The sequence below is a fragment of the Prevotella sp. C0209C1 genome (assembly GCF_056583855.1).
Map to the genome: position 1 here is coordinate 1 of NZ_JBWPJP010000013.1, position 57,671 is coordinate 57,671.

The window sequence follows — 57,671 nt, forward strand, 5'->3', positions numbered from 1 at the left end:
GATGCAAAGATAACAAATACTTATGAAATTATGTGCCTGAGAGGAGAGGGCTTGCAACTGGGTTTTACGACTGACCCCTATATACCCTCACCATTATAAGAGAACAGCCTTACTTTAGCAGCTCCACAGCCTTATCTACTGCGGCATCGATGTTAGAGGCATCTTTACCTCCTGCCTGAGCATAATGAGCCTGACCTCCGCCACCGCCCTTAATGAGCTGAGCTGCCTCACGTATAACCTTGCCAGCATTCTTTTTGCCCTCTTTCACCATGTCGTCGCTAAGCATAACGCTAATCTGGGGACGGTTACCACTAACCGAACCTAACACGCAAATGAGCTTACTATCAAAGGCCTCACGCACCTTAAACACTATGTCCTTAGCCGAAGAGCTATCTACCTCAAGCACTGCCTTTACTATATGAACGCCATCTACCTCTTTTGCCGATTCTATCAACGTCTTAGCATGGCGGGCAACACCCTGCTTGCGAAGGCTCTCCATGTCCTTCTTCATAGCTTCATGCTCTTCTATATATTTCTTTAAAGCTACCTTTAAGTCCTTAGGGTTATTAAGCATCTGTTTAAGATCGCGCAAAGTATCTTCCTGAGTGTATATAGCCTCCTCGCTATTAGCACCTGTAAGAGCCTCTATACGACGAACACCTGCTGCTACACTGCTCTCGCCTACTATCTTAAAAAAGCCTATACTACCTGTCGATTTGGCATGAATGCCGCCACAAAACTCACAGCTTGGACCAAAGCGCACCACTCTTACCTTGTCGCCATACTTCTCGCCAAACAAAGCCACAGCACCCATCTTCTTAGCTTCTTCTATAGGTGTATCACGATGCTCATCACAGCTATAATCTGCACGGATAAGCCCGTTTACTATCCTTTCCACCTTACGCAGCTCCTCTTCGGTAATCTTTTGGAAATGAGACACATCAAAGCGTAGCGTGGTCGGACTCACATACGAGCCCTTCTGCTCTGCATGCTCACCCAAAACCTCCTTTAACGCATAATCGAGCAAATGGGTTGCAGTATGGTTAGCAGCACTTGCCTCACGCTTGTCAGTATCTACACAAGCCATAAAACTTGCCTCTACGTTCTTAGGAAGCTCCCCTATGATATGTATGCTCTGATTGTTCTCGCGCTTGGTATCTAACACATTTACCGTTTCCTGCTCACTTACCAGCACACCCTGATCGCCTACCTGACCTCCCATCTCTCCATAGAAAGGAGTATTGTCAAGCACCACCTCATAAAAGGAATGCTTCTTCTGGGTTACCTTACGATAACGTAGTATCCTACATTCATACTCTGTATAATCGTAGCCTACAAAGGTCTGCTCGCCTTGCCTAACTATCATCCAGTCGCCATTTTCCGTTACAGCCGCATTTCGGGCACGTGCCTTTTGCTGAGACATCTCCATGTCAAACTGCTTCTCATCTACAGTGTAACCATTCTCACGACAGATAAGCTCCGTTAAATCGAGCGGGAAGCCATAGGTATCAAACAGGCGGAAAGCCTCTTTACCATCAAGACAGCTCTGCCCATGAGCCTTTAGCTCGTCCATAGCTCCGTTTAAAAGAGTAATACCCTTTTCCAATGTGCGTAAGAAAGAGTCTTCCTCCTCCTTTATGACACGCCCTATAAGCTCCTCTTGAGCCGATAGCTCGGGGTACGCAGCACCCATCTCGCTCACTAAGGTAGGTAAGAGCTTGTACATAAAAGCCTCGCGCTGATTAAGGAAAGTATAAGCGTAGCGCACACCACGACGCAGAATACGACGAATAACATAACCTGCCTTTGCATTGCTTGGCAGCTGACCATCGGCTATAGAAAAGGCTACTGCACGCAAATGATCGGCTATGACGCGCATAGCAACGTCTATCTTTTCCTGCTCTGTTAAGCACTCGCCGTCCTTTCCCGTAGGCGATGTAAAACCATACTTATAATTGCTTAAAGCCTCTATCCTCTTTATGATGGGCTGGAAAATATCTGTATCATAGTTAGAATGCTTGCCTTGCAGCATGCGCACTAAACGCTCAAAACCCATTCCAGTATCTATAACATTCATGGCTAAAGGCTCTAAGCTGCCGTCCGACTTGCGGTTAAACTGCATAAAGACAATGTTCCATATCTCGATAACCTGTGGGTCGTCCTTGTTCACTAAGTCGCGACCTAACACCCCATTACGCTTGTCCAAGGGGCGAGAGTCGATATGTATTTCCGTACATGGTCCACAGGGACCAGTATCGCCCATTTCCCAAAAATTGTCGTGCTTGTTGCCGTCTATGATGTGATCCTTTGGCAAGTGTTTCAACCAATATTTCGCTGCCTCATCATCGCGAGGGATATTCTCGTCCTTGCTGCCTTCAAACACAGTAACATAAATATCCTTCTCTGAAAGGTGAAGAACATCTACCAAATACTCCCAGGCATAGTCTATAGCACCTTCCTTAAAATAATCGCCAAAACTCCAGTTGCCTAACATCTCAAACATGGTGTGGTGATAGGTATCATGGCCTACCTCCTCTAAGTCGTTATGCTTACCACTTACACGAAGACACTTCTGCGAATCGGTACGACGGCGAGGCTCGGGCGATTTCGTACCTAAAATAATATCTTTCCACTGGTTCATACCCGCATTGGTAAACATCAGTGTAGGATCGTCCTTAATTACCATCGGTGCTGATGGTACGATAACATGTCCTTTCGACTCAAAAAACTTCTTATACGAGTCGCGGATTTCATTTGCTGTCATCATCTTTTTTATGTTTTAAATCTATATTTTCACTCAAAATAATTGCAAAGATACTGACTTTTGAGTATTTTTGCAAACAAAAAAGAAGCAGAACATATAAAAACATCTACCCTTTATCTATTTTGTCTAATGGGTTATATTTATATATATGTTCCACACTTCTATTATAAAATATTCTTAATTAACACTGTCTCATCATGCAAGAAAGCCCTCAAAAGCTATACTATTCCATTAAGGAAGTGGCATCGGAGCTTAACGTTTCAGAAAGTATGCTACGCTATTGGGAGACCGAATTTCCACATCTACGCCCTAAAAAGAAAGGAAACGGAACACGCCAATATAGCTTAAAAGATATAGAACAGATAAAGATAATCTATAACCTTGTAAAGGTACGCGGATTTAAGATAGCTGCTGCACGTAAAATGATAAACGAAAACCGTAGCGGAGCAGAAAAAAGCCAGCAAGTATTAGGCACCCTTATCTCTGTACGCGACCAGCTTAAAGAGCTTAAAAAAAGGTTAGACCTCCTTACATAGCCCACCCCTCTTTTATCTATCTGAAAAGAGAAAAGTTTACACTGCCATAACTTCTATGCTCTATGAAGCGAGCATGCCCTGAGAAGTCATTACCCTTACCATGCTCAAAGACTAACAAGCCCCCACTTTTAAGCAGATTATTAGACAGGATAAGTTCAGGCACAGCCTCTATATCAGGTAAAGCATAAGGAGGATCGGCAAAAATAAAGTCGAACTGCCGCTTACAGGTCTTTATAAAACGCAGAGCATCACCCTTTACCAATATGTCGTTATCTGCCTTTACCTTTTCTATACATTGCCCTATAAAACGAGCATGATCCCTATCTTTCTCTACAGTAACTACCTCCTTACAGCCTCGTGAGAGCAGTTCTAAGGATATGCTGCCCGTACCTGCAAAAAGGTCGAGAGCCTCCATATCCTCAAGGTCCATATATCCCCTTATAACGTTAAAGATGTTCTCTTTAGCAAAATCGGTAGTAGGACGTGCCTTAAAGCTATGAGGCACATCAAAGTGTCTTCCTTTATATAAGCCTGTTATTATTCGCATCACTTCGCTCTTTTTATATGCTATCTCTGGTCTAAATATAACACCTTCTCATCGTAATGCATATCTTCCGACATAGTACCTCCACGCTTTTCTATCTCTTTTTCAAGCGTGTCTACATAAACACGAGAAAGAAACTTTTCTAATTCCGCCACAAGCCACTTCTCATAAGATACTTTCCCCATTATGTGAAGCTCGTCTTTTTCCACACTCATACCAAGCTCTCGCCACACAAAAAGCAAATAGTAAAGCGCATCATGACCATGACTACCATCAAAGGTGTTATTATATCTGAAACGAGTCTGCTGAAAGCTCACCACCTCCATGGTATGATCATGAAAATAAGCAAAGAGCTTACGCCTTTTGTTCTGATATGACAGCTTTTGCAAATAAGCCCATACAGGCTGCATAAGAGGCTGTATGCTTACCATGGGGAAGTGGTCGTCGATAACCATCTTCAAGTCTTTATTAATAGCCATGACAGCTTTCACACTAAGGCTCGGTAGCTCTACCTGCACTATCTCCTCATTTCCCTTTAACGAAAATGCCGACTTATATAACACCTCACCATCGTTTTCCTCTGCCTCTTCCATAGGTATAAGCATAGCAGGAACGTCTAAAAGCACCAAAGCACACTTATAGCCACTCTGTAATAATTCCGACACTGAGAAAGCCTCACGCAGATTAGCTGCCACCGAAATGCCCTTATTAGTGTTATAAGGCTCATAAACAGCATACCCCTTCTCTATTGTTGTGTACACCGAGAAGCTCAAATCGCTCCGCCCTATACGTATGGTAAGGCGAAGACGTATATCTTTTACATCTGTGTCTGCTGCCATTTTAAAGTTGTTACATTTAATAAGATGCAAACTTACAATATTTTTTCCAATTACCTTTTACCTACTTTGACAAATATCACAAAACTGCGTCTTACATGCAAAATCTTATGCAAAAGTGGCTTTTTATCGATTTTTAGCAGTACCTTTGCCACACAGGATATACAAAACAAACAAATGGCAAGAGCATTTTTTATTATCTTCGGGTGCTTAGGGCTCGGAGAGTTTATCGTATGGGCTACTGGTATAAAGTTGCCCTCAAGTATTATTGGCATGCTGATGCTTACCCTTTTTCTGAAAATAGGTTGGGTAAAGCTCGACTGGATAGAGCGCATGTCAAAGTTTTTAATAGCAAATCTTGGCTTCTTTTTCGTACCGCCCGGAGTAGCTATAATGCTTTATCTCGACATTATAAAAGCACAATGGCTACCCATAACAGTTGCTACCATAGTTAGCACCGTTTTAGTATTGATAGTAACAGGGCACATGCACCAGTTTGTCATTAAGTGCGAACGCAAGATAGGGGGCATGGACTTGCTACATCGCCACATAGACGACGATGCCTTTTATGCCAACAGGCACCACCCTAACAAGCCGCAAGAGCTTCAGAAACAAGACTTAGATGAGGCTTCAGAAGAAGAAGACTTACCAAACATTGACGACAAATAAAAACATACAAAAACAATTATGATAGAGATTTTTTCCAATCAATATCTTATCTTAGCACTTACCTTTGGCATTTACTTCTTATGCAGATACATACAAGTGCGCATGGGGTGGCTACTGCTCAACCCTATCTTAATATCTATAGTAACACTTATAATATACCTAAAGTTTACAAATGTGCCTTTCGAGGTATATAAGCACAACTCCGAGCTGATAGACTTTTGGTTAAAACCTGCCGTTGTTGCCCTCGGCGTACCTCTATACCTACAGCTTGATGCTATAAAAAAACTATGGTTCCCCATTGTTATGTCGCAGCTCGTGGGCTGCCTTGTAGGTATAGTAAGCGCAGTGGTAGTAGCTAAAGTGTTAGGCGCACCAGACGCCATTATACTGTCGCTGGCAAGCAAGTCGGTAACAACACCTATAGCAATGGAGGTAACACAGAGCGTGGGAGGTATACCCTCTCTTACTGCTGCCGTAGTAGTAATAACAGGTATCATAGGAGCCTTAATAGGATTTAAAACCCTTACAGTGGGAAGAATAAACAGCCCAATAGCACAAGGCCTGTCTATGGGTACGGCATCACACGCCGTAGGAGCATCTACAGCTATGGGATATGGTACCAAATACGGAGCTTTCGCCTCACTGGGCATAACCCTTAACGGCATCTTTACTGCCTTGCTAACACCCACCATACTACACCTTATAGCTTCAATACTTTAAAAAATAATATTTAAAAAAGATGAAACCGAAAAAGCTGATTTACCTCATTGCCCTTTGCATAGCCTTTATAACATGCAAAGCCGTAAAAGACCCACAAAAAAGCACTGCTGCCACACCACTAACACAGTATGCTAACATAAAGGAAAAGCCCATATCCGGAAAAGCAAACACTGCCTCTTCTAACACATACGGCTCTTCTTTTAACACATCAGCAACATTCAACTTCTTACCTCGAAACCCTCGCAATCTACCATCTAAAACATTAAACAGAATGGGGTACACCGTGTCTTATAACCCTGTTACTAAACAACCTAACTGGGTGGCATGGCACCTTACATCATGGCGCACATACGGCGAGGCTACACGCAAGGGTATAGAGTTTCAGGCGGACTATGATGTAGCCAACCCTGTAGACACATACGACTACGTAAGGTCTGGCTTCGACCGTGGGCACATGTGTCCTGCTGCAGATAACAAATGGAGCCAAAAGGCTATGATACAGAGCTTTCTCATGACTAACGTCTGCCCACAGACCCACGCCCTAAACGCTGGGCTATGGAACAGCCTTGAGACACAATGCCGCAACTGGGCACGCAAATACGGCTCGGTGTACGTCGTTTCAGGCCCCATCTTCACACGCGGCTCACACCAATACATAGGTAGCCACCATGTCATGGTGCCAGAGGCGTTTTTTAAAGTGGTGCTATGCCTCGAAGGAAAGCCACGGGCTATAGGCTGGATAGTTAGAAACACTGACGAGAAAGGACGCAAAAAGACACACTTCATTAACACCATAGACCAAGTGGAACGCATCACTGGCTTCGACTTCTTCCCCGCTCTACCCGATAAGATAGAAAACAAAATAGAGGCAGAAGCTAACTTTACACAGTTCTGACAAAACACATATAATGCTAAAAGACCAGCTCCTTTATCTTCTTAAAAGCAACTTTCCACTACCGCCTACAAACGACCAGGAACAGGCCTTAGACACCTTTGCCGAGTTTGTCTTCTCACACAACGAGCTGTCTATAATGCTCCTTAGAGGAAGTGCCGGGACAGGAAAAACACTTACGGCATCTATCATTGTAAAAACAATGCTACAGATGCACTATAACATCACCCTGCTTGCACCCACAGGAAGGGCATCTAAAGTGCTTTCGACATACGCCAATTACCCCGCATCTACCATTCATCGCTTCATATACAGAGAACGTGCCTTCACAGGCACTGACGGCGAATTTAATCTTAACAACAATCTATACCACGACCGCTTCTTCCTTGTAGACGAAGCATCTATGATAAACTATACCTCATACAACAGCTCCTTCGGTAGTGGAAGCCTATTACAAGACCTTATACAGTATGTTTATAATGGCAACAACTGCAGACTTATTCTCGTAGGAGACAATGCACAGCTACCACCAGTAGGAGAAGAAAGTAGCGCTGCTTTAAGAAGCGACATACTACAGAGCATGAACCTACAAGTGTTCCATACCGATATAGAAGAAGTGCTAAGGCAAAGCCTCAACTCCGGAATACTATACAATGCCAACAGCATACGCTACATGATAGACAGTGGCACACAAGGCACACTACCACAAATAGCCACAAAAGGATTCCCTGACATCACCATAGTGCCACAAGACGAGATTATAGACACCATAGCCTCATCATACTCGCTCCAAGGCATAGACGAAACCATCATCATAACACGATCTAACAAAAGAGCTAACATCTTTAACCAAGGCATTCGCAACATGATATTCGATAGGGAAGAAGAGCTATCTACATGCGACATGATAATGATAGTACGAAACAAATATCTATCACAAGAGAAAAAACAACAACAAAACAGCTCTGGACGAAAACTAAACTTCATTGCAAACGGCGACAGAGCCATAGTAAGACGCGTTAGAAACTATAGAGAGCTATACGGATTTAGATTTGCTGATGTTACACTACGCTTCCCAGACTTTGACGACACCGAACTTAACACCACCGTACTGCTCGATGTTCTAAACTCCGAAGCACCAAGCCTTACAAGCCAACAAAGCAAAGACCTCTTCAATAACATCATGGAAGATTATGCCGATATACCACAAAAAGCCGAACGCATGAAGCTGCTTAAGCAAGACACCTACCTTAACGCACTACAGGTAAAGTTTGGATATGCCATAACCTGCCACAAAGCACAGGGAGGACAATGGCAGCACGTCTTCATAGACCAAGGCTACATCACTGAGCAAACACTATCTCCACAATACTACCACTGGCTATACACTGCCTTTACAAGAGCCACCAAACACCTGTATCTCATCAACTGGCCTAAGCAGCAAGTAAAGCAAACCTAACACCTCACACTGACGCCATAACCACCTTTTCCTATAAATAATCTTACACCAATCTGCCCTAAACACCACTTCTTAGAAAAGAAAATAACAACTGTTAGAAGGAAAAATAAATTATTTTTCCTGCATTTTTAATTTATTTTTGTTGTAAAAATAACCTAAAAATGCTTTCCTCCCTTATCTTCCTGCTCTTTCATCAGATGTTTTTTGCTTTAAACAATCTAATGATTTTCCTTCTAAATTATAGTGTGTAGTATCATGTATGGAAAACTTATTCTGAAAGAATAATTTTGCGCTCTAAAGGGTTTTCATTATATTTGCATTACCAAAGTAAATATATATAAGTGAGGTTATTTTTTTTATATGATAGATAGGCAGACAGTAGACAAGATTACCGATGCTGTAAACATTGTCGATGTTGTAAGCGATTTTATTTCCTTACGTAAGGCAGGCACCAGCTATAAGGGCTTGTGTCCTTTCCACGACGATACTACCCCCTCCTTTTCGGTTAGTCCGGTAAAGGGGGTATATAAGTGTTTTGCCTGTGGTGCAGCAGGCAATGCTGTAAAATTTGTTATGCAATATGAGCAGATGACATATTGGGAGGCTCTCAGATGGCTTGCCAAGAAGTATAACATCGAGGTAAAAGAGCGTCAGATGACAAGTCAGGAAAAGCAGCAAGCCAGCATGCGCGAATCGATGTTTATCATAAACGAATGGGCAAGCAGGTATTTTCAGGACGTCCTCCATTCTTCTACCGATGGTAAAGCCATAGGGTTACAGTATTTTCGCAGTCGTGGTTTTCGCGATGACATCATAAAAAAGTTTATGTTAGGCTATAGTCTTCCCCGCCGTGAAAGCCTTGCTGTGTCAGCCTTAGAGGCAGGTTATAAAAAGGAGTTTTTGCTAAATACGGGTCTATGCTTTGAGCGTCAGACAGGCGAGCTTACAGACAGGTTTAGCGGCAGGGTGATATTTCCGTGGCTAAGCCTCAGCGGTAAGGTAACGGGCTTTGGTGGCAGGCTCTTAGACTCACGCACAAAGGGTGTGATGCAGAAGTACGTCAATTCTCCCGACAGCGAGATATTCCACAAAGAGCGTGAGCTATATGGCATCTTCTGGGCTAAGAAAGCCATAGCCAGACACGACCTTGTGTACATGGTAGAGGGCTATACCGACGTCCTTGCCCTGCACCAATGTGGCATAGAAAACGTTGTGGCTAACAGCGGCACAGCCCTTTCTGTCTTTCAGATAAGAATGCTCCACCGCTTCACCTCTAACATCGTCTTGATATACGATGGCGATGCTGCTGGGCAGCATGCAGCCCTTAGAGGTACTGACATGCTGCTCTCTGAGGGTATGAACGTAAAGGTCTTGCTCCTGCCCGATGGTAAAGACCCTGACGAGTTTGCAAAGATGTATAGCTCGGAAGAGCTTGTGAGGTATATAGAAGAGCACCAGACCGACTTTATAGTCTTTAAAATAGCTCTACTTCTAAAGGGCGTTACTGACCCTATAAAGCGTTCGGAGGCTATCAACTCCATCGTAGAGAGCATATCCGTAATAAAAGATCCTGTCCTTCGCGATACCTACCTACACGAGTGTATGGCACGCACAGGGGTGGCAGAGCAAACGCTCATCTCGCAGATGAACCGCTTTATATATAATAACAAGGAGCGCGAGCGCAAAGACTCCACACCAAGGGCTGAGATAAAAGCAGAGCCGGCAGCAGCCTCAAAGAGCTTTCCCACAGCTATAACTGCCCAAGCCGAAGATGTAGAGACATGGCTCATACAGCAGGTGATAAGATACGGAGAGCAGATAATTATAAAAGACGTAAAAGACAACTCGTCAGGCAACCTCATATCGCTCAACGTAGCACAATATATATCTTACGACTTAGGCTTAGACAACCTCAGCTTTACCTTTCCTCTATACAACAAGATACTCCAAGAGGCTATAGAACACTCCTCAGACGAAGGCTTTGTGGCAGAAAACTATTTCATACAACACCCCGACATTAACATTTCTGAAATAGCCACAGAGCTTAGTGTAGAGAAATTTAAGCTATCTGAAAGCCTACAACCTAAACAAGACGAGGCTGCACTGCTTGAGAACGTAAAGCATCTCATATTAGATTTTCGTCGCAACTATGTAGAACACCGTTACAACGATCTAAAAGAACAGATAAAACAAACCCAAACCAACGAGGGTAAGATAAAGGCTTTGGCAGAGCTACAGAAGATGCAACAGCTAAGAAACATAATAGCCAAAAAGTTAGGCAACAACATTATAATATAAAAAAAGCTAAACTTATGCAATACGCCTACTGGATAATCCTCACCATTTACACCCTTATAACCCTTGCCACCATCGTTCGCATTCTCTTAGAACACAGGCAGCCGGCTATAACGATGGCATGGGTTATGGTGCTGGCGTTCCTGCCTGTAATGGGTATAATACTCTTTTTCTTCTTCGGACAGAAAACACGCAAAGAACGAAAGATATGGCAGCGCACACTTAACAAGCTCACAAAGCGGTCTATGTTAGAGTTTGTAGAGCAGAAAAATCTTTTCATAGAAGAGCGTTATCGCACTATAATAAACCTCTTCATGAATCAAAACCTTTCCCTGCCCTTTAAAAACAACAATGTAGAAATATATACCCATGGCAGCAACTTCTTCCTTGCTCTGCTTAAAGAGATAGGTAAGGCTACTAAGCACATACACATAGATGCCTTCATCTTTAGCGACGACGCCTTAGGTAGGCTCATTGCCGACGCCTTGATAGATAAGGCTAAGGAGGGTGTAGAGGTGCGCATAGTGTACGATGACGTAGGCTCGTGGCGAGCAAAGAAGTCCTTTTTCCTCCGTATGAAGAAGGCTGGCATAGAGATATATCCCTTTATGCCCGTGCGTTATCCCTTCTTAACAAGTAAGGTAAACTATCGTAACCATCGCAAGATGTACATCTTCGACGGCAAGGTGGGCTTCATAGGCGGAATGAACATAGCTTTGCGTTACATAAAAGGCACACGCAAGCAAGCCTGGCGCGATACCCAAGTGCGCATAGAGGGTGCTGCTGTGTATGGGTTACAACGTGCTTTCTTTGTAGACTGGTTTTTTGTTTGCCACACCCTGATGACCAATCACAAGTATTATCCCACTATATCTATACCCGAAAACGACACCTTGGTGCAGATAGTTACAAGCAATCCTACCAGTCAGTGGCCAGAGATAGAGCAGGGCTATGTGCGCATTCTTCTCGATGCAGAGAAATATGTTTACATGGAAACCCCTTACTTTCTTCCTACCGAGCCTATACTCTTTGCCATGCGCACAGCAGCCGTTTCAGGGGTGGACGTGCGGCTTATGATACCCTTCGACACTGAAACAAAGATAGTGGAATGGGCATCACGGTCGTATGTAGTAGACACGATAAGGGCAGGGGTAAAGGTGTTTTTCTATAAAGCAGGCTTTAACCACTCCAAGCTGCTTGTTACCGACGACTGCCTTGCCACGATAGGTTCTACAAATATCGACTTTAGGAGTTTTGAAAACAATTTCGAATCGAATGCTTTCTTCTACAATAAAGCCATAGCACGACAGGTAAAAGACATCTTTTTACAAGATCAGGCTCAAAGCTCAAGCATCGACGACCTTCGTAACCGCTTTCGTCTTCCTTTCATACAACGGTTGTGGGAATCGGTAGTAAGGCTACTTAGTCCGCTCATGTAACAGAAAAAAAAGAATAAGCCCCATGCTTTTTACTTGCTTTTCTGAATTATATTCCCTACTTTTGCATAAAAATTAAGTCTATGACGAGCGATAGTATAGTAATCATTCCTACTTATAACGAAAAGGAAAACATTGAGAAAATCATAAGAGCAGTGTTTGCCCTTGAAAAGTCCTTTAACATTCTTATTATAGATGATGGTAGTCCTGACGGTACAGCACAGATCGTTCATGGCTTAATGGATAAAGAGTTTTCTTCTAAGCTCTTCATCATAGAACGCTCAGGGAAGTTAGGTTTAGGCACGGCTTATATCACAGGTTTTAAATGGGCCATAGAGAAAGGTTACGAATATATCTTCGAGATGGACGCCGACTTTAGCCACAACCCAAAGGATCTTCCCCGCCTTTATCACGCAACAAGCTCTCAGGGCTACGACATGGCTGTGGGTTCGCGTTATGTTAGTGGTGTGAATGTGGTAAACTGGCCTATAGGTAGGGTGCTGATGAGCTTCTTTGCCAGCAAGTATGTGCAAGCCGTTACAGGCGTTAAAATCCACGACTTTACCGCAGGCTTTGTATGCTATCGCCGTAAGACACTATCTACTATACCCTTAGAGAAGATACGTTTTAAGGGATATGCTTTCCAAATAGAGATGAAATATACTGCTCATCGCATAGGGTTTAAGATTAAAGAAGTGCCAGTAGTATTTGTTAATCGTCGTGAAGGGGTTAGCAAGATGAGCGGAGGCATCTTCTCGGAAGCATTCTTTGGTGTGATGCGCCTGCGCTGGGACGGCTGGTTTAGAAAATATCCAAAGATAAAAGGCTAATGGTTTTAACAACTAAAACGCACTGACACTGTCCTTGCTGCAAGACATATAATGACAATACAAGAAGCAACACATATATATTCCTCTCTGCCGCAGGTAAAGGCTTTAGAGCTCTTCATAAAGGAGGAAAGACACAAAAACATTCTTTTAAAAGGCTTAACAGCGTCGGCTCCTGCCATGCTCTTTGCCGCATTAGCCCACAAAGTGGCATCTACCTTCCTTTTCGTAATGAACGATAACGACGAGGCAGGCTACTTTTATAACGACCTAAAGACCATGCTCTCCCATAGCAGCCAGTATGATTCTGCTTACGAAGTGCTATTCTTTCCCTCATCTTTTCGCCGTGCTATAAAGTTTGGACAGCGCGATGCAGCAAACCAGATACTACGCACAGAAGTGCTTACAAGGCTCTCGGCAACTAAAAGCAGTAACGACACAAGCCACCCAAAACCACCACTTCTTATCGTTACAGAGCCTTCTGCCATTAGCGAGCTTGTCATTTCACAACAACAGTTAGACTCTAAACGCCTCACCCTAAGCGTAGGAAAGCATATAAACATTACTAAAGTGGGTAAGACCTTACGAGAGTTTGGCTTTAAAGAGGTGCTCTATGTATACGAGCCGGGAGAGTTTGCCATACGCGGAAGCATAATAGATGTATATTCTTTCTCGGGAGAAACTCCTTACCGCATCGACTTTTTTGGCGACGACATAGATACCATTCGCACCTTTGAGATAGAGAGCCAACTCTCTATAGATAAGAAAACGAGTATAGACATAGTGCCAGAGCTTGCCAAAGTGGCTCACGAAAAGGTATCTTTTCTTAAGTTTTTACCACAAGAGACAACCATAGTATTTAAAAATTTCCTTTTTGTACGCGACTCTATCGACAAGATATATAAAGACGGATTTAGCCACCAAGCTCTTACAGAGCAGCTCGAAGGAAAGACCGAAGTGGAGCAAGACGAGATAAAACAACGCTATATAAAAGAGACGCAGCTGCTTTCTCCAGCAGCTTTCACCACTGACGCCACAGCCTTTAAGCGTATAGAGATAATAAGCACAGACCACTCTCTATCGCCCCTAAGCTCCACATATAAACAGCAAGAAATCATATCCTTTAACACTACACCACAACCACTGTTCCATAAAAATTTCGATCTGCTCATCAACTCCCTAAGAGATTATATGCTCAAAGGCTACCATATATACATCTTTGCAGATAGCAAAAAGCAAACAGAACGCCTCAAAGACATCTTCGATAGCAAAGCAGAACAAGCCTTACAGGAGAAACCCTCTTACAGCGATAAGCCTCAAAGCAATGGCAGACACATAGCTTTCACACCTGTAGAAAACACCTTACATGAGGGCTTCGTAGACGATGACAAGAAGATATGCTTCTTTACCGATCATCAGATATTCGACCGTTTTCATAAATATAGCCTCTCTTCGGACAAAGCACGACGAGGAAAAGCGGCTCTTACCATGAAGGAACTACAGGAAATGGAACCCGGCGATTACCTTGTACACATAGACCTTGGTATAGGAAAATTTGCCGGATTAGTGCGTGTACCTGTAAAAAACTCCTATCAAGAGATGATACGCCTTGTGTTCCAAAACAATGTTATAGTGGATATTTCCATACACTCGCTATATAAGATAAGCAAATATAAACGTGCCGATACTGACGAGCCTCCACGCCTTTCGGTATTAGGGTCAGGAGCATGGGAACGCTTAAAAGAAAAAGCTAAGAAGCGTATTAAGGACATTGCACGAGACCTCATAAAGCTATATGCCAAACGCCGGCACGAGAAAGGGTTTGCCTTTTCGCCAGACTCCTTTATGCAGCACGAGCTCGAAGCATCGTTCCTATACGAAGACACACCCGATCAGCTTAAAGCTACACAAGACCTAAAGCAAGACATGGAAAGCTCTCAGCCTATGGACAGACTCATTTGCGGAGACGTAGGCTTTGGAAAAACTGAAGTAGCCATAAGGGCTGCATTTAAAGCAGCTGCAGATAACAAGCAGGTGGCAGTACTCGTACCTACTACGGTGCTGGCCCTTCAGCATTATAAATCGTTCCAAAACCGACTAAAAGATATGCCCGTAACCATAGAATACCTATCACGGGCACGCACAACAAAGCAAACAAAACAAATACTTTCTAACCTTGCTACAGGCAAAATAGACATTCTCATAGGTACACACAAGCTGCTTGGCAAGACCGTAAAATGGCACGACCTTGGACTGCTCATCATAGACGAAGAACAAAAATTTGGTGTATCTACCAAAGAAAAGCTAAGACAGATAAAAACAAATGTAGATACACTTACCATGACTGCTACACCTATACCACGCACACTACAGTTCTCCTTAATGGGAGCAAGAGACATGAGCATAATGAAAACGCCACCTCCTAACCGCTATCCTATACAGACGGAGATAATAGAATTCGACCCTGAGACAATAGCAGAAGCAATAAACTTTGAAATGAGCCGCAACGGTCAGGTGTTTTTCGTTAACGATCGCATAGGAAAACTACAAGACCTCGCTGCCATAATACGCAAGAAAGTGCCCGACTGCAGAATAGCTATAGGACACGGACAGATGAAGCCCGAAGAGCTGGAAGAGATTATTATCGGATTTATGAATTACGATTACGACCTTCTGCTATCTACTACCATAGTAGAAAACGGTATAGACATATCTAACGCCAATACCATTATAATAAATGATGCACACCACTTCGGACTGAGCGACCTACACCAAATGCGCGGAAGAGTGGGCAGATCGAACAAAAAAGCCTTCTGCTATCTCATAACACCGCCTATGGCTCTACTAAACAATGAAGCCAGACGACGCATAGAAGCCTTAGAAACCTTCTCCGACTTAGGGAGCGGATTTAACCTCGCCATGCAAGATCTCGACATAAGAGGAGCAGGAAACCTCTTAGGAGCTGAGCAGAGCGGATTCATGGAAGACCTTGGATACGAAACCTATCAGAAGATTCTCTCACAAGCAGTAACAGAACTTAGAAACGATGAGTTTCATGATCTTTACACACAACAACAACAAAACGGCATACCCATCGCTAACAGCGACTTTGTAGACGACTGCACCATAGAAAGCGACTTGGAGATGTATTTCCCTGACAACTACATACCGGGAGCCTCTGAACGTATGCTTCTATATCGCGAGCTCGACAACATTAATGAGGAAAAAGCTCTCGACGAGTATCGTAAACGCCTCGAAGACAGATTCGGACCAATACCACAACAGGGCGAAGAACTTATGCACGTGGTGGCTCTAAGGCGCATAGGGAAACGCTTAGGGTGTGAAAAGATAATACTAAAACAGGGCAATATGCACCTGCAGTTTGTATCTAATCCTAAAAGCTACTTCTATCAAAGCGATGCCTTTAACAGCATACTCTCCTACATAGCCACATACCCCAAACGGTGCAACCTTAAAGAGAAAAAAGGCAAAAGACTAATGGTTATAAGCAACGTAACATCGAGCAAAGACGCCATAGAGATATTACGGAAAATAGAAAGTAAGCATACCACTACGCTTAAAACCACTTAAAGACCTTTCCGTTATACACAAAAAACCTCCCCGTATAAATATATAACGAGGAGGAAAATATTACTTTTTGACTTATTCTATCTAATATCATTTAGCAAGCAATCGCGCTCCTAACTTCTCAAGCATATCTTTTGTCATACGCTCCAAGTCGTATTCAGGCTTCCAGCCCCACTCCTTACGAGCACAACTGTCATCGAGCGAGTCTGGCCAGCTGCTTGCTATGCTCTGCTTTAATGGGTCTACATCATACACCATCTCAAAGCCTGGCTTATGCTTAAGGATAGCTTTATAAATAGCATCTGGGTCGAAACTCATCGAAGCTATATTAAAACCATTACGATGCACCAAGAGCGAAGGGTCTGCCTCCATAAGATTAATAGCACCATTAAGAGCATCAGGCATATACATCATGTCCATACGAGTGCCCTTAGCTATAGGACACACAAACTTTTCGCCACGCACAGCACTGTAATATATGTCTACAGCATAGTCCGTAGTGCCACCTCCGGGAGGAGTAACATACGATATCAAGCCCGGAAAACGTACCGAACGAGTATCTACACCATACTTATTAAAATAATAATCGCTCAAAAGCTCTGTAGTAACCTTAGAGATACCATAAATGGTCTTAGGCCGCTGAATAGTATCCTGTGGGGTATTCTCCTTAGGAGTGCCAGTACCGAAAGAGCCTATAGAGCTTGGTGTAAACACTGCACATTTGTTTTCACGTGCCACCTCTAAAATGTTCCACAAGCCCTCTATACCTATCTTCCATGCCAAACGTGGCTTACCCTCAGCTACTATAGAAAGAAGAGCTGCAAGGTTATAGATGGCATCGATACCATACTGCCTTACTACAGCAGCTATCTGCTCAGGATTAGTAACATCGGCAATGGCACATGGACCTCCCTGACGTAGCTCTTCCGTAGGCTCTGCCCCAACGATATAGCCTGCCACTACATTGCTACTTCCATAATGTGCCCTTAGTTTGCAAGTTAGCTCTGAACCTATTTGTCCAGTAGAACCAATAACTAATATTCGTTTCATTACTTATATTTAGATTTTATGCAACAAAGTAAATCTTTTTTTATGAGGTATCAAATAAAGAAATGCTAATTATTTTTAAAATACCAAATATAAAGAATACTACAACCACTCATACATGAAAAAACTAACCATAAAATATCCTTTAAAAGAAAATAGTAGTGGAAAAGGACTTAATTTATCAAAAAAACTTTGTATTTTTGCTATTATTATTGTCGTATATGCTATATTTCTTTATCAACGCTGAGATAAACGATTCTTTAAAAGAAGTTATATCCTTATTTAAGAAGAAGCTAAAACATAAAAACAAATAACAACATAATATGAAAACAGAAGACATCAAAATAGCCGTAATAGGTTTAGGCTATGTAGGACTTCCTTTAGCACGGCTCTTTTCTACAAAATACAAAACTATAGGCTTTGATATGAATCATAGTCGTGTAGAAGATTTGATGAAAGGACATGATAGTACCTTAGAAGTATCTGATGATTTGCTACAAGAGGCTATAAAGAAAAACGGCTTCGTCTGTACTACCGACCTTAATAAAATAAAAGACTGCACATTATATATTGTTGCTGTTCCTACACCTGTAGACTATAACAATCGCCCCGACTTAAAACCTTTAATAGGAGCAAGTACCACCGTGGGAAAGGTTATCTCTAAAGGTAACATCGTAGTATATGAATCTACCGTCTACCCCGGAGTAACAGAAGAAGAGTGTCTACCTATAGTGGAAAAAGTTTCTGGCTTAACATTTAATCGCGATTTTTATGCAGGATATTCACCAGAACGTATTAACCCCGGAGATAAAGAGCATACAGTAGAAAAAATTAAGAAGGTTACCTCTGGCTCTACACCTGAAGTAGCCGACATAGTAGACAGAGTTTACAACTCTGTCTTAGTGAATGGCACACACAAAGCACCATCTATAAAAGTGGCAGAGGCATCTAAAATAATAGAAAACTCTCAGCGAGATGTAAACATTGCTTTCATGAACGAACTGGCAAAAATCTTTAATGCTATGGGCATAGATACCCATGATGCCATAGAAGCAGCATCTTCTAAATGGAACTTTATCAAGCTTAATCCAGGTCTTGTTGGTGGACACTGCATAAGTGTAGACCCTTATTACCTAATACAAAAGGCACAGGTATATGGTGTTCTGCCACGTATCATGTCGGCAGCACGAAGGCTTAACGATGGCATGGGCGACTATGTGGCTAACCAAACCATAAAGCTGATGAACAAAAAGGGCGTTATCGTGAAAGATGCTGATATACTTATACTTGGCTTTACATTTAAGGAAAACTGTCCAGACATACGCAACACAAAGGTAATAGATATCTATTCTACTTTAAGAGAATATACCCCTAACATTACCGTCTTTGACCCTTGGGCCAACAAGGAGCATGTAAAAAGAGAATATAACATAGACATTACCTCTACGCTCGATAAAGACAAACGCTATGAAGCTATAATACTCGCCGTAGCACATAAAGAGTTCTTAAAGATCAACTTGACGTCTTTACTAAAAACAAACGGAGTAATATACGACGTTAAAGGCTGTCTCGACAAGAATATAATTACAGGAAGGCTATAAAACATAGTACTAACAACAATACGTCTGACAAGTTTGCCTTTTACCAAGGTCATGATCTTTATTGTAATTGGTATCCCGGCAAGATATTAGATTATAAACACCTCTTAGGATTAAAACGCTTTTTAGACGACTTTAACTATATATCCTTTTTAAACACATAACATGGAAAGTAAGTGTAAAATAAGTATCATCATACCAATGTATAACGCCGAAAAGTATATTGATAATTGCTTAGGCTCTATCACCTCTTCAGACCTACAACAAGGCGAGTACGAAATAATAGTAGTCGATGACGGATCGATAGACAACGGTGCTAAGATAGTGGAAAAGTACGTCTGCAAACACCCTTTCATACACTATCTAAAACAAGAAAACCAAGGGCAGAGCACAGCACGAAACTATGGCATCAGGGTTGCAAATGGAGAATATATATGGTGTGTTGATGCCGATGACAGTATAGAAAAAGCTGCTAACAACATATTATTAACTCTAAAGAAACACCCTGAAATAGATATTTTAGCAATACAGCTCAAAAAGGTTTCAGAGCAAGGCGAAGACCTCGGAAAGGAGTGTGTGCAGCCTTTAGTAACTCATCAAAAGATAATATCAGGTAAAGAAGCTATGATAGAGGGGTACCTACCCTCATCGGTATGTGCACTGATAATAAAGAAAACACTTTTCTTCGATAACAATATCTTCTTTACCCCTGGCATTACTCACCAAGATGTAGAGCTTACTTACCGCCTTATGCCCTTTGCTTCTAAAGTACTCTTTAGCGATGATACACCATATAGATATATTCATCATGACAACTCTACGAGCAAATCGTTAAAGCCAGAGAAGAAAATAAAGTATATGCTCGATGAGATTGTCATAGTAAAGTCGTTTATCGCATCGGCAAAAAAATACTCTTCTACAGACCCTCTACTATCTAAAACCATAAATAAAAGAGTGTACGACGTGCTCTTCGGGTTAGTTCTTTCGCTATTTAGGAACAGAAAACTATATAATAAGATAGGTGTAAACAAGATTGTTATAGATAAATTAACCCAAGAGGGGCTATATCCTTTAAAAGGAAGCAACTACTCTTTCAAGAAAAAAATACTGATACATGGTATATTAAACTTTAGATTTCTCTTAACAAGGAAATACTGAGAACAAAGAAAAAAAAGTGGAAGAGAAGCATAAAAAGTTATACATATTATTGCCTTATTTCAAATTTATTGATTTCCTTTGTAATATAAAAACTTAAATAAAAGCCTTATGTACGGAAAAATGAAAGACTTTCTCAGCTCTACACTCGCTGAGATTCGTAATGCAGGCCTATACAAAGAGGAACGTCTCATTGAGAGTCCTCAGCAGGCTGTTATTAATGTGAAAGGGCAAGAAGTGATTAACTTCTGTGCTAACAACTATCTTGGCTTGTCCAATAACCCTCGCTTAATAGAGGCATCTAAGAAGATGATGGATAAGCGCGGTTATGGTATGTCGTCTGTGCGCTTTATATGTGGCACACAAGATATACACAAAGAACTGGAAGATGCCATAAGCGATTATTTCAAAACTGAGGATACTATCCTCTATGCTGCATGTTTCGATGCTAACGGGGGTGTCTTTGAGCCTCTCTTTACAGAAGAAGATGCCATCATTAGCGACTCGCTTAACCACGCATCCATCATAGATGGTGTACGCCTTTGTAAAGCAAAGCGTTACCGTTATCAAAACGCTGACATGGCAGACCTTGAGCGTGCCTTAAAAGAAGCTCAGGCACAACGCTTCCGCATCATTGTTACCGATGGTGTGTTCTCTATGGACGGCAACGTGGCTCCTGTGGATAAGATATGCGATCTGGCAGAAAAGTACGATGCTTTGGTAATGGTAGACGAGTCGCACTCGGCAGGTGTAGTAGGCGCTACTGGTCATGGTGTAAGCGAGCTATGCCATACCTATGGCAGGGTGGACATCTATACGGGTACGCTGGGTAAAGCCTTTGGCGGTGCTTTAGGTGGTTTCACTACCGGTAGAAAGGAGATTATAGACATGCTTCGTCAGCGTAGCCGCCCTTATCTGTTCTCTAACTCATTAGCTCCTGCCATTATTGGGGCTTCTATAGAGGTGTTTAAAATGCTTAAAGAGAGCAATGCTTTACACGATAAGCTTATAGATAACGTGGCTTACTTCCGCGATAACATGCTTGCTGCTGGCTTCGACATTAAGCCTACACAAAGTGCTATATGTGCGGTAATGCTCTATGATGCTAAGCTATCACAAGTTTTTGCCAGCAAGATGCAGCAAGAAGGCATTTATGTTACTGGCTTCTATTATCCCGTAGTGCCTAAGGAGCAAGCTCGTATACGTGTGCAGCTCTCTGCAGGGCATGAGCGCGAGCACCTCGACAGATGTATTGCTGCCTTTATAAAAGTGGGCAAAGAGCTTGGTGTTTTGAAATAAACTATAACAAAACCATAAAAGGTGTACTTACGATATATGCGTATATGTAAGTGCACCTTTTATTATGCTTATTACAATAGGAAAGATTTTACCACCTTACCCTTATATGTATTTACGGTGATATATAAAGAGTCGCCAGAGTGATAGTTATAAATAGGAATACTGACATACCCCTTTACGCTATAATATTCTGGCTGCCCTGCCTGATAATGTGTAAGTAGGAAATGGTAGGCTTTACCCTTTTCATGCTTTGTAACAGCTTCCTTTAACACTCCTATCTTTTGTGCTGAACTTAAAGAGGTGTTGCTGCCCTTTTTAATGATTAATGAAAGGTTTATATACCGCTTGTTCTTGCTTATCCAGATGCTCTCCAATCCAAGCGGATCGGTGTGCCACTCTTTTTCCTCATCTTTAGTTTTAGGCTTTAGCAACAAGACGCTTTGTAGCGATATAGGTTTGGTAACCCCGTTTTCCACCTTATCATAATATAGCATAGCACGATAAACTGCCCTTGCTTTAGGCTTCCAGTCTACATAAAGAGCAGGCGACAATGTCAAAGAAACACCGTCATCGGTTACAGCAGAGGTAAAAGCTCCTACCCCGTTGGTGGAGGCTTCTACAAAGTCGGCACGCAGATAAGATAGCTCCGAATCGCCCGTTTCATATAAGCCATACTTACATGATACCATAGCTACTAATAGGAATACTATTACAAAGAGCTTCTTCATCTACTATAATAAGTTAACTTTCTTAAAACTGGTTTTCTACAATATCTGTAAGAACGTCCTTTATCTCAAGCCCTGCAGCACGCACCTGTTGTGGAATAAAGCTCGTAGGTGTCATTCCCGGTGTGGTGTTTATCTCAAGCAGATTAATAACATCGTTGCCCTGCTCGTCTTTAGATATGATGTAATCTATGCGGATTATGCCGTTAGCATGTAGTATGTTATACACCTTATCTGTTAGTGCTGATACCTTTTGGGCTGTCTCTGGGCTCATTCTGGCAGGTGTTATCTCCTGCACCTCACCATTATATTTTGCGTTATAATCGAAGAACTCGTTCTTTGTAACTACCTCTGTAGCAGGAAACACTACCGTTCCGCTCGCCTTTGTCTTATAAGCACCTTGCGAAATCTCCATTCCCTGAAGATACCTCTCTATCATTACCTCATTACTTTCCATAAAAGCCACACGAAGGGCAGGTGCTAACTGGTCTGCATTCTTTACCTTCGACACACCAAAGCTACTACCGTCAGCAGCAGGCTTAACAAAGCAAGGCATTCCTAAACGAGCCTCTACAAACTTCTCATCTATAGATTCGCCACGACGCACCAAGATGCTATCAGCCACGTTAATACCAAAACCACGCAGGTAATTGTTAAGGACATACTTATCGAAGGTAAGAGCCTCTACAAGCACACCACTGGTAGAGTAAGGCAAGTGGATAAGCTCAAAGTAGCCTTGCATCATGCCGTTCTCTCCCGGCTGTCCATGAATGGTAATATAAGCATAGTCGAAAAACACAGCCTTACCATCTACTACAAACGAAAAATCGTTCTTATCTATAGCAGCAATATCACCATTAGGCAGATCGACGTGCCAGTCGGTACCCTTCACATCTACTATATATATGTTATAACGGTCTTTATCGAAAAAGGAATATATACCTTGAGCAGAGCGCATAGATACATCATGCTCTGACGAATCGCCGCCACATACAATGGCTATAGTTCTCTTTAAATCTTTCATCTCTTTGTCTATATTACTGTAATATATATATGTTTTTATAAATGTTATTCTGTCTTTATCCTTCCATCACTGCCTTTTATAAAACCTCTCCACTTATCTATGAGAGCCGACAGGTCGTCTGGCAAAGGGCTTGTAAAGTCCATCTGCTCGCCTGTTACGGGGTGTATAAAGCCCAATGTCTTAGCGTGCAGGGCCTGTCGCGGACATATCTTAAAACCATTCTGCACAAAAGCCTTATATGAGCTCGACCGTTGCCCTCTAAGAATCTCACGCCCTCCATAACGCTCGTCGCCAAAGAGCGGATGACCTATGTGCTTCATGTGGGCACGTATCTGATGGGTGCGCCCCGTTTCTAACACACACTCTATGAGGGTAGTATATCCAAAACGCTCTATTACCTTATAATGGGTTACGGCAGGCTTACCTATATCGCTTTCAGGTGGAAACACCGTCATGCGAAGTCTGTCCTTAGGGTCGCGAGAGATGTTGCCTTCTATACGCCCCTGCTCATCTACTATGTTACCCCACACCAAGGCTATATAGCTGCGATGAGTGGTTTTATAAAAAAACTGCTTACCTAAAGAGCTTTTTGCTTCTGGAGTTTTAGCTATGAGCAGCAGCCCGCTTGTGTCTTTATCTATACGATGCACCAGCCCCACCTCAGGGTCGTTAGCATCGAAAGACGCCAACCCTCTCAGATGCCATGCTATAGCATTTATAAGCGTACCATGAAAGTTGCCTGCGCCGGGGTGCACCACAAGGCCTGCGGGCTTCATAACCACCATTAAGCTGTCATCTTCATACACCACATCTAAAGGAATATCCTCTGCCTCAATAGTGTTATCGTGCTTAGGACGATCGAGCATTAAGGTAATAACATCTTCTGGACGCACCTTATAATTGCTCTTCACCGGACTGCCATTTACATGTATAAAACCAGCCTGAGCAGCCTTTTGTATGCGGTTCCTACTGGAATGCTGCATGCGCTCAAAGAGATACTTGTCTATACGCTCTGCTTTCTGCCCCTTGTCCACCTCTATCTTAAAGTGTTCATACAGCTCTAAGCCTTCCGGACTATCTTCTTCAGGCTCTAAAAGCAGCTCCTCATCGTCGTCGTCTATATATTCCATAATGATTTATCATTTATCTACACCCCTATCCTTAGGCTGCGACTCTTTCTTTACAGGAGGCACTGAAGGCACCGTAAGCGGTCTGTTCGTAGGTATCTCGTTGCCGTTCTCGTCTACAGGCACTTCAACATATTCATATACCTCATCATACTTAGGCACCTTCTTTTCTACCTGCACCTCTTCATATTGTGGCGCATCAAGACTGTCTCCGGGAAGTATCTCACGCGTACCATCGCCCACCTGAAGAATAATCTTTGCGTCTATAGGCACACGGTCGCCAGTCTGCACATGCTTACCGTTTACTATGATGCCATAGATCCAGTCTTTCTCGCCCGGTATATACTCTGGCTCGCCCACATTAAAGCCCTGAGAGAGCAGCTGCGCCGTCGCCTCTCGCAAGGAGTTGTTGTCTATAATGTCTGGAATGACAAGCGTAGGTGCTGTGGCAGCATTTATGGTAACATATATCGTACGGGTAGACTTCACACGATTACCGCTGCGAGGCGTCTGCTCTAAAATACAGTCAGGAGGAAGCTCCTTTACATAGCCCGTATCAGAAACCTCTATAGTAAGACCCGCCTTATCCATTATACGCTCAGCCTCATCATACTGCTTATGTATAACATTAGGCACTACAATAGACTCACCATGACAGGTATAATAATCTATGCCATATTTAATACCTATCCCAAGAAGTAACATAATGATAACCATTGCCAGTATATTACCCCATATATATGTACAGCTTAGCTTTTTAAAGACGTTTTGCGAACTCATTCCTCTTGACGTATTTCTACATATAATAACGAAACAAAGGTATATAAAAAAACGGAAAGAAGCAAAGTTTGCCCCTCACTTCTTTCCGTTTTGCATTAAAATCCCATAAGGGAAAACTACTTGTTACTTGCCGTGATGCTCGTCAGAAACACTTAACTTCTTACGACCTTTTGCACGACGAGACGCCAACACACGACGTCCATTCTTTGTAGCCATTCTCTCACGAAAGCCATGCTTGTTCACACGGCGACGGTTATGGGGCTGAAATGTTCTTTTCATTTTATTGTTTTTTTATTTGTTATTGTGCTATTTATACTATAGAGGCATAATAAAACACCGCTTTTTAGGTCTGCAAAATTAATTAATCTTTTTGGATTAACCAAGAATTAAGCGATTTTTACATCAATAATTTATGTTTTTTGTATAAAATAAGTAACTTTGCAGCGCATAAGAAAAAACTGCAAAGAATATAAAATAATATATCAGATAAATAATAAATTATGATTAATTCACAGGAAATCAAAATCGGAACATGTATCCGTCTTGATGGTAAGATTTGGACTTGTATAGACTTTCAGCACCGTAAGCCCGGAAAAGGTAACACCGTTATGATAACAAAGCTAAAGAATGTAGCTGACGGGCGTGTTATTGACCGCACATTCCAAGTAGGGTTCAAACTGGAAGATGTACGCGTAGAGCGTCGCCCTTTCCAATATCTTTATCAGGACCCTACGGGGTTTATATTTATGAACCAAGAGAATTTCGAGCAGATTCCTATCTCTGAACATCAGATAGCTGGGTTTCAATATATGAAAGAAGGCGACATTGTAGAGGTAGTTACTGATACCAGCGACGGCACTATCCTTTCTGCTGAGATGCCTGCTAAGACCACTTTAAAGATAACACACAGCGAGCCAGGCGTTAAAGGCAACACTGCTACCAACGCTACAAAGCCTGCTACGTTAGAGACAGGAGCCGTTGTGCGTGTACCTTTGTTTATTAACGAAGGGGAAACAATACAGATAGACACACGCGATGGTAGCTATCTGGGGCGTGTAAATGCATAAAACGTTAATATAAAGCAAATATAAGAGGGTAAGAAAGAGTGCGGTTTCTTAGGGAGAATATCCTATTGAAAGCTCCTTTTTCTTACCCTTTTCTTATAACTCCTTACTGCTCTTTACGTATAACATACCTCTTTCTTTTTTCCATTACTACAACCATAAAGTCATGAAATATAGCGTCATAGTGCCTGTTTATAACCGCCCTGATGAGGTAAAAGAGCTTTTAGAAAGCCTATCGGGGCAGGAGTATACCAATTTTGAAGTAATAATAGTGGAAGATGGCTCCAATGTGCCATGCAAGGATATATGCCTACAGTTTGCTGACAAGCTACAAATACACTATTTTTTCAAGCCTAACTCCGGACCATCGCAGAGCCGCAACTATGGCGCAAACCATGCTAAGGGCGATTATCTCATCATACTCGATTCTGATGTCGTAGTGCCAAAAGGATATTTTAAGGCTATTAACGAAGAGCTTGACAAGCAGTATGCCGACGCCTTTGGGGGTCCTGACCGTGCCGACGACTCCTTTACCAACACACAGAAAGCCATATCCTACGCCATGACCTCTTTCTTTACCACAGGAGGTATTCGTGGTGGTAAGAAAAAGCTCGACAAGTTTTATCCACGATCTTTTAACATGGGTGTGAAAAGAGAAGTATATGCCGAGTTGGGAGGATTCTCTAAGATGCGCTTCGGTGAGGATATCGACTTCTCTATCCGCATCTTTAAAGCAGACAAACAATGCCGACTCTTCCCAAAGGCATGGGTATATCATAAACGACGCACAGACTTTAGAAAGTTTTGGCGGCAGGTGTTCAATTCTGGCATTGCCCGCATCAACCTATATAAGAAATATCCCGAGAGCCTGAAGCTGGTACATCTCCTACCAATGGTGTTTACTTTAGGCGTAGGAGCATGCTTGCTTATAACCCTTATCGGACTGTTCTGCTACCTTCTTCAGTGCTGCCACTATTTCCCAACGGCAGGAAATAACACACAAGAGCTCTTACACTTTAGCTCTTCAGCACTTATCTTGCTTGGCTTAACCCCACTCGTGCTTTACTCGCTATTAATATTTGTTTGCTCCACACGTGAGAGTAAAAGTGCCTCTGTGGGCTTGCTCTCTATCATAGCTGCCTTTGTACAGCTAACAAGCTACGGATGCGGATTCTTAAAAGCTTGGTGGAAAAGATGCGTAAAAGGGCAAGGCGAATTTAAAGCATATCAAAAGAACTTCTACAAATAATCATAACCATACGCCAAGAGCCTCGCTCACCTCTCTAATCATTTATCATTCAGCACGTTACAAAACATCACCTTTTACCCTACAAAAGATGATGTTTTATGCTGCAAAAGATGATGTTTTTAAACGAGAAAGATGGCCTTTTACTTCGTAAAAAGCCATCTTCCGATAATTAAATTTGCTTAGCGTGTACCACTGTACACTAACTTTTTTAACTTAAAAATTTACATCTTGAAAAAAATTAACAACGGATCTTCACAGATTACCTTTTTTCGTTTTATTTTATTTCACTACATTTTTTATTTTCCTTGCAACACTGCTTCTTTTCTTTACCGCACTTCTTATCCATCTTGCAACACTGCTTCTTACCTTTCTTACAGCACTGCTTTTTCTCTACGCTGCACTGCTTCATCTCCTTGCGGTATTGCTTCATCTCCTTACGGCATTGCTTCATCTCCTTGCGGCATTGCTTCATCTTCTTGCGGCATTGCTTCATCTTCTTGCTGCACTGCTTTTTTTCCTCTGCGCACTGCTTCATCTCTTCTGCGCACTGCTTTTTCTCTTCTGCGCACTGCTTTTTCTCCTTGCAGCACTGCTTCTTTTCTATTACAGGCTTATCGCTTTGAGTAATTGTATTTGCTGAAACTGATGTTGCCATCATGCCCATTGCCATAAGGGCTAAAACTAATTTATTCATAATCTTACGTTTTAAAAATTAATACATTAATGTTATCCTTCACCCTTAGAGAAACTTCTCTTCGAGTGTTTATATTTTCTTTGAGCCAAAGATACATAAAAATAATAATACCTTCTGCACAAAAAGCCATTATTTACCTTTTTTTTATAAATAATTTATTACATTAATAAAAAGGCTAACAGAAGCAAAAGAACACTTCCTTTTTGTTACTTTATGGTGAAATATTATTATAATCTCGCCTCTTACCACTACCTAAAGCAACATATCCTTTAGCTAAGAGGCATGGCTTACCTCTCCACCTTTATGTTACACTCTTCGTGTACTAAGCGTCCCTGTGAGGTTACTCCCTCCACAGTAATGTGATAATTGCCCGTAAAGGGCAGGGCATCAAACTCTATATAAGGTTTTATTATAACAGGATTCCACCACACCGTTCGGCTGTTTTGTGAAAGACGCGAAAAGTCGGTACCCACTTCATAGCCTAAAGGCATTACCTTCTTCTGACTGGTAGAGGCTATAGGCTCATCGGTATCGCACCCCCTTTTAGTGGTTATGGATATTACTCCGCTGCCTCCTCGCGCTCCCCAGATAACGGTGGTGCCACTTTTATAGACATCTATGCGAGCTATGTCCGACATGTTTATCTGGTCTAAGTCGTATCCCTCTTCAGCAAACACTCCGTCTACGACAATAGCCGCAGGACGCTGCTTGCCATATACTGTGGTTACAGCTCTGACATAACACTGCTCCTTTCGTATGAAAAGTCCGGGAACACGGCGTAGAAGTTCGTGTATGCACGTGGCATTGATATCGTTAATCTCTTTTGCACCAAAAGAATATTCTGATGTACGCGAATAAGCATCGCTCTTACTGGAAGAATAGCTCTTCTTTGTTACCACATTAACATTATCGAGCAATATTCCTCCAAAGCTCTTTTCATCTACCTGCTCATAGTTGTCAGCGCCGTTCACATTAAAAGTAGCACCAGCCTGTAAGACCTGCTCCTTGGTAGGCAGTGCAGGGTAATCGGTTTCATGCATAACCAGTTCTAAGCGCTCACTACCATTTTGCTTGTTAGCCTTAACGAGGCATTCCGTTCGTGCAGGTATATCTATGCCGTTAAAGGCAAATCCTCCCAGGCTATCTGTCTGGGTGTTACTGGCAAAGCCTAAGGCAGGTATTATGAGGCTTACCTTTGCACCAGCTATGGGTAAGCGTCGAAGTAGTGTGCGCACATTTCCCGTTAAGGCAACCGACTCTTCTGCGGTGGCTAAAGGTGCAGAATACTTACCTTTTATAACCTCAGCCATATTATACCTTGTCCACGAAAAGGAAGATAAAAGTTCATCAGCAAGGTGCGGATTATTATAAAAAGTGGCAGCATCAGGTAGCAATGTGTTTACATCGCTTGCTAAAAAGAGCTGTGAAAGGATATTTGTGCGATCGGTATTAAGGGGTGCTTCCTCTCTTCTTACAGATACTGACAGGTCGGCACGCTCTGCTTCATGCAGCATCGACTTGTCGAAAGGTATCCTTATATGCTCCCCTTGCTTATATGTTAGCTTACTGGGCAATAGCGGCAGCGAGAGCCTTTCTTGGTCGTTAGCCGAGAGAAGGAGCTTTGTGCTAAGCACATTAGCATGCTTGTCTAAGAGCAAAAGCTGTATTACCCCTTGTGGTAAGGAGTCGTTATCTATCGCTATGGGTTGAGTATTGGTAATAGGTTTACACAGAAACGGATAGGCACGGCAATGTGCTAAGAGAAAATGTTCGCCTTCGAGTGTAGTGGAAACGATGAGCTTTCCGTCTTTATGCGTAAAACTTAATGATGAAGGTCTTGCTGCAGGTATACCAAGAGGGGTAGAAGAGGTGGACTTTTGCTTTATAGTAGTTTTGTCGTTAATAATGTCGAGGTACTGCACGTCTTCATAACCCTCTACCGCTGCCGAAAGCAATGTATATCCCCTTAGCAGGTAACGCCCCTGTCTAAGGTGTGCAGGTATGTCCATATATCCATAGTAAGCCCCGTTTTTCTCTTGTATCTTTATGCGGTCAGTCAGTGTTCCATCAGCCGCTATAAGCTCTACGTAAGCATATCTGCTCTTGTTAATGGGTTCGTGGCTAAGAGCATCTACCACATACACCTTTAGCCATATACGTTCGCCTGCAAGATAGGTAGAGGCATCGGTATGTATATAGGTCTTTTCCTGTGGAAAACACTTTACCTGCTTAAGTATTCTGTCGAAGACGTTACTCTTTTCCTGTGCCTTTATCATAGAAACATTTAGCATAAACACCGAAAGAAAGATAAGTGTTATCCTTAAAATGATATTTTTTCTTGCCTGCATACTTGTTTTCTCCTTAACAAAAAGTGTGTTCTTATAACCATAGGCAAAGCCTGCTGTCTACATACAGCCTCCGCCTTCATATCTTTATAACATAGTGGTATAGCCTTTATTCCAGAGCCATACCACTACACCTTAATATATACATCTCTTATGATGCTTACCTAAAGAAAAAGCATCAAACCACTCTGTGAGAGCCTTCACTGATCAAAGCCGGATAGACCTCTACACGATGACCGTATTTAGCTAAAAAAAGCTCTGTGGCTTGCTTTATAAAATGGTCGTAAACAGTGTCCTTAACAAGGTTTATAGTGCAGCCTCCAAAGCCTCCACCCATAAGGCGAGCACCTGTAACGCCGCTCTTTTTAGCTATATCGACAAGGTAATCGAGCTCTTCGCAGCTCACCTCATACTCTTTGCTAAGACCCTCATGGGTAGCATACATCATCGCTCCCACCGTTTCATAATCGCCTTTCTGTAAAGAATCGCACACTTTAAGCACACGTTCCTTCTCGCCTAAAACAAAATGAGCACGACTATAATCCTCCTTACTTACCTGCTCGCGCACTGCCTCAAGCTCTTCTAAAGAAGCATCACGAAGAGTTTCATACTTTTTGTCGGTGAAATGCTTGCCCAACACCTTTACTACCTCTTCGCAAGACTTGCGCCTATCGTTATAAGGACTACCCACAAGCTCGTGGCGTACCTTAGAATTTATCAATACCAGCTTATAACCCTCTGGGTGGAAAGGAAAATATTCAAACTCTCTGCTACGACAATCAAGGCGCATGAGCTTACCCTGCTTACCGAAAACACTGGCAAACTGGTCCATAATGCCACAGTTTACACCTATATACTTATGCTCTGTGGCTTGACCGGCAAGGACTATATCCCACTTAGACACCTTATTATCGGCAAAAAGATCGTTAAGAGCACAGCCGAAACAGCTCTCCATAGCTGCCGAAGAAGACATGCCTGCACCTAAAGGAACATCGCCCGCAAAGGCTATATTAAAGCCCTTTACCTCTACACCCAAAGCCTGAAACTCGCGCACCATGCCATATATAAACCTTGCCCATGTGGCACGAGGACCATCAGGATCGGTTACTTTAAACTCTACACGGTCTTTAAGGTCGATAGAATAACACATTACCGTATCAGTACCATTAGGCCGAACCTCTGCCATAATGCCCTTATCAATAGCTCCGGGAAAGACAAAACCACCATTATAATCGGTATGCTCGCCTATAAGATTTATACGACCAGGAGAGAAATAAACATTACCCGTCTTGCCATCGAAGTGTTTTACAAAACGTGAACGTACAAAGTTGATATCCATAATTTGTTTATTAGTTATATTTATAAAAGCCCCCTTCCCTAATATAACTAAGAGAAGAGGGCGATAATAGAAACCTTTTATTAATCTATCTTTATATCTTTATTCACATTCTTACTACCTACAAGAGTATAGAAACATATATAGGCTATACCCAAGAGAGGCACTAAGTAAGAGAAAAGATAGGTAGTATAGTCAGCAAGAACATTTTGAAGCAAAGGCAAAATGCCTCCACCTACTACCATCATCATAAAGATGCCGGAAGCAGCTGCGGTATATTTACCCAGACCTTCAGTAGCAAGATTGAATATAGAAGGCCACATCACAGAGGTGCAAAGACCACAAAGCACTATCAAAAGAGCTGCTACAGGCACACTAACTATCTCAAAAGACTTTCCTGTAAATACTGGCATTGTTACCGTACTCGACTTGCCAAGCACCATTGCCACCACGATAAGCACCATTGCCACTACCGTAACACAGCTCATAAGAACCTTAGAAGACACCTTATGGGCTATAAAACCACCCACAAAACGGCCTATAAGCATGCAAAACCAATATGTAGCCACTACAGCACCAGCTATCTGTGTTGCCACCAACGCATTAAGACCTCCACCATTAGAACTTACATCTGAAAGGTAAAACATCAACGTACCAGGCAAGCCCACTTCCACTCCTACATATATAAATATAGCTATTGCACCTAAAACGAAATGGCGGAAAGCCCACGGACTTACCTCAAAGACGGTCTGCTTATCCGTTTTGCCTATCTCAGGGTCGCTAATAGGTATGAAAGTAAGCACTATGAAAGCTACCAAAAACACACACATAGCAATGTAAAGCACAGGGTTGACGTCCTTAATGGCTGTGTTTTTACTTACCTGACCTATCAAAGCACCTACAAACAAAGGCGTAAGCGTACCTGCAAGAGAATTGAGCGTGCCACCTATCATATTGAGCTGGTTGCCCCTGTTGCCACCTCCACCAAGAAGGTTTAGCATCGGATTAACCACGGTGTTAAGCGTACAAACACTGAAACCTGCAGTGAAAGCACCTAAAAGGTACACCGAAAAGCCCGTTACAGCACCACACTCACCACAGAAACCTGAAAGGTATTGCACTAAAACGCCCAAGAAACCTATGCCTATACCGAAAAGAGCCGTCTTCTTATAGCCCACCTTTGTAAGCAATTTTCCTGCCGGAATACCCATGAAAAGGTAAGCCAAAAAGTTAGCCATGTTACCCAGCATGCCCACTGTGTTTGCACTCGAACCAGTGAAAGTGCTCTTCCATATTACACCAATAGGTGCAGCCAAGTTAGTTACGAACGAAATCATTGCATACAAAAACATCATTGTGATGATCGCAATAATACTACCATTTTGTTTTGTGTTACTCATCTTTGTTTTTATTTATTTTATTTTTGTTACGTGCAAATAAGCAAATAGTGAGCCAAAACGTTTATATTCAAGCTCCCACTGCGCTAATCTTTTCTTGATGATTATTAGCCCTTTAAGCGCCTCTCTCTTAGCCTTCAGACGCCTCACTATTAGCCTTTAGACGCCTCACTATTAGCCCGTTAAGCCCTTTAGCTTAGCCTTCAAAGCCCATAAAGAGCCCTTTTAAAGAGCAATATTACTAATTTTATCTCTCTACACCAAATTTATACACAGTTTTTTGCTTATATTCCTCGCCCGGAGATAGCACCACCGAGGGGAAGTAAGGCCTGTTAGGAGAGTCGGGGAAGTGCTGCGCCTCAAAGCAAACAGCACTGCGTCGTGGGAAGGTAGCTCCATGCTGACCCTTATAACCGTCAGCCCAGTTGTCGGTATATAGCTGCATTCCGGGTTCGGTAGTCCATACCTCCATCGTTCTACCGGTAACAGGCTCTTTGACGCGTGCGGCAAATGAAAGCTCGCCCTCTTCCTTTTTGTTAAGCACAAAGCAATGGTCGTAGCCCGCACCGTGCTTTATCTGCTCGTCGTCGGCATCAATATCCCTGCCCAAAGGCTTAGGACGTCTAAAGTCGAAAGGCGTACCTGACACCTTTAAGATTTCACCCGTAGGGATAGAAGTGGAATCGATGGGCAAGAAGAAGTCGGCATTTATCTCACACTCCAAGCCCTCTATACTATCAGTAGGGTTGCCTATGCCTGCCAAAGAGAAAAATCCATGACTGGTAAGATTGATTATCGTCTTCTTATTTGTCTTAGCCGAATATTTTATTACCAGCTCATTATCCTCCGTAAGCGAATAAGCTACCCACACGGTAAGCTCTCCTCTGTATCCTTCTTCACCGTAAGGAGATGTATATTTTAATACTATTGCGTGGCTACTTATCATCGTAGCGTCCCAAACCTTGGCATTAAAACCCTTCTTTCCTCCGTGAAGAGAGTTCGGACCGTTATTAATATACAGGTTATACTCCTTGCCATTAAGCTGAAAACGCCCTTTTGCTATGCGGTTAGCATATCTGCCCACTAAGGTAGAGAGGTAAGGCTCTGGCGAATGTATTACGTCTTCTATGTTGTCATGACCCTGAATAATATTAGCCATGTTACCATCTCTGTCGGGCATCATGATGGCTACAATAGCTCCACCATAGTTAGTTACAGCCACCTCACAGCCCTGCGTATTACGCAATATGTATAAATCGGTCTGCTTACCATCTACCTTAGAGAGGAATTTCTCTTTAGACAAGCCACATAAGGGTGTCTGATTGTTTTCATTTTCCATATTTTTGGTTTTAGTTATTATCTTTCAAATTATCTGCAAAGTAAATAAAATTAAGATAAATCTGCAAACTTTTTATTACTAAAACTTTTAAAAATATCCTTCAGCACACGCCCTTATCTTCTTTTTATACCTTCCCTTACAATGTCCTTTCGCCCCATCGCAACTCAAAAACACCATCTCTTCCCACACTTAACCACACAACAAAGCCCCCTTAACACAGACATATACATATAAAAGGTGCACAAACTCTTGAGCTATACCGCTCAGAAATCTGTGCACCCTTTCGTTGTCCGAAGACAAACTCTTAATGTGTTAATCCTGGTTTACAATCTAAATCCCTTTAATAACTAAAAACCTATTTAATCTAAAACAATCAATCAAACTACCTGTAATAACTAAAACCCTAAATATATATATGTTATAAAACTATGAACTCTTTTGTTTTGACAGTGCAAAGGTAAGTGTGTGCGTACACATACGCAAACTTTTCATGGAAAAAGTTTCATTTCGTAACCTTTTTTTTGACTTACATCAACCCGCCTTAGTTCTCTTCCCCTTTTTCTGCCCCATGTCTTCCTAAGCTCAACCTGCGCCAAAGCACTCTCGGCACACACCTCATAGCCAGTGCCACCCCATGCCAAAAGCCATCTATATAAGCCACGTGCTTACGCTTATATATAGCCTTTAAGATGTCTTTAGCAGCTTTATCTACTGGCAGAAGATGAGGGTAACTGTTGCCTTTAAGTAGCGGTGTAGCTACAAAACCCGGACGAATATCGGTAATGAGTATGCTCTTTTTGCTATTGCGGGCTTTCTGTTCTAAGGCTTCAAGGTAAACGTTTTGAAAGGCTTTCGAGGCAGAATAAGAGGGAGAAGCTCCAAGACCACGCACTCCGGCAATAGAGCTTACCACAGCAATATGCCCCTTTCCCTGCTCAAGGAAATAGCGAAAAGCCTCGCCCACCATTCTTGTAAAGCCCAAAGCGTTAGTCTGCACCGTGGGAAGCTCTATCTCGGGCAGCAGTATAGGGCTTTGCTCACCTATGCCCGAAGCATAGAAAAAGAGGTCTACACCACCTAACGCCGTTATAAGAGTACGCAAAAGGTGAGGCGACTGCTGCATGGTAACATCTATAACTGCCCACTCTACCTGCTCCGCCCACTCCTTTTTAAGAGCCTCGAGCGGAGCTTTTCGCCGTGCCGCAACACCTACTTTCCACCCATCACGAAGCAATAACCGAGCCACGGCAAGACCTATTCCTGAAGAAGCACCTATCACTATGGCTCGCTTTGGCAAGCCTTCCCAATACCTTTTAACCATAAAAACCTTTTTATATTATTCCTCCGAGCAAAGATAATAATATTTTTACTTCTTGCAAAGGCATACTATAAAATAACTAAAGCTAAAGAGCTTTATATCATTAATATACTCATTATTAGGTATTGTCCGTATTTTCAATAACGAGTATCTTTGCAATAATAATTTTTTTTGTAGAATTTTAAACAGTAATAAAAGAAATGAAAACTATCAATTTACAAAAAGTAGCCGTAGGATTGCTATGCTGCTCTTTCGTCTTCTTTACTTCTTGTAGCAAAGACGATACCTTGGATAAGCTACAGCAAGAGGTAGAAACTATGAAAAAGAAGCAAGACGAAGAGGCTCAAAAGAGAAAGCTCAAAGAAGAAGCCGACAAGAAAAAGCAGCAAGAAGAGGCTGAGCAGAAGAAGAAACAAGACGAAGAAAACAAGCAAAAGCAAGAGGAGGAAAAGCAAAAGCAAGAAGAAAAGGAAAAGCAAAGAGAGGCTGAAGAGCAGAAAAGGCAAGAGGCTGAAAAGCAAAGACAAGAGGCTGAACAGAAAAGGCAAGAGGCTGAAAGGCAAAGACAAGAGGCTGAGCAAAAGAGAAAAGAAGCAGAACAGAAAAGAGAGCAAGCCGGCAAAAAGCCAGAAAAGGCTCAAGGCTTAACCTTTAGTCCTGCATCGCCAGCTAAAGTACCTCCTTACCAAAGTAAAGCAATAGATATAAAAGGTGGTAAAGCACCTTATACTGTAGTAGCTAAAACTAAAAATTTAGTTAAGATTACTCAATATGATAATGACAATTACTTTTCTGTACAAGGCATGGCTTGGGGCGAAACAGAAATAGAAGTAACCGATAGCACTGGTAAAACAGGCATTCTCAAGCTAACAGTAGGCTACTAACAAAGCAGTACCATTAATATTTAGTCATAAAGGAAGCCCCCTTTAGAGATGAGCCACTACACAATACTTTAGAGGCTACAACATCTCCTAAAGGGGGTTATTATAAGGAAAAGGGGCAGAAAGGTTTCCTTTTAGCTAATAAAAAGCAAGCTACCAAAACTTTTTCTCTCTTCCCTGCGTGTGTTACAGCCGTTTTATGTAACTTTGCTTTATAACATATTATAATTTCTCTGTTTATTAACTAACAAACTATAAATTATGAAAAAGATTTTATCTCTTGCATTTTTACTAATGCTCTCTTTATCTGTTTTTGCACAAAGGCAGGTTACCAAGTTTTTAAGAATACCCGTAGACGGCAGTCGCACAGACATGATAGAAGAGCTAAAGGACAAGGGCTTTACAGAAGAAAAATATGGTGATGGGCTTGAAGGGCAGTTTAATGGGAAAGATGTTTCAATTTATGTGCAGGCTAATAATAACAAGGTTTGGCGAATTATAGTAACATACTTAAATAATCTTGACAAAGAGCAAATTAAAATGCAATACAACCGCCTTATTAATCAGTTTTATAACAACCCAAGATATAAGGTCGTTAATGCAGAAGGGCTTACCTCCAAAGACGATATTTACCAAGAGGTGAGCATTAATAAAAAGCAATACCAAGCCTCTTTTCGTCAGCTCCCTGACGATGAAAACATAGAAAAAAGATATGTATGGTTTACTATTAAAGAAGATCCTAATGATTTCCAAAAATATAGGATTGGAATTTTTTACGAAAACAAGTATAACGAAGCCAACGGCGAAGACCTTTAAAAGGGGCATAACACCAACGGCGTAACCCCCTAAAAGCCCTTTTGCTTTCCTTCGTAAGGAGAAAAACGAAGCCAAAAGAGGGTGAGAAGTGGCATAAAGAAACATCACCTTTTACCCTCTAAAACATCAGCTTTTGTGGCATAAAACATCACCTTTTACTCATGAAAAGGTGATGTTTTTTTCTTCACTAACGGCATAAAAAAAAAGCACTAACAGCCCTTACAGCCGTTAGTGTCTTTATATATTGTCTACACCCTTGCCCGCCTAAAGAGCCTTACTCTTAAAGCCCTTACCTTCAGAAGCCCCATGTAAGAGCCTCTAAAGGGTGAGGGGTGTGAGGGTTAGAGCTGCTCGCTCCAGTCTTCCTTAGTCTTACGTACGTAGCTCTGATAACGTAGCTTAGCCATATCTTCACAAGCCTTAAAGAGCTCATCAGCCTCAGCAGGATATGCTTTCTTTACTGATAAGAAGCGCACCTCGCTTGCAAGATAGTCCTGGAACTTCTCCCAGTGAGGAGCTTTAGAATCGAGAGAGAATGGGTTTTTGCCCTCTTCAGCCAAGGTAGGATTATAACGCCATAGGTGCCAGTAACCAGCTTCTACGGCACGACCCTCCTGTGCTTGTGAGCGTCCCATACCGCCCTTAAGCTTCAAGCCGTGGTTAATACATGGCGAGTAAGCTATGATGAGCGATGGTCCATGATAAGCCTCAGCCTCTTTTATGGCTTTAAGGGTCTGAGCATTGTCAGCTCCCATAGCTACCTGTGCTACATATACATAGCCGTATGTAGTGGCCATAAGCCCAAGGTCTTTCTTACGTACACGCTTACCCTTAGCGGCAAACTGTGCGATAGCACCAAGCGGAGTAGCCTTAGAGCTTTGTCCACCAGTGTTAGAATATACCTCAGTATCGAGCACAAGGATATTAACATCTTCACCCGATGCAATGACGTGGTCTAAACCACCATAACCTATATCGTAAGAAGCACCATCACCTCCTATTATCCATTGTGAGCGTTTTACCAAATAGTGGTCTAATACTTTAAGCTCTTTACATACAGGGCAGCCAGCCTTAGCACCTTCTTCTATGAAAGGCTTTAGCTTATCACTTGCCTTCTTAGATGCTTCAGCATCGTCCATGCTTTCTATCCACTCCTTAGCAGCTTCCTTAAACTCGGCAGGCACATGTTCGTCGCTTGCCTGCTGTGTTAATAAGAACTTAACACGTCCGCGCATCTTCTTATTACCCAAAGCCATACCAAGCCCAAACTCGCAGAAGTCCTCAAACAAAGAGTTGTTAAAGGCAGGACCCTGACCACGCTCGTTAGTGGTATAAGGTGTAGAAGGCACAGAGGCAGAATAGATAGATGAACAACCAGTGGCATTGGATATCATCTCACGGTCGCCAAAGAGCTGTGAAACGAGCTTGACATAAGGTGTCTCACCACAACCTGCACATGCTCCAGAGAATTCGAACAGTGGCTGTGCAAACTGTGAGTTTTTAACGTTCATCTGTATATTAACCAAGTCTTGCTTGCTCTTAACCTGCTTTGTAAGATATTGCCACTGTGCTGCGTTGTGCTTTGTTTCTTCGCTTGCAGCGTTAAAAGGCTTTAAGGCAAGTGCTTTCTCGCCTCGCTTACCCGGACATACGTCTACACAGTTGTTACAGCCTGTACAGTCGAGATCTGATACCTGAATGCGGAACTGCATGCCTTTAAGCTCTTTAGGAGCCATAACGTTTATGGTAGCATCGTCGAAACCAGCCTTCTCCTGCTCATCGAGCACGAAAGGACGTATAACAGCGTGAGGGCAAACATACGAGCATTTGTTACACTGTATGCAGTTTTCCGAGTTCCATACTGGCACGAAAGCTGCTACGCCACGCTTCTCATAAGCTGCCGTACCCACCTGCCATGTACCATCGGTAGTGCCGTGATTAACAAAGTCTGACACCTTTAGAAGGTCGCCAGCCTGTGCGTTCATAGGGCGGCAAACCTCTTTAACAAAAGCAGGAGCGTCGTCGTTTACCTTCTCATCGTCAGGGAGATTAGCCCAAGAAGGGTCTACCTCTAAGATGTTATACTCACCTCCACGGTCTACAGCGGCATAGTTAAGATCTACCACGTCCTGACCTTTTCTGCCATAACTCTTAACGATAAATTCCTTCATCTGCTCTATAGCAAGATCTAAAGGAATAACCTTTGTTATGCGGAAGAAAGCCGATTGTAAGATAGTGTTGGTACGTTTGCCCAGCCCTATCTCCTGTGCTATCTTAGTAGCGTTGATGTAATAAACGGTGATATTGTTTTTAGCAAAATAGCGTTTTACCTTGTTAGGAATAAACTTTACGAGCTCCTCACCCTCAAAGATAGTGTTAAGCAAGAAAGTACCGTTCTTACGCAGACCGCGTGTAACATCATACATGTTAAGGTAAGCCTGCACATGACATGCTACAAAGTTAGGCGTCTTGACCTGATAGGTAGAGCGTATGCGCTCATCGCCAAAGCGAAGGTGTGAACAGGTGAAACCTCCCGACTTCTTAGAGTCGTACGAGAAATAAGCCTGACAATACTTATCAGTGTTATCACCTATAATCTTTACAGAGTTTTTATTAGCACCTACCGTACCATCAGCTCCAAGACCATAGAACTTAGCCTCAAAGGTGTTTTCACCACCAAGTGGTATTTCCTCCACCTCAGGTAAAGAGGTAAAGGTAACATCGTCTACAATACCCACAGTGAAATGGTTCTTTGGCTCTGGAAGCTCTAAGTTGTTATATACAGAGATGATGTGTGAAGGTGTGATATCTGCCGACCCTAAGCCGTAACGTCCACCCACTATCAAAGGCTTGATGTCAGCATCGTAGAAAGCCGACTTGATGTCTAAGTATAAAGGTTCGCCCTCTGCACCCGGCTCTTTAGTACGGTCGAGCACCGAAATGCGCTTAACAGTCTTAGGAACAGCTGCAAAAAGATGCTTCTTAGAGAAAGGACGGAACAAGTGTACCGCAACCATTCCCACCTTCTTGCCCTGCTTTAAAAGGTAGTCTATAGCCTCTTTAGCAGCCTCAGTGGCAGAACCCATGAGGATAATGATGTTTTCGGCGTCCTCAGCTCCATAGTAATCGAAGAGATGATGCTCACGACCTGTTATCTTAGATATCTCGCCCAAGAAATGTTCTACTATCTCTGGAACGCTGTTATAATACTTATTGCTTGCCTCACGGTGAGTGAAGAAGGTCTCAGGGTTTTCTGCTGTACCACGTGTTACTGGGCGTTCTGGGCTCATAGCACGGTCGCGGAAACGCTTAACGTCGTTCATATCGAGTAGTGGACGTATATCTTCCTGATCCATAAGCTCCACCTTCTGATATTCATGAGATGTGCGGAAACCATCAAAGAAATTGATGAAAGGCACCGAAGACCTCAATGCCGACAAATAGCTTACTGCAGAAAGATCCATTACCTCCTGCACAGAGCCAGAACAGAACATGGCAAAACCTGTCTGACGACATGCCATAACGTCCTGATGATCGCCAAAAATACTAAGAGCGTGGCTGGCAAGTGTACGCGCTGTAACGTTGAAAACGCAAGGTAAAAGCTCACCAGCTATCTTATACATGTTAGGGATCATCAACAGAAGACCCTGCGAAGCGGTAAACGTTGTAGTCAAAGCACCAGACTGAAGAGAACCATGCACAGCACCTGCTGCACCGCCTTCAGACTGCATTTCCTGAACACTTACCTCCTGACCCCACAAATTCTTACGTCCCTTAGCCGACCAATCGTCTACATGCTCCGCCATAGGTGAAGAAGGAGTAATAGGATAAATAGCTGCTACCTCTGAGAACATATAGCTCACATGAGCAGCTGCTTCGTTACCATCACAAGTGATAAACTTTTTTACTTTAGCCATTTCTTTTTAATTAAAATGTTTTTTATAATGTTTTTGTTGTTTTATATATTATGGTTTGGCAAAACTTTCTTCGGATTCCATTAATAAAGGAAACCGAAAAGCCATAAAGGCACATTATTGTCTGAACCAATTTCTTCGTTATATTGAGCATAATAAGTCTGGCCATTCATACGCACATTAGCCGTCTTAGCATCGCAAACCCTTATGCTCTTATCGCCGTCTACGATATAAGTACCCGCCTTCTTACTGTCGTTAATAATATGGCTGGACCACAGGTTGTTTACCAAAAATATCTCCATAAGCTCCTGAACGTCGCACTGAATGGGATAAATGGCATGCACCAGATTAGTATTATGAAGCATCAGCTTTGCCGGCTTCTTAGGAAAAGACTGCCCCTGAGGGTAAATGATGTTTATTAAACGGGCATCAGCCAAGTTCTTAATATAATTCATCACAGTAGCCCTACTTGTGTTAATGCTACTTGCCAAACTGCTTATATTGGGTGCTTTAGGGCCTCCTAAAGCCAAAAGGTAAAAAAGATCTTTTATCTTTGTGAGATATTTTAGCTCTATCTGCTTTATTAATAAAATATCCACCTCTATCATCATGTTCATCGTCTTGAGCAAATTCTCCGAGAAATTACGATGCTCTAAGAAAAAAGGATAAAAGCCATGATGTAGATAATCTTGAAAATAAATCAAAGGATTCACCTTTGATAACACCTCTCTTGCTATCGACTCGTGATGAGATAATATCTCTTCTAACGAATAGCTCTTCAATCTTAAGCCAGCCTTTAGGTTAAGATACTCACGGAAAGAAAAACCTAACAAATTATAACTCTTCACTATACCGTTAAGCTCCGGATTCTCTTCCTTTAAGCGCATAACACTGGAACCTGTGAAAACTATCCGCAAAGAAGGATAGCTATCGTAACATTTCCTTAGCTCGGCGCTCCACGAAGGCTGCTTAAAAACCTGATCGATGAGCAACGTCTTACCACCATTACGATAAAACTCACCAGCAAAATCGGCTATGCCCCTACCCTGAAAATAAAAGTTGTTCATATTAATGTAAAGACATTGACGATCTAAAGCTCCGTATCTCTCCTTAGCATACTGCAGTAAGAACGTTGTCTTGCCCACACCGCGCGTACCTTTAATGCCTATTAGACGGTCGTTCCAGTCGATCTCGTCCATAAGAGCTCGGCGCACAGGGGCATTCACATGTTCTACCAAATAGGTATGTGTACGAAAGAAAGTATCCATTGCTTACCTTTGCTTTATAATTTGCATTGCAAAGGTAATATTATTTTCTATTATTTGCAAACTCTACTTTACAAAAAATATTATTTTTAATCTTTTATTTTTGCGCAAGACATTACTTTCTATTACCTTTGCAAGCCCCAAAGAAAAAAATTAAAATATGATTTTACACATTTTTAATCCAGAGCACGACGCTGCTCTTGCTAACAACGATAAGCACTTTGTAGCATCGCACGCTGCACGGTTATTACGTACAGACCTCGACTTCATGCCCGCTCTCTATGCCAAACCTAACGACTTGGTTTTAGTAAGCGACTATCTTTCGGCTAAGAAGCATCTGAAACAATTGGAAAAGTTTGCCCAGACATATCATCTTGTTACCTTAGACACCTTACAAAACATAAAAAGCGACATAACAGAGATAAGACCTTGGGCTTGGGACAAGGCTATAAAAAACAGTTTAGCTAACGTAGGTATAAGCCAAAAACTTATGCCCACAGACCAAGAGCTAAGCATGATAAGGGACGTTAGCAACAGACAGTTTTCGGCATCTGTGTTAAAAGCACTAAAACGCTCGCTAAACCTTCCTAACATAGTGGGAGAAGCCGTATATGTAAACAACATGAAAGAGCTTACACTATATGTGAAATACTATAAAAAAGCCATCTTAAAAGCACCTTGGAGCTGCAGCGGGCGAGGCATAAGATACATTGACTCTTTACAAGACGCATACACCACTAACTGGGCACACAACATTATAAGAAAGCAAGGAGGAGTGATGATAGAGCCTTTCTATAGCAGGGTGAAAGACTTTGGTATGGAGTTTTATGCCTATATGAGCACGGTAGACTTTCAGGGAATATCGCTCTTTAACACCACAAACGGTGCTTACTCGGGCAATCTTATACAAAGCGAGGACTACAAGCTATCTGTGCTTGCTAAATATATTAACCCCGATGAGATAATACTTATAAAAAACAAGCTCGAAATGCTACTACGACAATACATAGCTAAACGCTACACAGGACCTTTAGGAGTGGATATGATGATAGTAGCTGACGAAAAACACAAAAAAGCTAAGAAACCATCGTTCTTTATACACCCTATGGTGGAAATAAACATGAGGTGTACCATGGGACACGTTGCTCTAAAACTATCTAAAACGCCTGAAGCTATAGGAAAGATAATGCTCACTGAGTATGACGGGTCGCACTATCATCTGCGCCTAAGCCAGCATAACACCGAGCTATTCTCTTTATAACACCAAACTATACAACGCTAAAGGCTAAAGGAAAACAGCTAAGAGATAAAAGGAAACTCTCTTTTTACCTTATAAAAATATAACTCCTAAAACTACTAAGATAGCCATTATGATAAGAACGACTAACAAGCCACGCTTTAAAAACAGCCTACGCTTTCTTCTCTCAGAATGTATCTTACTACTAAACTCTGTGTACTGGTTATGCTTTGCCATACGTGCAGATTGTTTTTAGTTAAAGCATCACAACATAATGCCTATTTATATTATTAAAGAACTTAAAAAGAATAACTATTGCAAAAGTACAAAATATTATAAAAAAGACGAGGAGGTGTTTACCTTTTTTTACACTATCGTGTATTGCCCTCCCCGGTTTTTTAATTATTTTAACCTACAAAATCAGCCACACCCCTACCCTTTCTTTAGGTAAGCGTGTGGCTGACAGCTTATAAAGACATGCTCTTCTTTAGCTATAGGCTTACTTTAAGCCATGCTATGCGGCAGCAAAAATCCATTCGTATATGCCACTGCACACACCAAAGAGCAAGATACCTACCATGCAAACGGCTAAAGCCATCTTGGTATTGTTATCGCTCTTAAAGGTTGGTAATGGGCTATCTGTACGAACAATGTACATAGCCTTAACAATCTTAAGATAATAGTACAGCGAGATAACCGTGTTTAGCAAGGCTATGAACACCACTGCGTATGCCCATGCGCCCATAGTAGTTTGCACAGAAGCCCCCTTAACGCCTGCCATAAAGACAAAAAACTTAGAGAACATACCTGCAAAAGGCGGAATACCAGCTAAAGAGAACATAGCCAAAGTCATTAGTAACGACAGGCGTGGATTAGTTTTATAGAAGCCATTATAGTCGTCTATCTCTGTTTTGCCTCCGTTATTCTGTTCTACTACAGACACTATGGTAAAGACAGCCATGTTAGCAGCAACATATATAAGCACATAGTAAGTAAGCGCACTTATAGAGCTTGCCCAGTCAGTGCCTATAGCTGCAAGGATAATATACCCTGCCTGCGAGATAGAACTAAATGCCATAAAGCGTTTTAGCTCACTCTGTCTCACAGCAAAGAGGTTAGCCACCGTAATAGAAAGCACTATGACAATCATTAAAAGCACATGCCAGTAAGTCATCATGCTACCAAAGACATGGAACAAGATGCTTAGCAAGGTAAAGGCAGCTGCTCCTTTAGAGATAACACTGAGGTATCCCGTTACTGTAGTAGGCGCTCCCTGATAGGTATCGGCAGTCCAAAAGTGGAAAGGCACTAAAGATATTTTAAAACCAAGCCCACTGAAGAAGAACACCAGCCCTGCCACTGTCAGGAAGTTAGGGGTTATCTTTGCAGCAACATCGCCAAAGTATAACGTGCCATAAGCAGCGTAAAGCATACTTATACCATACAGCATCACACCGCTTGAGAAGGTAGCCGTAAGGATAAACTTTGCTGCACCTTCAGCCGAATTGTTACGTTTCTCATCGAAAGCCACCATGCAAGCCAAAGGCACTGATGCCATTTCTAAACCTAAGAAGAACATTAGGAAATGGCCCGCACTCATCATTACAAACATTCCCAATAAGGTGGAAGCAGTGATAAGGTAAAACTCGCCTTCCTTACCGCTCTTCTTAGCCCACTGAGAGCTTTGCAAAAACACTATAAACGTGCCCAGTGAAAGTATTGCCTTCATAACGTTTACAGCTCCCGAAGTAGTGTACATTCCCCCGAAAGCCATCGTAGGCTCTAAGGGTAGCAAGCATACTATAGTGTTAAGCAACAACAGTACACAGGCAAGCGGGTTGAGCCACTTACGCTCTTGCGACTTAGCCGACACAAAATCGGCAACAAACAAAATCACCAAGACAGCTACAAGGCTTGCCTCTGGTATCATCTTATAAAATTCTGTATAATTCATTTTGCTATAATCTTATAAGTTACCTATTGTTGGAACATACTCTATGATATGGCTAAAGATAGGTGCTACACCGCTGATGATTATCTTTTCGAAGATGATAGGGAACATTCCCAGCCCGGCTACGCAAAAGATAAGTCCGCCAATGGCTAAACGTTCGTCCCAAGAAGCATCGTGTAGCTTAAAGAACTTGTCGTTAGCCACTTTCTGAAACAATATCTTACCCACTACACGCAAGATGTAAACGGCAGTAATCACTATCGCCGTACAAGCCACTATGGTAGCTACACGGTGGAACATACCTGCGTTATGGAACGAACCCACAAAGATAGTCATCTCAGCCACAAAGCCCGAGAAGCCCGGAAGACCAAGGTTAGCCAGTCCGGCTATAACATACGACACAGCAAGGAAGGGTATTACCTTCATTAATCCGCCAAGATAGCGCACATCTCGCGTGCCAGCACGGTGGTATATCATACCTATACATGCAAAGAACAGGGCAGTCATAAGTCCGTGAGACAACATCTGAAGAATAGCTCCCGTTATGGAAGTCTGGGTAGTCATGACAAGCGCAAAGAGCACCATACCACAGTGAGAAACAGAGGAATAGGCGTTGATATACTTTAAGTCGGTCTGCACACAAGCCGAAAGCGCACCATATACTATAGATATAGTGGTAAGGACTAAGAACACTGGAGCCCATACCGTCAAGGCATCAGGCATTAAGAACATAGCTATACGCAAGCAGCCATACCCTCCGAGCTTCATCAAAACACCTGCATGGAGCATAGACACTGCCGTAGGGGCAGAGGCATGACCATCTGGCGACCATGTATGGAAGGGGAATAAAGCACCAAGCACACCAAAACCTATAAAGACAAATGGGAAAAAGATGTTCTGCATCTTCACCGGCATGGCGTGCATCTTAGCAAGCTCAAGGACATTCATCGTAGAAGAGCCACTAAAATAGTAAATACCCAGAATACCTAATATTATAAGAGCAGAACCTCCCATAAGCATAAGGGTAAGTTTCATAGCAGAATACTCCTTAGCCCCAGTACCCCAAACACCTATTAACAAATACATAGGTATCAAAGCTACCTCATAAAACATAAACATGGTAAACATATCTATAGATATAAAGAAGCCAAACACACCTATAGAAAGGAGTACGAACCAAAGGAAATATTCCTTTTTCATAGGTTCCTGCTGCCAAGAGGCAAAGGTACCTGTGAAAACTATCACCGCAGAAAGCAATATCATTACCACTGAAATGCCATCTACACCAACGGCAAAAGCTATGTTGAGAGGTTTAAACCACATAGCAGAAGCAGAAAGCAACATACTACCTGTATTACCTGCCTCACGCTGTTGTATGAAATAAACGGTAAGCCATATAGCTCCCACTAATAACAGTGAAGAACCAGCTACCATAACGCCACGCACCTGATTGTCGTTCTTGGCAACCCAAAGCCCCAAAAGCATCAAGACGGGGATTATTACGAATAATGTTAATATCCAACTCATTTTTTTATATCAAGCAAAGTAATACTAATGTTAAAGCGATAGTACCTGTTAAGAACCATATTACATATTGGCGCACATCGCCACTCTGCCAAGAGCGTATAGACTCTCCTGCCTCGTTGGCACCCCAAGCCATAAAATTGAATGTGCCATCTATAACACGACGATCGAACCAAGCAATAGGAATAGAGAAGAAACGGAATACTATCTTATGTGTGAAAAACTGCCATGCACTGTCTATATAAAACCTGTTTAATGCCGCTCTATGAAGACTTGGCATAGCACGCTGCAACGCATCGGCAACGGGCTGCTTCTTACCCATATACATAAAGGTAGCTAAAGCAATGCCGATAACAGCTGCTACGATACTTGTGGTGGCTATACCTGCATCGATATGTATATCGTAGCGCAAGCCATTAGCACTTACGAAACGCCCAAAGGGTATCAAGCCTGCCACACAAGAGATGATAGCCAAGAACACAAGCGGACCCCACATAACAAAAGGCACCTCCTGAGGACGACGACGATGCTCCGGATCTAACTCATAATAAGACTGACCCCAGAAGATAACATAATAAAGACGGAACATATAAAACGCCGTCATACCTGCTACAAGCGTCATTATCCACTTCAATGCCTGACCCTCAGCACCGGGGAGAGCATTACAAGCTGATATAATCTCGTCCTTTGAGAAGAAACCTGCAAAGGGAGGAATACCAGATATGGCAAGGCAGCCTATCAGGAAGCAAATGTTTGTAATGGGCATATACTTATGCAGACCGCCCATGTACTCCTTAAAGTTGCTACCTATAATAACTATTATTGCTCCAGAACATAAGAAGAGCAACGCCTTAAACATAGCGTGGGTAAACAAATGGAACATTGCTGCCATATAGCCTAACCCTCCATGATGTAAAAACTCTGCCGAAGAGAAGCTGCCCTGCTTACTATCGTAGAAGCAAACCCCTAAGGCTACAAGCATATAAGCTATCTGAGAAATAGTAGAAAACGCCAAGCCTCGCTTAATATCTTTCTGCGCACAAGCCACGGCTGCTGCATAGAAAGCTGTAAAAGCAGCTATCCAGGCTATCCAGTGAAGCTGCTCTTGAGCACCAAACTGTAAGTAGATGGGCAGCAAAGACGCTACCTGAAACACACCAGCCACAACCATCGTTGCCGCATGGATTAAAGCCGAAACAGGGGTAGGACCCTCCATAGCATCGGGAAGCCATATATGTAATGGGAACATAGCCGACTTACCTGCACCACCGATAAACATCAGAAACAACGCCGTAGGTATTGCCCATGATGTAGAAGGGTTAGCAGCTAAAGAAGCGAGCTTACCTACAAGATGAGGATTTACCGATAAGTCGTAATTGAAAGTACCTACATAGAAACTGAAAAACAATATTCCTATAAGGAAAAACAAATCGGCAAAACGCGTTACTATAAACGCCTTCTTACTGGCATGTACCGCTGTATGCTTTGGATAATAAAAGCCTATCAACAGATAAGAGCACACACCCACAAGCTCCCAGAAGAGATACATCTGGAAGATGTTAGTAGCTACCACCAAGCCTAACATAGAACAGGTAAACATAGATAGGTAAGCGTAGAAACGCTGGAAACCATGCTCATACTCCTCAAACTCATATTTCTCGCCTCGCTCTGCCATATAGCCAAACGAATAGATATGTACCATGAAGCTAACCGTGGTGATAACAACAAGCATCATCACGCTGATAGGGCTCAAGCGGAAACCTATATTAAAGGTTAGAAGATCTGTAAACTTTAGCCAGGTGAGGTTAAACACCGTTATTGTGGGGTAAGCACCCTGACCACCGTCAAGCCTACCATTAACAACCTTAAAGACCTCGCCCATGGCTGTAAACTCTCCCGTATAGAAGAAGTAACGATAAGCTGTATAAAGACTCAAGGCAAACAACACACCCAGCATGCAAGTGCCTGCAATACCTGCCACTTTCTTAGGCATCTTCATTCCTGTTAGTCCTAATACTAAAAAGCTTAGGAAGGGAAGAAGGAGTATTAAAAATGCGTAATCGAACATAATCTTTTTTTATAATTTCATGTTTTCAATACTGTTCACCTGATCGTTATGGAAATGGCGGTAAACATTAATAATTATAGCAAGTGCCACGGCTGTTTCGGCAGCACTGACACCTATGGAAAACAGTGTGAAGAACATGCCCTCAAAACCACTGGGATAAAGCAAACGGTTAAAAGCAGCAAAGTTGATATCAACACTATTTAATACTAACTCGATAGAGATAAGCATCGCAACAAGGTTACGACGGGTAACAAAACCAAATACCCCAATAAAAAACAGTATTCCGCTAAGTAGGAAAAAATATTGTACTGGTATCATTCTAAGCCTCCTTTTTGTTTTTTTTATTTAATATAACCAGCCCGCCTATGATACAAGCCAGTAAGAAGAGCGATATAAACTCGAAGGGCAACACATACCCATACTTATCCGCACTCATAAGCGTTGTGCCTATCTTCTGCATTGGCACCTCGCCTTTTACCGATGAAGACACTACAGCATTTAGTAGCTCGTTCTTTAAAAACACAGCTGCCACTACCACAAAGCCTACCACGGCAAGCCCAGCGGCTAAGAACGTACGCTTACCGAGCCAACGCTCTGACAAGCCACGAAGGGTCTGCTTATTAACAAGGTGAATGGCAAAAACATATACCATAGTAATGCCACCGGCATAAATGCTTATCTGCACCGTACCAAGGAAGGTATAGTCGAGCAAAAAATACATTCCTGCCACACCAAACAACACAAACAACAACGCCGTTGCTGCACGCATAATCCTACTGGTTAGCACCGAGAAAAAGGCTGCTGCCAATATTACTACGGCTAAAACCGCAAACATAATAATCTGTGCCATAGGGCTTATTTCTTTTTGGTATTAAAGGTTCCTACTTCCCAGTCGGCTCCGCCATCAATGATATTAGGCAAAGACCCTCCGGTATAAACTTCTTTATCAAGATGAAGAACGAGCTTAGAACGGTCGAAAACAGCATTCTCAAAGTCGTTTGTAAACTCGATAGCACCGAAGCCGCAAGCATTTGTACACAGCTCACAAAACATGCAATCGCCCAAATCGTACTGATAATCGACAAGCTGCTTCTTCTTCCTGCCCTCCTCGTTGGTAACCATCTGCGACAAGATGCGGATAGTTCCGTTAGGGCAAGCTTTCTCACACATGGTACAAGCAGTACACTTATAGTTGCCTTCCTCATCGCGGATAAACGTCAAACGCCCACGATGGCGTGCAGCAACGTGTAAGGTTGTTTTACGATTCTCTGGATACTGCTCTGTCGACTTTGGTGTGAAATATTCTTTCATCGTAACCTTTAAGCCGGTAGCCAGTGTCTTTAGAGCACTCCCAACCTCACCGAAATATGATTCTTTCTTTTCTTCCATATCTCTTCTTAAGCATTAATAGTAAACGTCCAGCCGAAGGCTACACACACCGTCATTAAGACTAAGATGACCAGCGACAGGGGCATTAAATATTTCCATTCGAGCTTTAAGATCTGGTCTACACGCAGACGAGGGAAAGTCCAGCGCACCCACATAAGCAGGAACACCACTACAAACGTCTTACCCAAGAACCAGACAATGCCCGGAATAAAGTTCATTACACTGTCGAAGCCCTCGATACCTATATTTAAAGGTGCCCAGCCTCCTAAGAAAACTGTAGTGGCAATACCCGAGACTACAAACAGATTAAGATATTCTGCTAAGTAATAAAAGCCAAAACCCATACCAGAATATTCGGTATGGTAACCTGCGGTAAGCTCGCTCTCGGCTTCTGCCAAATCGAAAGGACCACGGTTAGCCTCTGCATTACCTGCTATGCAAAACACCAAGAATGCCAGCAAGGCAGGTATATGTCCCTGTACGATGAGCCACTGCCAAGGACCCGTCTGTGCTTCCACAATACCAGATACCTGCATCGTACCCGTAAGGATAACGGCAGAGATAAGACACAAGCCCAAAGAGAGCTCGTAAGAAATCATCTGCACTGCCCCACGCATAGCCGAAAGCACGGAATACTTGTTATTACTACCCCAACCAGCAAGGAACACCCCTACTACACCTATCGAACTAATAGCTGTAACGAGGAATATACCTACGTTAAAGTCGAGAATGTTAGCACCTTTGTTCCAGGGAAGGAACGAGAATGTACCCACCGAGGCTATAATAACCAAGAAAGGCGCTATAAAATATATCAGCTTATCAGCCTTATCTACTGAGAAGATCTCTTTAATGAGCATCTTCAATACATCGGCAAACACCTGCAATGTGCCCCACCAGCCCACACGCACCGGACCTATACGACACTGGAAGTAAGCACATACCTTACGCTCCATGAAGATAAGCACAATAGCAAGCACAGCATAAGCCGTAAGGATTATCAGCCCCACTACAATACACTCTATCAGGGTAGAGGAAAAATTGCCTAAGCCCAGCGTTACTCTTAGCAAGGCATCAAACCATTTTGTTATAATACTAAAATCGAACATTATATGATTTTATGCTTAATTATTTACTTTTTTTTATACCTCTTTCTTAACGGTCGATGTCTGGAATAACAAAGTCTAAAGCGGCTACGTTGGTAATCAGGTCGGCTACCTTTTCGCCTCTCAACATCTTATCCAAAGCACCCACCAAGGTAAGACCCATAGGGCGGAACTTAACACGATACGGACTCTTATCCCCACGTGAGTCGAGATAACAGCCAAACTCGCCACTGGCACCCTCCACAGAGAAGAACCACTGCCCTTGAGGCACCTTTATTATAGGTCGCTGCTTAATATAGAAATCGCCTTCAGGGATATTATCTATTAGCTGCTCTATGATGTTAAGGCTCTCATAAATCTCTTTTATATGGCAATAGTAACGATCCATAGAGTCGCCATGGGTCAAAACTACCTCTTTAAAGTCCACCTTATCATACATATCGTATGGGTGATGCTTACGAACATCATTTCTCCAGCCTGCTGCACGACCTGCCGGACCCGTTACAGCGTAGCTTATAGAGTCTTCTCGGCTCATATATCCCACCTTCTCCAAACGCTTATGAGTAATGACGTTATCGCCAAAGACGTCGAGATATTCCTGCACCATAGGGCGAAGATACTTGCAGAGCTTCTTCACATTATCTACAAAGTGAGCATCGATATCTGCCTGCAAACCACCTATACGATAGTAGTTTTGTATCAAACGTCCACCGGTAGTCTCCTCCATTACGTTAAGCACATGCTCACGGTCGCGCATACCATAAAGGAAAGCGGTAAGCGCACCAAGGTCTTGAGCCACACATGAGGTATATAGCAAGTGGTTATCTATACGCTGAAGCTCGTCCATAATGGTTCTTATATACTTTATACGGTCTGAAAGCTCCACGCCAAGCCCTTCCTCTATTACACCCACTAAAGCGTGGCGGTGCATCATAGCCGAAAGATAGTTCATACGGTCAGTAAGAGCCAGTGTCTGTGGATAAGAAAACTCCTCACAAAGCTTCTCTATACCACGATGTATATACCCAAGATGGGGATATATGCGCTTAACGGTCTCACCGTCTAAGACTGTTTGCAAACGTAGCACACCATGCATGGCAGGGTGCTGCGGACCAAAGTTTACCACATAATCGTCATCGGTAAAGAGCGAATGCTTTGTAGAAACAAGGTTTCCACTACCATCTAACGACCACTCCAAAGTGGTATCCACCTCTACATCGTCGGTTAAGGTATAAAGGTTTTTTGTAGGATCTTTATCGAAATCCTTACGCAAAGGGTAACCATTACTATAGTCGTTACGCAAAAACAAACGACGCATATCAGGGTGCCCTAAAAACTTAATACCAAAAAAGTCGTACACCTCACGCTCCAGCAGCTCGGCATCTGCCCATAGCTTAATAACAGAAGGAATGACATAATCTTCATCTATCTGCTTAGCTATCTGCTTTACCGATATACGCTCATGAGAAAGAGTGTTCTCAAGAATGTAAATACAGCCTAAGCCCTCTTCCTGACCAAAGTCTTCACCAACAATAGTTACAAGGTAATCGAAATGATTCTCGTTCTTTAATCTTGCCATCTCAAGGGCAAAACTATCAAAGCCAAATTCTTTATTTTCTAATTTCATCTTCCTTATATACCTTATTTATTATTAGTATCCGATGGCTTACTTACAGAGTTAAGCTCATCTATCTCCTTACCAAGCGATTCTACCTGCTGCTTAGTTACAGGCTTATCCACCACGATAGTATCTTTCTTTATAGGCTTAGCCTCTGGAGCCGCAGCCTTCGCTGCTACTGGCTTTCTTACAGGCTTAGCCTTAGAGCCGTTCTCCTCTAACCAAGCTGCCTCACGCTTTTGCTTTATCTCAAGAGGGTCTATGCCCAGCTTATCCTTAAAAATAAGCGTAGCATTACTTACACCAAGCTCACGCTCTGAAGAGGTCTGCTTATGGTTGACACCTCCAAAAAACTTCTCTATCTTTACCTTACGCTGAAGCTGCATCATACCATAGATAATAGCCTCAGGACGAGGAGGACAGCCCGGTATATAAACATCTACAGGGATAATCTCGTCTATACCGCGCATAACATGATAACTATTCTTAAACGGACCTCCTGAAATAGCACAGCCACCCACTGCAATAACATACTTAGGCTCTGCCATCTCATCATACAAACGCTTAAGAGCCGGAGCCATCTTATTAGTAATAGTACCGGCACACATTATAAGGTCTGCCTGACGAGGAGAATTACGAGTTACCTCAAAGCCAAAACGAGAAAAGTCGTAACGAGCACAGCCCACAGACATAAACTCGATACCACAACACGATGTAGCAAAGGTAAGAGACCACAACGAATTACTACGACCCCAGTTTATCAACTGATCCAAATTGCCCAAAACAAGGTTAGTACCACCATCGTTAAGGTCGGCAGCCATCTTGTCAAGAGTTTCGTTGTCCTTCCATTCTTCATAAGGAAGCGATTTTATCCTGGGCTTTCTTATTTCCATTCTAACGCTCCTTTCCGCCAAGCATAAGCAAGGCCAAATACTAATACCAACATAAAGAACCCTATCGTAAATAACGCTAAAGGCCCAAATGACTTAACAACAACCGCCCAAGGATACAGAAACACCGTCTCTACATCGAACATCAGAAAAAGAATGGCAAAGAGGTAATAACCTATACGAACAGGCAGCCAAGACTGACCATACGTAGGAATACCACACTCGAAAGGCTCACCCTTTATCGGACTGTAAGACCGCGGACCTATCAGCTTGGCAATGACATAAGCAGCCACTACCAAAAAAGCTGCAGTTATCAATACGGTAACAAATAGTGTGAAATACATAAATTTATATAGCTATAATTTTTATTTAATAAATTAACCTTGTCTCGATTTCATAACCACCGCAAAGGTAATAATAAATTCTCTAAAGAATAAAAAAAATATAGTAAAAATGTAATATTCACTTTGCAAAAACATTGTCCCTTATACAGCAAAAGGTGATATTTTAATCACTAAAACATCACCTTTTAAGGTGTAAAACATCACCTTTTACTCTATAAAAGGTCATCTTTCTTATGCACCTTCTGTGTTATCAAGATATTCAAAACAAACTTTTATCCCTTACACAAACATATACATACGAACATCTCTCCTCTCTAAAAGAGAACACCATAAAGCACTGACACTTTAAAAGACCTGAACATCATTTGCGAGATAACCTAAGCGATGCTTTATGGTAGGTGCCAAAGTTAAGAAAAAACTTTTATATAAACAAGAAAAAACTTTCTTTTTTATTATTTTTCTTCTTTTCCTTTATAGACAACAAGAAAAACAGTACCTTTGCACACAAAGTAATTAAATAATAAGCATTTAGATAATAAAAAATGATTACATTATCAAATATCGCAATCCAATTTGGTAAAAGAGTATTATACAAAGACGTAAACATAAAGTTTACCCGTGGTAACATCTATGGAGTAATAGGAGCCAACGGAGCAGGAAAATCGACACTACTAAAAGCTATCTCTGGAGAATTAGAACCTAACAAAGGAACTATAGAGTTAGGAACGGGAGAAAGATTGTCGGTATTGGAACAAGACCACTTTAAATACGACAGCTTTAACGTTATGGACACCGTACTCATGGGACACAGCAAGCTCTGGGATAACATGAAAGAAAGAGAAGCACTATACGCTAAAGAAGAAATGAGCGAGGAAGACGGTAACAGAGCGGCAGACTTAGAACTCAAATTCGCTGAAATGAACGGCTGGGAAGCTGAAAGCGAAGCGGCACAGCTATTACAACACTTAGGCATAAACGAAGATTTGCACACTAAGGAAATGGCACAGCTTTCTAACAACGAAAAGGTTAGAGTAATGTTAGCTAAAGCACTCTTTGGCAAACCTGAAAACCTTTTACTCGATGAGCCTACAAACGACCTCGACTTAGACACCGTGGAATGGCTCGAAGATTATCTCGCTGACATTGACGATAACCAAACAGTACTCGTAGTTTCACACGACAGACATTTCCTTGACACTGTAAGCACACAGACCATAGACATCGACTTTGGGAAAGTAACCGTCTTCGCAGGAAACTACTCCTTCTGGTACGAAAGCTCACAACTCGCACTAAGACAAGCACAAAACCAAAAACTAAAAGCTGAAGAAAAAAAGAAACAGCTCGAAGAGTTTATAAGAAGATTCTCTGCCAATGTGGCTAAAAGCAAACAAACCACATCAAGAAAGAAAATGCTCGAAAGACTTAACGTAGAAGAAATAAGACCGTCAAGCAGAAAATACCCCGGAATAATATTCCAGATGGAAAGAGAACCGGGTAACCAAATTCTACAGGTAAACGACCTTAAAGCCGTAGAACCTGACGGGACTGTACTCTTCGACCACGTAGACCTCAACATAGAAAAAGGACAAAAAGTAGTCTTCATATCACACAACCCTAAAGCCATGACGGCATTCTTCGAAATAATAAACGGTAACAGAACACCCGATGCCGGACAATATAACTGGGGAGTAACCATAACCACAGCATATCTACCTTTAGATAACACCGAATTCTTTTCTTCAGAACTTAACCTCGTAGACTGGCTTTCACAATACGGACCAGGCAACGAAGTGGTTATGAAAGGGTATCTTGGAAGAATGCTTTTCAGACAGGAAGAAGTGGAAAAACAAGTGAAAATACTCTCCGGAGGAGAAAAAATGAGGTGCATGATAGCAAGAATGCAGCTACAAAACGCTAACTGCCTTATCTTAGACACACCCACTAACCACCTCGACTTGGAAAGCATACAAGCCTTTAACAACAACCTCATCAGCTTTAAAGGAAATATCCTCTTTAGCTCACACGACCATGCTTTCATCGATTCTATTGCTAACAGAGTCATTGAGCTTACTCCTAAAGGGACCATTGACAAACTTATGCCATACGATGAATACATACACGATGACAAACTAAAAGAAAAAAGAAACGCAATGTACCAATAAGAAATGAGCTTTTATATATAAAACTATTCTTTTGGCACATAATTTGCTTTACTTACAAAAAAAACAATTACATAAAATGAAAGCAAAAAAAAATAACAAAAACATAAACAACAATACTCAAGAGCAAGAAAAAAATGCTCAAAGTACTCTGGAAAATGAAGCTCAAGAAGATGTTAAGCAGCAGGATAATGAGCAGCAACACAGTCAAGAAGAAAGTAGTGAGCAAGAAGAAAAGGTAGACCCTACTGCAAAAGCACAGCAAGAGGCTGAACAGTGGAAAGATAAGTACATACGATTAGTAGCTGAATTTGATAACTACAAAAAACGTACTCTCAAAGAAAAAAGCGAACTTATCATAAATGGTAGCGAAAAGACTATCAATGCCGTACTGCCTATCTTAGACGATTTTGAACGAGCATTATCTGACAATACCGAGGACCCTAACT

47 protein-coding genes (1 of these 47 running past the window's edge) are annotated in these 57,671 nt (G+C 42.2%); 19 read left to right on the top strand and 28 right to left on the bottom strand.

Translation table 11 applies throughout. From position 1 onward, the window contains the following. Positions 1-109 precede the first annotated feature (109 nt). Positions 110-2,767, bottom strand: a complete 2,658-nt coding sequence (gene alaS / locus AC1DCD_RS04950; RefSeq protein ID WP_464640717.1) for an alanine--tRNA ligase — start codon at positions 2,765-2,767, stop codon at positions 110-112. 194 nt (positions 2,768-2,961) lie between these two features. Here alaS and AC1DCD_RS04955 point away from each other — a divergent pair, with 194 nt between their 5' ends. After that, complete coding sequence (locus AC1DCD_RS04955) at positions 2,962-3,300, top strand: MerR family transcriptional regulator (RefSeq protein ID WP_008446682.1); 339 nt, start codon at positions 2,962-2,964, stop codon at positions 3,298-3,300. A 16-nt stretch (positions 3,301-3,316) separates the two neighbouring features. On the opposite strand, the gene rsmD is transcribed toward AC1DCD_RS04955, so the two are convergent. Further along, positions 3,317-3,871 (bottom strand): 16S rRNA (guanine(966)-N(2))-methyltransferase RsmD, encoded by a 555-nt coding sequence (gene rsmD, locus AC1DCD_RS04960; protein WP_464640719.1) that lies wholly within the window; start codon positions 3,869-3,871, stop codon positions 3,317-3,319. Further along, complete coding sequence (locus AC1DCD_RS04965; protein WP_464640715.1) at positions 3,868-4,683, bottom strand: DUF3822 family protein; 816 nt, start codon at positions 4,681-4,683, stop codon at positions 3,868-3,870. Before AC1DCD_RS04965 ends, rsmD begins: the two co-directional genes overlap by 4 nt. A 174-nt stretch (positions 4,684-4,857) precedes the next feature. On the opposite strand from AC1DCD_RS04965, the gene AC1DCD_RS04970 reads away from it, so the two are divergent. The 8 genes from AC1DCD_RS04970 to mfd all read left to right on the top strand — a co-directional run bounded on the left by AC1DCD_RS04970 (position 4,858) and on the right by mfd (position 16,569). Then, complete coding sequence (locus AC1DCD_RS04970; RefSeq protein ID WP_353586340.1) at positions 4,858-5,349, top strand: CidA/LrgA family protein; 492 nt, start codon at positions 4,858-4,860, stop codon at positions 5,347-5,349. 18 nt (positions 5,350-5,367) lie between these two features. Then, complete coding sequence (locus AC1DCD_RS04975; RefSeq protein WP_019035890.1) at positions 5,368-6,069, top strand: LrgB family protein; 702 nt, start codon at positions 5,368-5,370, stop codon at positions 6,067-6,069. 19 nt (positions 6,070-6,088) lie between these two features. After that, positions 6,089-6,964 (top strand): DNA/RNA non-specific endonuclease, encoded by an 876-nt coding sequence (locus AC1DCD_RS04980; protein ID WP_464640712.1) that lies wholly within the window; start codon positions 6,089-6,091, stop codon positions 6,962-6,964. A gap of 13 nt (positions 6,965-6,977) precedes the next feature. Further along, the gene (locus tag AC1DCD_RS04985; protein ID WP_464640710.1) at positions 6,978-8,420 is read left to right on the top strand and encodes an ATP-dependent DNA helicase; all 1,443 of its coding nucleotides are present in this window, start codon (positions 6,978-6,980) and stop codon (positions 8,418-8,420) included. A gap of 360 nt (positions 8,421-8,780) precedes the next feature. After that, positions 8,781-10,718, top strand: a complete 1,938-nt coding sequence (gene dnaG, locus AC1DCD_RS04990; RefSeq protein WP_464640708.1) for a DNA primase — start codon at positions 8,781-8,783, stop codon at positions 10,716-10,718. A gap of 14 nt (positions 10,719-10,732) precedes the next feature. Beyond that, the gene (gene cls / locus AC1DCD_RS04995) at positions 10,733-12,154 is read left to right on the top strand and encodes a cardiolipin synthase (protein WP_464640706.1); all 1,422 of its coding nucleotides are present in this window, start codon (positions 10,733-10,735) and stop codon (positions 12,152-12,154) included. A gap of 80 nt (positions 12,155-12,234) precedes the next feature. Then, positions 12,235-12,981 (top strand): polyprenol monophosphomannose synthase, encoded by a 747-nt coding sequence (locus tag AC1DCD_RS05000; RefSeq protein WP_464640704.1) that lies wholly within the window; start codon positions 12,235-12,237, stop codon positions 12,979-12,981. Between the two features lie 51 nt (positions 12,982-13,032). After that, positions 13,033-16,569 (top strand): transcription-repair coupling factor, encoded by a 3,537-nt coding sequence (mfd, locus tag AC1DCD_RS05005; protein WP_464640702.1) that lies wholly within the window; start codon positions 13,033-13,035, stop codon positions 16,567-16,569. Between the two features lie 87 nt (positions 16,570-16,656). Here the strand turns inward: mfd and AC1DCD_RS05010 are convergent, their stop codons facing one another. Further along, entirely contained in the window at positions 16,657-17,616 is a 960-nt protein-coding gene (locus tag AC1DCD_RS05010; protein ID WP_464640700.1) for an NAD-dependent epimerase/dehydratase family protein, read from the bottom strand. A gap of 320 nt (positions 17,617-17,936) precedes the next feature. Between AC1DCD_RS05010 and AC1DCD_RS05015 the strand changes: the two genes are divergently transcribed. From AC1DCD_RS05015 to kbl, 3 genes are all read left to right on the top strand, one after another. Beyond that, complete coding sequence (locus AC1DCD_RS05015) at positions 17,937-19,214, top strand: nucleotide sugar dehydrogenase (protein ID WP_008446532.1); 1,278 nt, start codon at positions 17,937-17,939, stop codon at positions 19,212-19,214. A 162-nt stretch (positions 19,215-19,376) separates the two neighbouring features. After that, on the top strand, positions 19,377-20,369 hold the full coding sequence (locus AC1DCD_RS05020) for a glycosyltransferase (protein ID WP_019035899.1): 993 nt from the start codon (positions 19,377-19,379) through the stop codon (positions 20,367-20,369). A 108-nt stretch (positions 20,370-20,477) separates the two neighbouring features. Beyond that, positions 20,478-21,665: a glycine C-acetyltransferase gene (kbl, locus tag AC1DCD_RS05025; RefSeq protein WP_019035900.1), complete on the top strand. Its 1,188-nt coding sequence runs from the start codon at positions 20,478-20,480 to the stop codon at positions 21,663-21,665. Between the two features lie 71 nt (positions 21,666-21,736). Here the strand turns inward: kbl and AC1DCD_RS05030 are convergent, their stop codons facing one another. From AC1DCD_RS05030 to rpmH, 5 genes are all read right to left on the bottom strand, one after another. Then, positions 21,737-22,393: a NigD1/NigD2 family lipoprotein gene (locus AC1DCD_RS05030; RefSeq protein WP_464640697.1), complete on the bottom strand. Its 657-nt coding sequence runs from the start codon at positions 22,391-22,393 to the stop codon at positions 21,737-21,739. A gap of 22 nt (positions 22,394-22,415) precedes the next feature. Then, positions 22,416-23,414: a D-alanine--D-alanine ligase gene (locus AC1DCD_RS05035; protein ID WP_464640695.1), complete on the bottom strand. Its 999-nt coding sequence runs from the start codon at positions 23,412-23,414 to the stop codon at positions 22,416-22,418. A gap of 44 nt (positions 23,415-23,458) precedes the next feature. Further along, positions 23,459-24,544, bottom strand: a complete 1,086-nt coding sequence (locus tag AC1DCD_RS05040; RefSeq protein WP_464640693.1) for an RluA family pseudouridine synthase — start codon at positions 24,542-24,544, stop codon at positions 23,459-23,461. Positions 24,545-24,553: 9 nt separating this feature from the next. Next, positions 24,554-25,321: a PASTA domain-containing protein gene (locus AC1DCD_RS05045; RefSeq protein WP_464640691.1), complete on the bottom strand. Its 768-nt coding sequence runs from the start codon at positions 25,319-25,321 to the stop codon at positions 24,554-24,556. A 123-nt stretch (positions 25,322-25,444) separates the two neighbouring features. Further along, positions 25,445-25,600, bottom strand: coding sequence for a 50S ribosomal protein L34 (rpmH, locus tag AC1DCD_RS05050; protein ID WP_008446714.1), 156 nt, complete (start codon positions 25,598-25,600; stop codon positions 25,445-25,447). Between the two features lie 221 nt (positions 25,601-25,821). Here rpmH and efp point away from each other — a divergent pair, with 221 nt between their 5' ends. Together efp and AC1DCD_RS05060 are read left to right on the top strand one after the other, a co-directional pair. Further along, positions 25,822-26,388 (top strand): elongation factor P, encoded by a 567-nt coding sequence (gene efp / locus AC1DCD_RS05055; protein ID WP_008446726.1) that lies wholly within the window; start codon positions 25,822-25,824, stop codon positions 26,386-26,388. Positions 26,389-26,551: 163 nt separating this feature from the next. Next, positions 26,552-27,634 (top strand): glycosyltransferase family 2 protein, encoded by a 1,083-nt coding sequence (locus AC1DCD_RS05060; protein ID WP_060932918.1) that lies wholly within the window; start codon positions 26,552-26,554, stop codon positions 27,632-27,634. 274 nt (positions 27,635-27,908) lie between these two features. On the opposite strand, the gene AC1DCD_RS05065 is transcribed toward AC1DCD_RS05060, so the two are convergent. From AC1DCD_RS05065 to AC1DCD_RS05090, 6 genes are all read right to left on the bottom strand, one after another. Then, entirely contained in the window at positions 27,909-28,328 is a 420-nt protein-coding gene (locus AC1DCD_RS05065; RefSeq protein WP_464640688.1) for a hypothetical protein, read from the bottom strand. Positions 28,329-28,615: 287 nt separating this feature from the next. Further along, the gene (locus tag AC1DCD_RS05070) at positions 28,616-30,676 is read right to left on the bottom strand and encodes a TonB-dependent receptor plug domain-containing protein (protein WP_464640686.1); all 2,061 of its coding nucleotides are present in this window, start codon (positions 30,674-30,676) and stop codon (positions 28,616-28,618) included. A gap of 175 nt (positions 30,677-30,851) precedes the next feature. Then, a complete protein-coding gene (galK, locus tag AC1DCD_RS05075; protein WP_464640684.1) occupies positions 30,852-32,012 on the bottom strand; it encodes a galactokinase in 1,161 nt (386 codons plus the stop codon). 80 nt (positions 32,013-32,092) lie between these two features. Then, complete coding sequence (locus AC1DCD_RS05080; RefSeq protein ID WP_008446445.1) at positions 32,093-33,409, bottom strand: MFS transporter; 1,317 nt, start codon at positions 33,407-33,409, stop codon at positions 32,093-32,095. A 244-nt stretch (positions 33,410-33,653) separates the two neighbouring features. Then, on the bottom strand, positions 33,654-34,745 hold the full coding sequence (locus AC1DCD_RS05085; RefSeq protein WP_353586380.1) for an aldose epimerase family protein: 1,092 nt from the start codon (positions 34,743-34,745) through the stop codon (positions 33,654-33,656). A 541-nt stretch (positions 34,746-35,286) separates the two neighbouring features. Further along, complete coding sequence (locus AC1DCD_RS05090) at positions 35,287-36,066, bottom strand: SDR family NAD(P)-dependent oxidoreductase (protein WP_464640682.1); 780 nt, start codon at positions 36,064-36,066, stop codon at positions 35,287-35,289. Positions 36,067-36,263: 197 nt separating this feature from the next. Here AC1DCD_RS05090 and AC1DCD_RS05095 point away from each other — a divergent pair, with 197 nt between their 5' ends. Further along, positions 36,264-36,947, top strand: coding sequence for a hypothetical protein (locus tag AC1DCD_RS05095; protein WP_060932913.1), 684 nt, complete (start codon positions 36,264-36,266; stop codon positions 36,945-36,947). A 258-nt stretch (positions 36,948-37,205) separates the two neighbouring features. Continuing rightward, positions 37,206-37,760, top strand: coding sequence for a hypothetical protein (locus tag AC1DCD_RS05100; RefSeq protein WP_464640680.1), 555 nt, complete (start codon positions 37,206-37,208; stop codon positions 37,758-37,760). Positions 37,761-38,101: 341 nt separating this feature from the next. Here the strand turns inward: AC1DCD_RS05100 and nifJ are convergent, their stop codons facing one another. Both nifJ and AC1DCD_RS05110 read right to left on the bottom strand, forming a co-directional pair. Then, a complete protein-coding gene (nifJ, locus tag AC1DCD_RS05105; RefSeq protein ID WP_464640678.1) occupies positions 38,102-41,677 on the bottom strand; it encodes a pyruvate:ferredoxin (flavodoxin) oxidoreductase in 3,576 nt (1,191 codons plus the stop codon). Positions 41,678-41,757: 80 nt separating this feature from the next. Further along, positions 41,758-42,942, bottom strand: coding sequence for an ATP-binding protein (locus AC1DCD_RS05110; RefSeq protein ID WP_464640676.1), 1,185 nt, complete (start codon positions 42,940-42,942; stop codon positions 41,758-41,760). Positions 42,943-43,099: 157 nt separating this feature from the next. On the opposite strand from AC1DCD_RS05110, the gene AC1DCD_RS05115 reads away from it, so the two are divergent. Further along, on the top strand, positions 43,100-44,200 hold the full coding sequence (locus AC1DCD_RS05115; RefSeq protein ID WP_464640674.1) for a hypothetical protein: 1,101 nt from the start codon (positions 43,100-43,102) through the stop codon (positions 44,198-44,200). Between the two features lie 69 nt (positions 44,201-44,269). On the opposite strand, the gene AC1DCD_RS05120 is transcribed toward AC1DCD_RS05115, so the two are convergent. The 11 genes from AC1DCD_RS05120 to AC1DCD_RS05170 all read right to left on the bottom strand — a co-directional run bounded on the left by AC1DCD_RS05120 (position 44,270) and on the right by AC1DCD_RS05170 (position 55,063). Beyond that, positions 44,270-44,413, bottom strand: a complete 144-nt coding sequence (locus tag AC1DCD_RS05120) for a hypothetical protein (protein WP_464640672.1) — start codon at positions 44,411-44,413, stop codon at positions 44,270-44,272. 277 nt (positions 44,414-44,690) lie between these two features. Further along, the gene (locus tag AC1DCD_RS05125) at positions 44,691-46,130 is read right to left on the bottom strand and encodes an NADH-quinone oxidoreductase subunit N (protein ID WP_008450271.1); all 1,440 of its coding nucleotides are present in this window, start codon (positions 46,128-46,130) and stop codon (positions 44,691-44,693) included. A 12-nt stretch (positions 46,131-46,142) separates the two neighbouring features. Further along, complete coding sequence (locus AC1DCD_RS05130; RefSeq protein ID WP_024992654.1) at positions 46,143-47,654, bottom strand: complex I subunit 4 family protein; 1,512 nt, start codon at positions 47,652-47,654, stop codon at positions 46,143-46,145. A 4-nt stretch (positions 47,655-47,658) separates the two neighbouring features. After that, a complete protein-coding gene (locus tag AC1DCD_RS05135) occupies positions 47,659-49,719 on the bottom strand; it encodes an NADH-quinone oxidoreductase subunit 5 family protein (protein ID WP_353586389.1) in 2,061 nt (686 codons plus the stop codon). A 9-nt stretch (positions 49,720-49,728) separates the two neighbouring features. Beyond that, positions 49,729-50,037 (bottom strand): NADH-quinone oxidoreductase subunit NuoK, encoded by a 309-nt coding sequence (gene nuoK / locus AC1DCD_RS05140; RefSeq protein WP_008450431.1) that lies wholly within the window; start codon positions 50,035-50,037, stop codon positions 49,729-49,731. 1 nt (position 50,038) lies between these two features. Next, positions 50,039-50,569, bottom strand: a complete 531-nt coding sequence (locus tag AC1DCD_RS05145; RefSeq protein WP_008450305.1) for an NADH-quinone oxidoreductase subunit J family protein — start codon at positions 50,567-50,569, stop codon at positions 50,039-50,041. 5 nt (positions 50,570-50,574) lie between these two features. Further along, on the bottom strand, positions 50,575-51,108 hold the full coding sequence (locus AC1DCD_RS05150) for a 4Fe-4S dicluster domain-containing protein (protein WP_008450277.1): 534 nt from the start codon (positions 51,106-51,108) through the stop codon (positions 50,575-50,577). An 8-nt stretch (positions 51,109-51,116) separates the two neighbouring features. Next, complete coding sequence (nuoH, locus tag AC1DCD_RS05155; protein ID WP_008450485.1) at positions 51,117-52,214, bottom strand: NADH-quinone oxidoreductase subunit NuoH; 1,098 nt, start codon at positions 52,212-52,214, stop codon at positions 51,117-51,119. Positions 52,215-52,260: 46 nt separating this feature from the next. Then, complete coding sequence (locus AC1DCD_RS05160; protein WP_464640667.1) at positions 52,261-53,838, bottom strand: NADH-quinone oxidoreductase subunit D; 1,578 nt, start codon at positions 53,836-53,838, stop codon at positions 52,261-52,263. A gap of 14 nt (positions 53,839-53,852) precedes the next feature. Beyond that, the gene (locus AC1DCD_RS05165; protein ID WP_019035921.1) at positions 53,853-54,722 is read right to left on the bottom strand and encodes an NADH-quinone oxidoreductase subunit B; all 870 of its coding nucleotides are present in this window, start codon (positions 54,720-54,722) and stop codon (positions 53,853-53,855) included. After that, positions 54,713-55,063, bottom strand: coding sequence for an NADH-quinone oxidoreductase subunit A (locus tag AC1DCD_RS05170; RefSeq protein ID WP_008450257.1), 351 nt, complete (start codon positions 55,061-55,063; stop codon positions 54,713-54,715). The genes AC1DCD_RS05165 and AC1DCD_RS05170 overlap by 10 nt, the downstream gene beginning before the upstream one ends. 542 nt (positions 55,064-55,605) lie before the next feature. Between AC1DCD_RS05170 and AC1DCD_RS05175 the strand changes: the two genes are divergently transcribed. Next, complete coding sequence (locus AC1DCD_RS05175) at positions 55,606-57,225, top strand: ABC-F family ATP-binding cassette domain-containing protein (RefSeq protein WP_019035933.1); 1,620 nt, start codon at positions 55,606-55,608, stop codon at positions 57,223-57,225. Positions 57,226-57,301: 76 nt separating this feature from the next. Then, positions 57,302-57,671 carry the 5' portion of a nucleotide exchange factor GrpE gene (locus tag AC1DCD_RS05180; RefSeq protein WP_308532775.1) on the top strand. It continues 236 nt past the right edge of the window, so 370 of the gene's 606 nt are visible here — the first part of the coding sequence; it begins with the start codon at positions 57,302-57,304; its stop codon lies beyond the right edge, outside the window.

What these genes read in the sequence shown, in the direction of transcription:
- AC1DCD_RS04975 (WP_019035890.1), top strand. Translation starts at nt 5,368, where the DNA reads ATGATAGAGATTTTTTCCAATCAATATCTTATCTTAGCACTTACCTTT.
- AC1DCD_RS04955 (WP_008446682.1), top strand. Translation starts at nt 2,962, where the DNA reads ATGCAAGAAAGCCCTCAAAAGCTATACTATTCCATTAAGGAAGTGGCA.
- rpmH (WP_008446714.1), bottom strand. Translation starts at nt 25,600, where the DNA reads ATGAAAAGAACATTTCAGCCCCATAACCGTCGCCGTGTGAACAAGCAT.
- AC1DCD_RS05030 (WP_464640697.1), bottom strand. Translation starts at nt 22,393, where the DNA reads ATGAAGAAGCTCTTTGTAATAGTATTCCTATTAGTAGCTATGGTATCA.
- AC1DCD_RS05115 (WP_464640674.1), top strand. Translation starts at nt 43,100, where the DNA reads ATGATTTTACACATTTTTAATCCAGAGCACGACGCTGCTCTTGCTAAC.
- nuoK (WP_008450431.1), bottom strand. Translation starts at nt 50,037, where the DNA reads ATGATACCAGTACAATATTTTTTCCTACTTAGCGGAATACTGTTTTTT.
- AC1DCD_RS05110 (WP_464640676.1), bottom strand. Translation starts at nt 42,942, where the DNA reads ATGGATACTTTCTTTCGTACACATACCTATTTGGTAGAACATGTGAAT.
- galK (WP_464640684.1), bottom strand. Translation starts at nt 32,012, where the DNA reads ATGGATATCAACTTTGTACGTTCACGTTTTGTAAAACACTTCGATGGC.
- AC1DCD_RS05060 (WP_060932918.1), top strand. Translation starts at nt 26,552, where the DNA reads ATGAAATATAGCGTCATAGTGCCTGTTTATAACCGCCCTGATGAGGTA.
- AC1DCD_RS05095 (WP_060932913.1), top strand. Translation starts at nt 36,264, where the DNA reads ATGAAAACTATCAATTTACAAAAAGTAGCCGTAGGATTGCTATGCTGC.
- AC1DCD_RS05040 (WP_464640693.1), bottom strand. Translation starts at nt 24,544, where the DNA reads ATGGAATATATAGACGACGACGATGAGGAGCTGCTTTTAGAGCCTGAA.
- AC1DCD_RS05070 (WP_464640686.1), bottom strand. Translation starts at nt 30,676, where the DNA reads ATGCAGGCAAGAAAAAATATCATTTTAAGGATAACACTTATCTTTCTT.
- kbl (WP_019035900.1), top strand. Translation starts at nt 20,478, where the DNA reads ATGTACGGAAAAATGAAAGACTTTCTCAGCTCTACACTCGCTGAGATT.
- AC1DCD_RS04965 (WP_464640715.1), bottom strand. Translation starts at nt 4,683, where the DNA reads ATGGCAGCAGACACAGATGTAAAAGATATACGTCTTCGCCTTACCATA.
- AC1DCD_RS05150 (WP_008450277.1), bottom strand. Translation starts at nt 51,108, where the DNA reads ATGGAAGAAAAGAAAGAATCATATTTCGGTGAGGTTGGGAGTGCTCTA.
- AC1DCD_RS05125 (WP_008450271.1), bottom strand. Translation starts at nt 46,130, where the DNA reads ATGAATTATACAGAATTTTATAAGATGATACCAGAGGCAAGCCTTGTA.
- AC1DCD_RS04980 (WP_464640712.1), top strand. Translation starts at nt 6,089, where the DNA reads ATGAAACCGAAAAAGCTGATTTACCTCATTGCCCTTTGCATAGCCTTT.
- AC1DCD_RS05135 (WP_353586389.1), bottom strand. Translation starts at nt 49,719, where the DNA reads ATGTTCGATTACGCATTTTTAATACTCCTTCTTCCCTTCCTAAGCTTT.
- AC1DCD_RS05045 (WP_464640691.1), bottom strand. Translation starts at nt 25,321, where the DNA reads ATGAGTTCGCAAAACGTCTTTAAAAAGCTAAGCTGTACATATATATGG.
- AC1DCD_RS05145 (WP_008450305.1), bottom strand. Translation starts at nt 50,569, where the DNA reads ATGGCACAGATTATTATGTTTGCGGTTTTAGCCGTAGTAATATTGGCA.
- AC1DCD_RS04985 (WP_464640710.1), top strand. Translation starts at nt 6,978, where the DNA reads ATGCTAAAAGACCAGCTCCTTTATCTTCTTAAAAGCAACTTTCCACTA.
- cls (WP_464640706.1), top strand. Translation starts at nt 10,733, where the DNA reads ATGCAATACGCCTACTGGATAATCCTCACCATTTACACCCTTATAACC.
- AC1DCD_RS05100 (WP_464640680.1), top strand. Translation starts at nt 37,206, where the DNA reads ATGAAAAAGATTTTATCTCTTGCATTTTTACTAATGCTCTCTTTATCT.
- mfd (WP_464640702.1), top strand. Translation starts at nt 13,033, where the DNA reads ATGACAATACAAGAAGCAACACATATATATTCCTCTCTGCCGCAGGTA.
- AC1DCD_RS05165 (WP_019035921.1), bottom strand. Translation starts at nt 54,722, where the DNA reads ATGGAAATAAGAAAGCCCAGGATAAAATCGCTTCCTTATGAAGAATGG.
- AC1DCD_RS05020 (WP_019035899.1), top strand. Translation starts at nt 19,377, where the DNA reads ATGGAAAGTAAGTGTAAAATAAGTATCATCATACCAATGTATAACGCC.
- AC1DCD_RS05160 (WP_464640667.1), bottom strand. Translation starts at nt 53,838, where the DNA reads ATGAAATTAGAAAATAAAGAATTTGGCTTTGATAGTTTTGCCCTTGAG.
- AC1DCD_RS05035 (WP_464640695.1), bottom strand. Translation starts at nt 23,414, where the DNA reads ATGAAAGATTTAAAGAGAACTATAGCCATTGTATGTGGCGGCGATTCG.
- AC1DCD_RS05015 (WP_008446532.1), top strand. Translation starts at nt 17,937, where the DNA reads ATGAAAACAGAAGACATCAAAATAGCCGTAATAGGTTTAGGCTATGTA.
- AC1DCD_RS05010 (WP_464640700.1), bottom strand. Translation starts at nt 17,616, where the DNA reads ATGAAACGAATATTAGTTATTGGTTCTACTGGACAAATAGGTTCAGAG.
- nuoH (WP_008450485.1), bottom strand. Translation starts at nt 52,214, where the DNA reads ATGTTCGATTTTAGTATTATAACAAAATGGTTTGATGCCTTGCTAAGA.
- AC1DCD_RS05090 (WP_464640682.1), bottom strand. Translation starts at nt 36,066, where the DNA reads ATGGTTAAAAGGTATTGGGAAGGCTTGCCAAAGCGAGCCATAGTGATA.
- AC1DCD_RS05085 (WP_353586380.1), bottom strand. Translation starts at nt 34,745, where the DNA reads ATGGAAAATGAAAACAATCAGACACCCTTATGTGGCTTGTCTAAAGAG.
- AC1DCD_RS05000 (WP_464640704.1), top strand. Translation starts at nt 12,235, where the DNA reads ATGACGAGCGATAGTATAGTAATCATTCCTACTTATAACGAAAAGGAA.
- AC1DCD_RS05170 (WP_008450257.1), bottom strand. Translation starts at nt 55,063, where the DNA reads ATGTATTTCACACTATTTGTTACCGTATTGATAACTGCAGCTTTTTTG.
- AC1DCD_RS05130 (WP_024992654.1), bottom strand. Translation starts at nt 47,654, where the DNA reads ATGAGTTGGATATTAACATTATTCGTAATAATCCCCGTCTTGATGCTT.
- AC1DCD_RS05175 (WP_019035933.1), top strand. Translation starts at nt 55,606, where the DNA reads ATGATTACATTATCAAATATCGCAATCCAATTTGGTAAAAGAGTATTA.
- AC1DCD_RS05080 (WP_008446445.1), bottom strand. Translation starts at nt 33,409, where the DNA reads ATGAGTAACACAAAACAAAATGGTAGTATTATTGCGATCATCACAATG.
- AC1DCD_RS05120 (WP_464640672.1), bottom strand. Translation starts at nt 44,413, where the DNA reads ATGGCAAAGCATAACCAGTACACAGAGTTTAGTAGTAAGATACATTCT.
- dnaG (WP_464640708.1), top strand. Translation starts at nt 8,781, where the DNA reads ATGATAGATAGGCAGACAGTAGACAAGATTACCGATGCTGTAAACATT.
- alaS (WP_464640717.1), bottom strand. Translation starts at nt 2,767, where the DNA reads ATGATGACAGCAAATGAAATCCGCGACTCGTATAAGAAGTTTTTTGAG.
- nifJ (WP_464640678.1), bottom strand. Translation starts at nt 41,677, where the DNA reads ATGGCTAAAGTAAAAAAGTTTATCACTTGTGATGGTAACGAAGCAGCT.
- efp (WP_008446726.1), top strand. Translation starts at nt 25,822, where the DNA reads ATGATTAATTCACAGGAAATCAAAATCGGAACATGTATCCGTCTTGAT.
- AC1DCD_RS04970 (WP_353586340.1), top strand. Translation starts at nt 4,858, where the DNA reads ATGGCAAGAGCATTTTTTATTATCTTCGGGTGCTTAGGGCTCGGAGAG.
- AC1DCD_RS05065 (WP_464640688.1), bottom strand. Translation starts at nt 28,328, where the DNA reads ATGAATAAATTAGTTTTAGCCCTTATGGCAATGGGCATGATGGCAACA.